The organism is Gammaproteobacteria bacterium (assembly GCA_040183005.1).
GTDB lineage: Bacteria > Pseudomonadota > Gammaproteobacteria.
Genome location: JAMPIW010000005.1, coordinates 1 through 57,671 on the forward strand (window position 1 = coordinate 1; position 57,671 = coordinate 57,671).

Annotated in this window: 49 protein-coding genes and 1 pseudogene (1 of these 50 running past the window's edge); 29 read left to right on the top strand and 21 right to left on the bottom strand. The window is 54.8% G+C overall.

The window, feature by feature from the left end; genetic code table 11:
* The first annotated feature begins 144 nt into the window (after positions 1-144).
* On the top strand, positions 145-447 hold the full coding sequence (locus tag M3A44_05275; GenBank protein ID MEQ6341066.1) for a c-type cytochrome: 303 nt from the start codon (positions 145-147) through the stop codon (positions 445-447).
* A gap of 6 nt (positions 448-453) precedes the next feature.
* Entirely contained in the window at positions 454-2,145 is a 1,692-nt protein-coding gene (gene glgP / locus M3A44_05280) for an alpha-glucan family phosphorylase (protein ID MEQ6341067.1), read from the top strand.
* Between the two features lie 680 nt (positions 2,146-2,825).
* Here glgP and M3A44_05285 read toward each other — a convergent pair.
* Entirely contained in the window at positions 2,826-4,034 is a 1,209-nt protein-coding gene (locus tag M3A44_05285) for a hypothetical protein (GenBank protein MEQ6341068.1), read from the bottom strand.
* 37 nt (positions 4,035-4,071) lie between these two features.
* Between M3A44_05285 and M3A44_05290 the strand changes: the two genes are divergently transcribed.
* From M3A44_05290 to M3A44_05310, 5 genes are all read left to right on the top strand, one after another.
* A complete protein-coding gene (locus tag M3A44_05290; protein MEQ6341069.1) occupies positions 4,072-4,509 on the top strand; it encodes a hypothetical protein in 438 nt (145 codons plus the stop codon).
* Between the two features lie 101 nt (positions 4,510-4,610).
* Positions 4,611-4,943, top strand: a complete 333-nt coding sequence (locus tag M3A44_05295; GenBank protein ID MEQ6341070.1) for a carbon storage regulator — start codon at positions 4,611-4,613, stop codon at positions 4,941-4,943.
* 130 nt (positions 4,944-5,073) lie between these two features.
* Positions 5,074-5,643, top strand: coding sequence for a C39 family peptidase (locus tag M3A44_05300; protein MEQ6341071.1), 570 nt, complete (start codon positions 5,074-5,076; stop codon positions 5,641-5,643).
* A 28-nt stretch (positions 5,644-5,671) separates the two neighbouring features.
* On the top strand, positions 5,672-6,139 hold the full coding sequence (locus M3A44_05305; GenBank protein ID MEQ6341072.1) for a hypothetical protein: 468 nt from the start codon (positions 5,672-5,674) through the stop codon (positions 6,137-6,139).
* 257 nt (positions 6,140-6,396) lie between these two features.
* Positions 6,397-7,662, top strand: a complete 1,266-nt coding sequence (locus M3A44_05310; protein MEQ6341073.1) for a transporter — start codon at positions 6,397-6,399, stop codon at positions 7,660-7,662.
* 1 nt (position 7,663) lies between these two features.
* On the opposite strand, the gene M3A44_05315 is transcribed toward M3A44_05310, so the two are convergent.
* From M3A44_05315 to M3A44_05335, 5 genes and pseudogenes are all read right to left on the bottom strand, one after another.
* Positions 7,664-10,921, bottom strand: a complete 3,258-nt coding sequence (locus tag M3A44_05315; protein MEQ6341074.1) for an efflux RND transporter permease subunit — start codon at positions 10,919-10,921, stop codon at positions 7,664-7,666.
* Positions 10,918-11,979 (bottom strand): efflux RND transporter periplasmic adaptor subunit, encoded by a 1,062-nt coding sequence (locus tag M3A44_05320; GenBank protein MEQ6341075.1) that lies wholly within the window; start codon positions 11,977-11,979, stop codon positions 10,918-10,920. The genes M3A44_05315 and M3A44_05320 overlap by 4 nt, the downstream gene beginning before the upstream one ends.
* Positions 11,980-12,197: 218 nt before the next feature.
* Positions 12,198-12,497: an HU family DNA-binding protein gene (locus tag M3A44_05325; protein MEQ6341076.1), complete on the bottom strand. Its 300-nt coding sequence runs from the start codon at positions 12,495-12,497 to the stop codon at positions 12,198-12,200.
* A gap of 291 nt (positions 12,498-12,788) precedes the next feature.
* A pseudogene (locus tag M3A44_05330) lies at positions 12,789-13,253 on the bottom strand (IS1595 family transposase).
* A 305-nt stretch (positions 13,254-13,558) separates the two neighbouring features.
* A complete protein-coding gene (locus M3A44_05335) occupies positions 13,559-14,002 on the bottom strand; it encodes a low molecular weight phosphotyrosine protein phosphatase (GenBank protein ID MEQ6341077.1) in 444 nt (147 codons plus the stop codon).
* Positions 14,003-14,231: 229 nt separating this feature from the next.
* Here M3A44_05335 and M3A44_05340 point away from each other — a divergent pair, with 229 nt between their 5' ends.
* Positions 14,232-14,513, top strand: coding sequence for a hypothetical protein (locus tag M3A44_05340; protein ID MEQ6341078.1), 282 nt, complete (start codon positions 14,232-14,234; stop codon positions 14,511-14,513).
* 153 nt (positions 14,514-14,666) lie between these two features.
* Here the strand turns inward: M3A44_05340 and M3A44_05345 are convergent, their stop codons facing one another.
* Positions 14,667-14,954, bottom strand: a complete 288-nt coding sequence (locus M3A44_05345) for a hypothetical protein (protein ID MEQ6341079.1) — start codon at positions 14,952-14,954, stop codon at positions 14,667-14,669.
* 493 nt (positions 14,955-15,447) lie between these two features.
* Between M3A44_05345 and M3A44_05350 the strand changes: the two genes are divergently transcribed.
* The 13 genes from M3A44_05350 to M3A44_05410 all read left to right on the top strand — a co-directional run bounded on the left by M3A44_05350 (position 15,448) and on the right by M3A44_05410 (position 33,349).
* On the top strand, positions 15,448-16,131 hold the full coding sequence (locus tag M3A44_05350; protein MEQ6341080.1) for a CHAP domain-containing protein: 684 nt from the start codon (positions 15,448-15,450) through the stop codon (positions 16,129-16,131).
* Positions 16,132-16,370: 239 nt separating this feature from the next.
* The gene (locus tag M3A44_05355; protein MEQ6341081.1) at positions 16,371-17,690 is read left to right on the top strand and encodes a TRZ/ATZ family hydrolase; all 1,320 of its coding nucleotides are present in this window, start codon (positions 16,371-16,373) and stop codon (positions 17,688-17,690) included.
* A gap of 118 nt (positions 17,691-17,808) precedes the next feature.
* On the top strand, positions 17,809-19,293 hold the full coding sequence (glgA, locus tag M3A44_05360) for a glycogen synthase GlgA (GenBank protein ID MEQ6341082.1): 1,485 nt from the start codon (positions 17,809-17,811) through the stop codon (positions 19,291-19,293).
* Positions 19,294-19,472: 179 nt separating this feature from the next.
* Positions 19,473-20,741 carry a TolC family protein gene (locus M3A44_05365; protein ID MEQ6341083.1) on the top strand — a complete coding sequence of 423 codons (1,269 nt, stop codon included), beginning with the start codon at positions 19,473-19,475 and terminating at the stop codon, positions 20,739-20,741.
* Between the two features lie 35 nt (positions 20,742-20,776).
* Entirely contained in the window at positions 20,777-21,883 is a 1,107-nt protein-coding gene (locus M3A44_05370) for an efflux RND transporter periplasmic adaptor subunit (GenBank protein ID MEQ6341084.1), read from the top strand.
* A 59-nt stretch (positions 21,884-21,942) separates the two neighbouring features.
* Complete coding sequence (locus M3A44_05375) at positions 21,943-25,038, top strand: CusA/CzcA family heavy metal efflux RND transporter (GenBank protein MEQ6341085.1); 3,096 nt, start codon at positions 21,943-21,945, stop codon at positions 25,036-25,038.
* A 98-nt stretch (positions 25,039-25,136) separates the two neighbouring features.
* A complete protein-coding gene (locus M3A44_05380) occupies positions 25,137-25,646 on the top strand; it encodes a hypothetical protein (GenBank protein MEQ6341086.1) in 510 nt (169 codons plus the stop codon).
* Positions 25,647-25,726: 80 nt separating this feature from the next.
* Positions 25,727-27,712, top strand: a complete 1,986-nt coding sequence (locus tag M3A44_05385) for an ATP-dependent DNA helicase (protein ID MEQ6341087.1) — start codon at positions 25,727-25,729, stop codon at positions 27,710-27,712.
* On the top strand, positions 27,675-29,018 hold the full coding sequence (locus M3A44_05390) for a hypothetical protein (protein ID MEQ6341088.1): 1,344 nt from the start codon (positions 27,675-27,677) through the stop codon (positions 29,016-29,018). The genes M3A44_05385 and M3A44_05390 overlap by 38 nt, the downstream gene beginning before the upstream one ends.
* A 43-nt stretch (positions 29,019-29,061) precedes the next feature.
* Complete coding sequence (locus M3A44_05395; GenBank protein ID MEQ6341089.1) at positions 29,062-29,460, top strand: DUF302 domain-containing protein; 399 nt, start codon at positions 29,062-29,064, stop codon at positions 29,458-29,460.
* 30 nt (positions 29,461-29,490) lie between these two features.
* Positions 29,491-31,173, top strand: coding sequence for an AarF/ABC1/UbiB kinase family protein (locus M3A44_05400; GenBank protein ID MEQ6341090.1), 1,683 nt, complete (start codon positions 29,491-29,493; stop codon positions 31,171-31,173).
* Positions 31,174-31,230: 57 nt separating this feature from the next.
* Positions 31,231-31,647 carry a hypothetical protein gene (locus M3A44_05405; GenBank protein MEQ6341091.1) on the top strand — a complete coding sequence of 139 codons (417 nt, stop codon included), beginning with the start codon at positions 31,231-31,233 and terminating at the stop codon, positions 31,645-31,647.
* Between the two features lie 778 nt (positions 31,648-32,425).
* Positions 32,426-33,349 (top strand): PEP-CTERM sorting domain-containing protein, encoded by a 924-nt coding sequence (locus tag M3A44_05410; protein ID MEQ6341092.1) that lies wholly within the window; start codon positions 32,426-32,428, stop codon positions 33,347-33,349.
* A 187-nt stretch (positions 33,350-33,536) separates the two neighbouring features.
* On the opposite strand, the gene M3A44_05415 is transcribed toward M3A44_05410, so the two are convergent.
* Positions 33,537-35,255: an aminotransferase class V-fold PLP-dependent enzyme gene (locus M3A44_05415; GenBank protein ID MEQ6341093.1), complete on the bottom strand. Its 1,719-nt coding sequence runs from the start codon at positions 35,253-35,255 to the stop codon at positions 33,537-33,539.
* Positions 35,256-35,896: 641 nt separating this feature from the next.
* On the opposite strand from M3A44_05415, the gene M3A44_05420 reads away from it, so the two are divergent.
* The 5 genes from M3A44_05420 (at position 35,897) to M3A44_05440 (ending at position 41,174) form a co-directional block, all read left to right on the top strand.
* The gene (locus tag M3A44_05420; GenBank protein MEQ6341094.1) at positions 35,897-37,480 is read left to right on the top strand and encodes an AAA family ATPase; all 1,584 of its coding nucleotides are present in this window, start codon (positions 35,897-35,899) and stop codon (positions 37,478-37,480) included.
* 80 nt (positions 37,481-37,560) lie between these two features.
* Positions 37,561-38,436 (top strand): 4-hydroxy-tetrahydrodipicolinate synthase, encoded by an 876-nt coding sequence (gene dapA / locus M3A44_05425; protein ID MEQ6341095.1) that lies wholly within the window; start codon positions 37,561-37,563, stop codon positions 38,434-38,436.
* Positions 38,437-38,501: 65 nt separating this feature from the next.
* A complete protein-coding gene (gene bamC / locus M3A44_05430; protein ID MEQ6341096.1) occupies positions 38,502-39,638 on the top strand; it encodes an outer membrane protein assembly factor BamC in 1,137 nt (378 codons plus the stop codon).
* A gap of 5 nt (positions 39,639-39,643) precedes the next feature.
* Positions 39,644-40,405, top strand: coding sequence for an MBL fold metallo-hydrolase (locus M3A44_05435; protein MEQ6341097.1), 762 nt, complete (start codon positions 39,644-39,646; stop codon positions 40,403-40,405).
* 40 nt (positions 40,406-40,445) lie between these two features.
* Entirely contained in the window at positions 40,446-41,174 is a 729-nt protein-coding gene (locus tag M3A44_05440; GenBank protein MEQ6341098.1) for a phosphoribosylaminoimidazolesuccinocarboxamide synthase, read from the top strand.
* Between the two features lie 77 nt (positions 41,175-41,251).
* On the opposite strand, the gene M3A44_05445 is transcribed toward M3A44_05440, so the two are convergent.
* From M3A44_05445 to M3A44_05470, 6 genes are all read right to left on the bottom strand, one after another.
* Complete coding sequence (locus M3A44_05445) at positions 41,252-42,529, bottom strand: alginate export family protein (protein ID MEQ6341099.1); 1,278 nt, start codon at positions 42,527-42,529, stop codon at positions 41,252-41,254.
* Between the two features lie 40 nt (positions 42,530-42,569).
* Positions 42,570-43,361, bottom strand: coding sequence for an ABC transporter ATP-binding protein (locus tag M3A44_05450; GenBank protein MEQ6341100.1), 792 nt, complete (start codon positions 43,359-43,361; stop codon positions 42,570-42,572).
* Positions 43,362-43,388: 27 nt separating this feature from the next.
* The gene (ntrB, locus tag M3A44_05455) at positions 43,389-44,306 is read right to left on the bottom strand and encodes a nitrate ABC transporter permease (protein MEQ6341101.1); all 918 of its coding nucleotides are present in this window, start codon (positions 44,304-44,306) and stop codon (positions 43,389-43,391) included.
* Between the two features lie 11 nt (positions 44,307-44,317).
* Complete coding sequence (locus M3A44_05460; protein MEQ6341102.1) at positions 44,318-45,616, bottom strand: ABC transporter substrate-binding protein; 1,299 nt, start codon at positions 45,614-45,616, stop codon at positions 44,318-44,320.
* A gap of 160 nt (positions 45,617-45,776) precedes the next feature.
* Complete coding sequence (locus M3A44_05465) at positions 45,777-46,349, bottom strand: ANTAR domain-containing protein (protein ID MEQ6341103.1); 573 nt, start codon at positions 46,347-46,349, stop codon at positions 45,777-45,779.
* 227 nt (positions 46,350-46,576) lie between these two features.
* Positions 46,577-47,524, bottom strand: a complete 948-nt coding sequence (locus M3A44_05470; GenBank protein ID MEQ6341104.1) for a PDC sensor domain-containing protein — start codon at positions 47,522-47,524, stop codon at positions 46,577-46,579.
* Positions 47,525-47,765: 241 nt separating this feature from the next.
* Between M3A44_05470 and moaB the strand changes: the two genes are divergently transcribed.
* From moaB to mobA, 3 genes are read left to right on the top strand one after another with little or no spacing between them, the layout of a single operon-like run.
* Positions 47,766-48,296: a molybdenum cofactor biosynthesis protein B gene (gene moaB / locus M3A44_05475; protein MEQ6341105.1), complete on the top strand. Its 531-nt coding sequence runs from the start codon at positions 47,766-47,768 to the stop codon at positions 48,294-48,296.
* 11 nt (positions 48,297-48,307) lie between these two features.
* Positions 48,308-49,546, top strand: a complete 1,239-nt coding sequence (locus tag M3A44_05480) for a molybdopterin molybdotransferase MoeA (GenBank protein MEQ6341106.1) — start codon at positions 48,308-48,310, stop codon at positions 49,544-49,546.
* A 15-nt stretch (positions 49,547-49,561) separates the two neighbouring features.
* A complete protein-coding gene (gene mobA, locus M3A44_05485; GenBank protein MEQ6341107.1) occupies positions 49,562-50,182 on the top strand; it encodes a molybdenum cofactor guanylyltransferase in 621 nt (206 codons plus the stop codon).
* Positions 50,183-50,322: 140 nt separating this feature from the next.
* Here mobA and M3A44_05490 read toward each other — a convergent pair whose 3' ends face one another.
* From M3A44_05490 to M3A44_05520, 7 genes are all read right to left on the bottom strand, one after another.
* Positions 50,323-50,871, bottom strand: coding sequence for a pyridoxamine 5'-phosphate oxidase family protein (locus M3A44_05490; GenBank protein ID MEQ6341108.1), 549 nt, complete (start codon positions 50,869-50,871; stop codon positions 50,323-50,325).
* A 42-nt stretch (positions 50,872-50,913) separates the two neighbouring features.
* Complete coding sequence (gene ppsA / locus M3A44_05495; GenBank protein ID MEQ6341109.1) at positions 50,914-53,325, bottom strand: phosphoenolpyruvate synthase; 2,412 nt, start codon at positions 53,323-53,325, stop codon at positions 50,914-50,916.
* A 211-nt stretch (positions 53,326-53,536) separates the two neighbouring features.
* Positions 53,537-53,818, bottom strand: coding sequence for an antibiotic biosynthesis monooxygenase (locus M3A44_05500; GenBank protein MEQ6341110.1), 282 nt, complete (start codon positions 53,816-53,818; stop codon positions 53,537-53,539).
* 249 nt (positions 53,819-54,067) lie between these two features.
* Positions 54,068-54,523: a tRNA (uridine(34)/cytosine(34)/5-carboxymethylaminomethyluridine(34)-2'-O)-methyltransferase TrmL gene (gene trmL, locus M3A44_05505; protein MEQ6341111.1), complete on the bottom strand. Its 456-nt coding sequence runs from the start codon at positions 54,521-54,523 to the stop codon at positions 54,068-54,070.
* 70 nt (positions 54,524-54,593) lie between these two features.
* Positions 54,594-56,003 (bottom strand): nitrogen regulation protein NR(I), encoded by a 1,410-nt coding sequence (gene ntrC, locus M3A44_05510; protein ID MEQ6341112.1) that lies wholly within the window; start codon positions 56,001-56,003, stop codon positions 54,594-54,596.
* Entirely contained in the window at positions 55,996-57,057 is a 1,062-nt protein-coding gene (glnL, locus tag M3A44_05515; protein MEQ6341113.1) for a nitrogen regulation protein NR(II), read from the bottom strand. Before glnL ends, ntrC begins: the two co-directional genes overlap by 8 nt.
* A gap of 351 nt (positions 57,058-57,408) precedes the next feature.
* Positions 57,409-57,671, bottom strand: the 3' portion of a protein-coding gene (locus M3A44_05520; protein ID MEQ6341114.1) for a VOC family protein. Its footprint extends 130 nt past the window's final position; 263 of the gene's 393 nt are visible here — the last part of the coding sequence; the start codon falls outside the window, past its right edge — the gene reads right to left on this strand; the stop codon is at positions 57,409-57,411.

Here is a 57,671-nt window from a genome sequence, read left to right on the forward strand (position 1 = left end):
CATATCTATGTCAGAAGTTCCTTGTGATAAACATTTGTGCGGTGAATTTGATATAGATCAAGACAAAGAAGCGCAAATTCATCTATTCTCTATAAAAGTAGGCTGCTGAATATACTGAAACACGAATTGGAACGAGGTGAAATTATGAAAACTGTATTGATCGTTGCTGCTGCCGCTATTTTGTCGGTGGCAAGCCCTGCAAACGCCGCAGACGGAAAAGCCGTATACACGTCAGCATGCGCCCTTTGCCATGCCACTGGCGCGATGGGTGCGCCCAAAACCGGTGACAAAGCGCGCTGGGCCCCGCTCATCAAGGCGGGCATGGATACCCTGTACAAAAACACTATCAATGGAAAAAATACCATGCCGCCCAAGGGAGGAAAGCCCGGCATTACTGATGCCGATGCGAAAGCAGCAGTGGATTACATAGTGAGCCAGTCGAAGTAAACAGCCATGCTTAACGACTTCACCCACGAACCGCGTATCGCCTATTTCTCCATGGAGATTGCCCTGCGCAATGAGATACCCACCTACAGTGGGGGGCTGGGGGTACTCGCCGGGGATACCCTGCGGTCCGCTGCGGACCTCGAATTACCGCTGGTTGCAGTAACACTGGTAAGCCGCGCGGGTTATTTCCGTCAGGAGATCGATCCCCAGGGAAAGCAGATCGAACATCCCGACGTATGGGACCCCAGCCGCTGGGCGACACGCCTGAAAGCTGGCGTCGCTATTTCCATCGAAGAGCGGGACGTGTGGGTAAGTGGTTGGCTCTATATCCTGCAAGGCCATATGAATGGCAGAGTGCCCGTTATTCTGCTGGATACCGACTTGCCTCTAAATGGCAGCGAAGACCGGGAAATCACCCATCACCTGTACGGCGGCGATCTGGCCTACCGACTCAAACAGGAGATCGTTCTGGGGGTCGGCGGGGCGCTAATATTGCAGGCATTGGGATTTCAAATCCGCCAATACCACATGAATGAGGGCCATTCCGCCTTACTGGCACTGGAGCTGCTGCGGCGTTACGCCTACCCCCCGGACGATGTAAGGGCGGGAGAGAGTCCTTATGATATTCCCAGGGTCAGAGAGCTATGTAACTTCACTACCCACACTCCGATTGAAGCGGGGCAGGATAAATTTCCTTATGACCTGGTGCACCGTACCCTTGGGGATCTTGTCAACCTCCCAACAATAAAATCGCTGGCAGGCGAGGAAAATCTCAATATGACGCGCCTTGCCCTCAATCTCAGCGAATACGTCAATGGTGTCGCCAAAAGCCATGCCGAAGTGTCCAAAAAGCTTTACCCCGGGTACCGGGTTCACGCCATCACCAACGGGGTGCATCCTTTTGCCTGGACTCACCCGAGTTTCGCCAAACTCTATGATACTCACCTGCCCAGTTGGTGCCATGAACCGGGAATTTTAGTACGGGCAGACCGCATACCGGATGCGGCGATTTGGGAGGCTCATACCCACGCCAAGAATGATCTTATCGAGAAAGTGAAGTCGCTGACGGGCATCGAGCTGTATCCCAAGATACCGATCATTGGTTTCGCCCGGCGCATGACTGCCTACAAGCGTCCCGATCTGCTGTTTTCAGACCTCCAGCGGCTGAAAACCATAGCGCAGGAGCGGCCTTTCCAAATCGTGCTCGCCGGCAAGGCCCATCCCCGTGACGAAGGAGGCAAGCGCCTGATCGAATTACTGCATGCCCACATGCGTGACCTCGCCGATGTTATACGGATTGCCTATCTTCCCAACTATGACATGGAGGTTGCACTATCCATGGTGTCCGGCGCAGACGTATGGCTGAACACCCCCTTGCGCCCCCTCGAAGCCTCCGGCACCAGCGGCATGAAGGCCGCCTTTAACGGTGTGCCAAGTCTGAGCGTTATGGATGGATGGTGGGTCGAGGGATGCATCGAAGGGGTGACAGGCTGGGCGATAGGCGACTCCACGGAATTAGCCAACGGCAATGATGCGGATTCGCTGTACAACAAATTGCTGCAAGTGGTTCTGCCGCTTTATTACATGGACCGTCCCGCCTGGATCACGGTGATGAAAGGCGCCATCTGCAAGAATGCGTCCTTCTTCAACAGTCATCGCATGATGCGGCGTTATGCCACCGAGGCTTATATCCGATAATCCTGAAAACGGCAGTTGGACGGACGCCTCTATGACTTGAGTGACCCCCTATCCTCGAGCAGCATTTTCAGTGCATCCAGCGCGCTCGTTATAACAGCCCGAAAGACCTGCCACAGACGCGGGCATAATCGATATTGACATATCGTTCGCCGTGAGCTGCTTGCGTATCCCGACGCCTTTCTCATTGACGACCCCAAGGTCAAAACCTGCTGTCCGATGACATACCGACCCGAGACATGGTCAATATGACTGGAAACGCCCGGCATCCTTTTTCCATGGCGCGTCCGGATGGAATCATCCAACATAAAAGCACCCGGCTGGCTCGATTCTTTCGCGCCTCGCACGGCTTGTTGCACTACCTCCATGTGCAGACAGAACCAGCTCCAGTCTTCGTGCCATAGTGAAATAGCCCGCCTGCTCTGCGGGCCACTCACCGGCATTTTCATCTGTCGGAATCCTTAACTCTTGTCGATTTTTTTTACACAATTATTTAGGAATGAATTCTGGTTATTAATATCGTATTAATTTTATCTGTAATTATTCATTAAATGCATACACATCAAAGTGTTAATTAATTTAATTATTATATTAATATTTTATTTTTTAAATAAAAAATACGTTTTTAATCATGCGTTTAACATGTCTATTTATGGGTTAATGTCGGGATTTTTTACACATAGCTAATTGTGAGGAATGGTAAAAAACAACATTTTATTATTATTTTTCATATCGTTATCAATGGATGTTAAATTGTTGGCATGCATCATGTATAAGCTTAATCCGAAAGTTCGAAAAGACTTTCGCTCTACTAAATAACTGTATTTCAAGGGTAAGACGTTTCGTCGTCCAACAAGTAACACGGAGACTACAATGAACAAGACACTACTATCCACTGCGATCGCGCTTGCGCTGGGAATTACAACCCCGGCTTGGGCAAACCCCACCAACACCGCGACGGAATCGGCACAGAGCCAGACAGCCACGGCATCATCGGCCGCTGACAACAAGGGCACTTCAGCGAATGAAGCCTCGAACGCAACCAGCACCAACGAGTCCAATAACGGTAATACCGACGATAACAGCGATAACTCAAATAACAGCACCAACGATTCGGCGAACGACAGCTCCAACAATAGTGACAACTCCGACAACAGTGACAGCAGTAACAACAGCACCAACACATCCGATGCCAACAACGATAAGAGTACCAACACATCTGACACCAACAACGACAAGAGCACTACCGCAACGACAACCAGCACCGACAGCTCAAACAACAGCACCAACACATCCGATGCCAACAATGATAAGAGCACCAACACCTCTGACGCCAACAACGACAAGAGTACTACCGCAACGACAACGAGTACCGACAGTTCAAATAACAGCACTAACACGGCTGATTCGGCGAACGACAGTTCCAACAATAGCACCAACACTAGCGTTGCCGATTCAGGAAACGACAACTCCAACAACAGCACAAATGACTCAGGTAATGACAGTTCCAACAACAGCACTAACACCAGCGTTGCTGATTCTGCTAATGACAGCTCCAACAACAGTACCAATGATTCCAACAATGACAACTCTGACAACAGCACCAATGTCGCTGACTCGGGAAACGGAAATGATCTGAGCAGCAACAGCAGCACAAATGACTCAGGCAATGACAGCTCCAACAACAGCACCAGCACCAGCACCGCTGATTCTGGGAACGATAACTCAAACAACAGCACCAACGACTCAGGGAACGATAGCTCCGACAATAGCAACAACAGCGTTAATACTGCTGATTCAAACAACGACAGCAGCAATAACAGCGTTAATACTGCTGACTCTAACAACAACAACAGTGTTAATGACTCAAACAACACAACCACCACTACCACGGATAATGATGTCAACACAGCCAGTGACAGCGCTATAGTGGCTACACGTGGTGCAACCGTAACCTTCGACCAGAGTGACAACAGCGACAACAGCACTAATAACTCTAATAACACCACAACCACCGACAGCGATAGCATTTCGGATAACACTGGTATTGTCGCTACTCGTGGTGCAACCGTTGACCAAAGCAACAACAGTGTCAACGACTCCAACAACAACAGCAGTGTCAACAACTCCAACAATGACAGCAGTGTTCAGACTGTTGCCTCTGCCGCGCTGGATGGCACCGTCACTGGCAATACGGTGAACATAAATGCTGGAGACACGCCTCCTACTAGCACTTACAATGGCAACAACACCCTTGACAATGGTTCAGTTGCCAGCAATACCGGCATCTCTCAGGTGGCTCAGAATAGCGGGCACAACAGCCTGGTTCAGCAGAACTTCACGATACAGGGTAATGTAAGCCCGTAACTGCCTCACATCACCGGCGGGCGCTCAGGGCGTCCGCCGGGTTTTTTAGCGAGACGGGGGAACAGGCTATGCACTACAGAGCGTGTCGTGTTATTGCGGCCATGGTACTGGTTGCCTATGGGGGGGGAATCACCCCGGCATTGGCGAATCAGGAAGATGTGGTTATCGATGATATCGAGTTCGGAGAGGCAGTTTCTAATGCTTTCCTGGAAGAGCAAAGCGGTCGGGCGGGATTGCCAGAGCAGCCACTCAGTAACGCTGACTTGAACGCGAGACTGAATGATAACGTGGTTTATTCCAGCATTAATGGAAACAATAATGTTGGGAGAGGGGCATTTGCGGATTCGGTGGGCTTCCCGACGGTGATTCAAAACTCAGGGAACAATGTGATTATTCAGAACAACACCATATTGAACATGACGCTGAATAACTAGGGCACCACCAAATTCAATGCGCCTTCTTTTTCTTGTCTTCATGATTTTTTTTTCCTTTTCTTCGGCGGCGAAGGCGGATTTACTAAGCGTGACAGGCGCCGGAGGGACTTTCTCCGTTCCGGTAGTGAGCATGAAGGAAGCCCGCTTCCTGAAGGTTGTGAAGCAGCAGTATGATTTCAGTTGCGGGTCAGCGGCGCTGGCGACGTTATTGACTTATTATTATCAACATCCGGTCAACGAGCAGATTGTATTTACGGCCATGTATGAAAATGGCAACAAAGAGAAGATTCACAAAGAAGGTTTTTCTCTTCTTGATATAAAGCGCTACCTTGAGGCGAATGGTTATCGCGCCGATGGTTTTGTTGCGTCTCTGGATATGTTGCTAAAAAAGAGGGTCCCTGCCATCACCCTTATCAATGATCATGGTTACAATCATTTTGTTGTGGTCAAAGGGGTGAGCAACACCCAGGTATTGGTGGGGGACTCTACCACGGGCACCAAAATCATCCCACGCCAGGAATTCGAAGAAATGTGGAACAAAATACTCTTTATTATCCGCAACAAGGAAGAGATAGCGGGCCAATACTTTAATAGTGAAAAAGAATGGAAGGTGCGGGAACGGGCACCTTTGGAGGCGGCGGTAAACCGTGATAGCCTGTCTTCATCGACGCTGCTGTTGCCTAATATCTATGACTTTTAAGAGGCTGTGGTTGTAAACACACGATCCCATGATGAGCCTGCGTCAAACATTAAATTTTATACCGGGCATCACGTGGGGTATTTTTGCGAGTGCTTTTATTTTTTGTTCAGCCATTATTTCTCCATCCAAAGCTATGGCAGACGAAGAAGATTTTCAATGGCTCGATGATGAAATGCTGGACACCCTGCGTGGCGGGTTTGTGACTTCAGATGGATTGCAGATAAATTTCAGTATCGAACGCGCCGTGATCATAGACGGTGGGCTTGTGTCCAGAACGGTTATTGATTTCCCGCAGTCGAAAATAACCAATGACCACCAGGGCGATATGGCCAGCATTTTTCCTTCCGGTTTCATGACGTTGGTACAAAACTCCCTGGACTTCAAGACCATTCAGAATTACACCCTGATTAATGCGGAAATTTCGAATCTCCGTGCTTTAGCATTGGGCGCACTTCACTCGTCATTGAGCGATCAGATAGCGGCGTCAATTCGGTAATCTGAAACACTTTAATACAATGATAAACCCAGATTGTCCAATTAGGCGAAATAGAGCGTACACCGCCGTTCGTGGTGACCCTTCGGCTACGCTCAGGACTAAAGGCCTTGTCGAACCATGAATAGCCCTTCGACAGGCTCAGGGCGAACGGTTTTTTGGCTTATGGGCAATGGGATAAAACCATCAGGAAACCGCAACCCTCTTGACGTGACTGCTTGAGTTTATGATAACCAAAAATTCCATTATGGTGGGGTGCTGTGATTATAAATATAAAGAATATTTTCATCTGTGGCGGATTTTTCGGCATATTGTTGATGTCTTTCCACGCGTGGGGAGAAGATGCCGCTTCTGAAAATAAAACGGATATTCAGAAACTCCAGCAGTTACTGGAAGAGCAGCGCAAACAACTGGAAATTCAGAAAAACCAGCTTGAGGGTATGCGTCGCCGTCTTGATACGCTACAGGTAAAACCAGAGGATGCCGTAAAACCGCCTGCTCCGGCATCTCGACCGGAGCAGATCACGCCTTCTTTGCCGGCGAAAGATGCGTCACCCGTTCAGCCGGTAGGGAAGGCGCCGGAACGGCCGCAGCGCCCGCCTGACATCCTGATTGCTTCCGAGCAGCGTGGCGTGCTGACCCCGCGCGGCACACTTATAGTGGAGCCTTCCTTCCAATATACCAATTCGTCGGTTCATCGTGTGGCACTGGAGGGTTTTACATTCCTTCCGGCGCTACTCATTGGAAGAATTGACATAAAAAAGGTTAATCGTGACACCTACATTGCCGCTGTTGCGGCGCGTTATGGCATTACCCCCCGGCTTGAGGTTGAGGTAAAAATACCCTATGTGAATCGTTCCGATACCACAACGGCACGCCCGCTTAATCTGGGGGCAGGCGAAGATCAACGACTAATAACTGAAAAAGTAGGCGGCGAAAATATTGGCGACGCCGAGTTTGCCTTGCGCTATCAGATGACTCAAGGCCAGGGTGGATGGCCCTACTTAATAGGTAATTTCCGTGCCAAAAGCCACACCGGCACATCTCCCTACGATGTAGAGTTCGACGATAAGACTGGCCTGCAAAAGACTCTGCCCACCGGTTCTGGATTCTGGGGTGTGCAACCTAGCCTGACGATGATAATCCCCTCCGATCCGGCGGTGATTTTTGCTAACGTCAGCTATCTTTGGAATATCGAGCGCAAGCTTGAGCAATATGGCCGGATCGACCCTGGCAATGCCATCGGCGTTAATTTCGGCATGGGTTTGTCCTTGAATGAGAAGGCGTCGTTTAGCCTCGCTTACGACCTGAATGTTATTGGAAAAACAAAGCAGAACGGTGAACCTATACCGCTATCGGAAACCCTCAAAATCGCATCTTTGCTGTTTGGATATTCATATCGGGTAACCCCGGACACCAGCGTCAATATCTCCATCGGCACCGGCGTCACTGCGGATGCGCCGGACATGCAATTGGCGGTGCGTGTGCCAACGGCGTTTTTTTCAAAGGCGCAGGGCAAGCGGTAGTTTACATGTTGGCAGAAACAATCCGCTTGCGCATAAACGCGTAATACATCACCGGTATCACCACCAGCGTCAGCAGAGTAGAGACAAGGATGCCGAAGATCAACGAAATCGCCAGTCCGTTGAAGATCGGGTCATCCAGAATAAATAGTGCGCCGAGTATGGCGGCCAGGCCGGTGAGCACGATTGGTTTGGCGCGCACGCTGCCGGCGCTAATCACTGCCTCTTCGAATGACACACCGCGGCTCACTTCCTGATTAATAAAGTCCACCAGCAGGATCGAGTTGCGCACGATAATGCCGGCCAGCGCGATCATGCCGATCATGGAGGTGGCGGTGAATTGCGCGCCAAGCAGGGCGTGGCCTGGCATTACGCCGATGATGGTGAGCGGAATCGGCGCCATGATGATCAGCGGCGTCAGGTAGGAGCGGAACTGCGCGACTACCAGCAAATAAATAAGGATCATGCCGACGCCGTAGGCAATCCCCATGTCGCGGAAGGTCTCGTAGGTAATCTGCCACTCTCCATCCCACTTTAATCCGTAGTTATAAGGGTCACTCGGCTGACTGAGCAGCGACTGATCCAACACCGCACCCTGTTCCATCGGAGTATCACCAAGTGTGCCGAGCATGTCGAACATGCCATACAGCGGGCTGTCGAGTTTTCCCGAGGCATCGCCGGTGACAAACACCACAGGCATCAAATCCTTGTGATAGATAGCATGTTCGCGCGTGCTGTGCTCCACAGTGGTGATTTCGGACAAGGGCACGAGCTTGCCCTGATTGCTTCGCACTTTAAGGTCCAACAGCGACTGGATAGCGGCCTTGTCCGCCACCGGCAATTCCAGGCGGATTGGTACTGCATATTTGGCATGAATGTCATGCAGGTAGCTGGCGTCATCGCCACCCAGCGCGGCGCTGAGCACGTCCACCACGCCCTGTTGCGACACACCCAGCTGCGCCGCCTTCTGCCGGTCAATATGCACGATCAAGCGTTTTTCGTTGACCTCGATGCTGTCATCCACATCGACAACATCCTGGGTATTTTCAAATATTCCGCGCACACGTTTGGCGATACGCATCTGGCCGTCATAGTCCAAGCCATAGATCTCGGCGACAAGCGGCGATTGCACCGGCGGGCCTGGCGGCACCTCGACGATCTTGACGTTGGCCCCCAGGCGGCGCCCTATCTCCTGCAAGGGCGCGCGCACGGATGCCGCAATCTCATGGCTCTTGCGGTCGCGCTTGTGCTTGTCCACCAGATTCACCTGGATGTCGCCGACATTCGCGCCCTTGCGCAGATAATACTGGCGCACCAGGCCGTTGAAGTTGATCGGCGCGGCAGTGCCTGCATAGGTCTGGTAATCCGTCACCTCTGGCACGGTGGCCAGATACACACCCAGCTCACTGAGCACGCGTGCGGTCTGCTCCACGCTGACGCCCTCCGCCATGTCGACCACCACCTGAAACTCGGATTTGTTGTCGAATGGCAGCATCTTGAGTACCACCAGTTTGGCCACACCCAGGCCGACGGAGATCACTATCAGCAGCATGATGACGCCAAACAGCGCCCAGCGTCGTGGCTTGCCCACGTCACCTTGCAAAAACATGCCGACATATTTTTTGAAAAAACCATAGAGTGGTCCGCTGCCCTCGCCTTCCGTATGTGCCTGGGCGCCTTCCACAAGGGCCGTGTGACTCTTCTTGTGTTTGACGTTACGAAGCACCTTATAGGTCAGCCACGGCGTTACCACAAAAGCGACCGCCAGCGAAATCAGCATGCCCATGCTGGCATTGATCGGGATTGGCCCCATGTACGGCCCCATCAGTCCGGTAACGAAGGCCATCGGCAAAAGTGCGGCGATGACGGTGAAGGTGGCGAGTATGGTTGGGCTGCCGACCTCATCCACTGCCAGCGGAATAGCCTCGGCCAGAGGCTTGTCGCCGATCTGCATATGGCGATGAATGTTTTCCACCACCACGATGGCGTCGTCCACCAGGATGCCGATGGAGAAGATCAGCGCGAACAATGACACGCGATTGAGCGTGAAACCCCACGCCCACGAGGCAAACAGCGTGATCATTAGCGTAATGACCACGGCACTGCCGACGATCAGCGCCTCGCGCCAGCCCAGCGCGAACAACACCAGCAGCACCACAAATGCCGTGGCGAAAGCCAGCTTGCCGATCAGCTTCATGGCCTTGTCGTTGGCGGTTTCGCCGTAATTGCGTGTCACGGTGACATGCACGCCCTGTGGCACGAAAGTGCCTTCGAGCTGCTCATAGCGCTCGATCACCTGCTCGGCAATACTGACTGCATTGGTGCCCGGCTGTTTGGCGATGGCTACGGTGACAGCGGGAAATTCGCCTTTGAGCGTAACGCCCTTATCCTGCGCGGCAGGCCCGGTACCGAAAGAAACATACTGCTCAGGCTGATCCGCCCCTTGCGTCACGTTCGCCACATCGCGAAGATAAACGGGCGCATTATTGCGTACGCCAACCACCAACGCAGCGACCTCTGCGCCGTTCGTCAAAAAGGTGCCGGCCTGCACTTGTATCTCACGATTGCCAGAGACCAGTGCGCCCGCCTCGCGCGATGTATTAGCCGCTGTCAACGCGGCGCGCAGATCGTCTATTGCAATGCCATAGGCCGCCATGCGCTTGGGGTCAAGCTGCACATGCACCACCCGATCCGGGCCGCCGACAGTGTAGATGTCCCGCGTGCCGGGGACGCGCTTCAATTGCGCCTCGATAGCATGAGCTACCCGTTGCAGCTCATGACCGCCCCGCTTCGCGTCATCGGTCCACAGGGTAAGCGTAACGATAGGCACATCATCCATGCCCATCGGTTTGACAATGGGCTGCCCCACGCCCAGATGGGCGGGCAGCCAATCCTGATTGGAGTAAATCGCGTTATACAGATTCACGATCGATTTCGTGCGATCCTGCCCCACATCGAACTGCACAGTAAACACCGCCATGCCCGGCTGCGACACCGAGTAGATGTGCTTGATGCCTTCAATCTCCGACATCACCTGTTCGCCAGGTGTGCTGATCAGAGATTCAACCTCTTTTGCCGTCGCGCCAGGGAAGGCGACAAAGACGTTGGCAAAAGTAACATTGATCTGCGGCTCTTCCTCGCGCGGCGTCACCAGCACCGCAAACAGGCCTAGCAGCAGCCCGACCAGTGCCAGCAGAGGCGTGATCTGGGAGTGTAAAAATTTCCTGGCGATGACGCCGGATATCCCCATGCGTTCGCTCATGGTTTGGCCGCGCGCTGCTGTTTGAGATGTGCCATTGCGCGTATCGGATCAAGCGCAACATTCTCGCCTGCATCCAGCCCCGCCAGCACCTCGATCATGCCATCGGCATAGTGCTGCCCCACGCGAATCTGACGTAGCGCTACACGGCCATCCTTACTGACCACATACACGCCGGTCATCTCACTGCGCTGCACCACGGCGGCTTGCGGCACCAGCAGGGTCTTTTCCTCATCACCGGCAAAAGAGGCCTTGAGGAACATGCCAGGATAAACACCTTGCAACCCCTCAGGAAGATCAGCACGCACCTTCACCGTATTCGTCACCGGATCGGCGTAAGGGAACACCGTGAGGTGAGCGGCCTCAACTGTGCGCGGGCTGGCGCCATTTTGTGCAGGCAACACAATATGAACGCGCCCCTGGGTACGCACGGTCTTGATGAAGCTTTGTGGAACCTCAATCGAAACACGCAAGCGATCCAATGCGAGCAGCGTCAGCAAGGGTTGGCCCGCCTGGGCCGTCTCGCCTACCTCGACATGGCGCTTGACCACAATGCCGTCATACGGCGCCTTCACCACTGCGTAGTCAAATTGCTGGCGGCTTTCCGTTACGCGCGCCTGGGCGGCCTCCAGCCGCGCCTTGGCCGCATCGAGCGCGGCGCTTGCACGATCCATCTCGACCCTGGCAATCAGCCTCTTTTCATAAATCCCTTTGATGCGCTCGAAATCCTGTTGCGCCTCCTTGTAACGGGCCTGCGCCTCACTCAGCCCCGCCTGCTCCCGCGTCAGCCGCGCGCGCGGCTCGGCATCCATCACGCGCACCAGCACCATTCCCTTGGCGACACGATCATCCACATCGACAGCAATTTCCTGGACGCGCCCGCTCGTCTGCGCCGAGACGGTGGATTGCTTGACGGCCTCAACCACCGCGTCAAACGCCTGTTGCGCGGCCACGCTACGGTATTGCGCCTGCGCGACAGCAAGCGGGGGTTCGGCGGCGGATGGCGCCTGCGATACGCCCAGCAAACCAGCCAGCAGTATGATCATCGGTAATGTGCGCACGTTGTTTTCTCCTTTCCGGGTACAGCTTTGCGTTATTGTATATTAGAGTTTGTTAATATACAAATGCTCGGGAGGGATAGAAATCTTGCGCACTTTGCATACTGAGACGCCCTGCCAACAGCGGATACCCCCGCTTCAACCGTCGGCCTGCTGTTTGTTGATATTGTCACGATGAATCCCCGCAAAGGGGACAATGCCGGTCGCGGCAGCGCCAACGGTTACTTCTTCTTGCCCTGCGTCTTCTTGGAAACCGCGTCCTTGAAGGCTTTGCCTGCGGTGAACTTCGGCACGGTGGACGCGGCAATTTGGAGCTCTTCGCCGGTGGCCGGATTGCGCCCGGTGCGCGCCGCGCGCTGGGTCGCATGAAACTTGCCGAAACCGATCAGGCTGATCTCATCACCCCTGGCGACTGTGTGCGTCACCTCATCGAACAAGCTCTCAATGACCGCCGCCACATCCTTCTTCGTCAGCGTGTCGTGCCTGCCATGAATGGCGTCGATCAGGTCTGCTTTATTGATTACCTTATTGCTCACTATATATCTCCTTCGTTTGGCATGAATAATCTGGCGCCATCGCGCCATGGGACAACCGAGACTGGGACTCCCGAATCAAGGACAGCATCAATATACGCTACGCTGCCCTACTCTTCCTTGCTATTTTTTCTCGATTTACTTGACGGCGAGGGCAATTTCCAAAGCCGTTTCTAATCGAATCACGCGCTCAGTCAGATTTTCGATCTTGACCTGTTACTCCTTCGTGGCGATTGCCAACCGTTCGACCTTATCGTCCACACCGTGCTTATCCGGTTGTCACACACAACCAATAGATATAGTGGGGCGTGATTTCTTGGCATAAAGCTCAGCATAGGTCGGCGCAGTGATGTCGCCGGCGATGCCGAGCAGGGAGCGGAAGGTATTGAAGGGGTAAAAGCGGCGGTTGAAGCGGAAGGTGAATTCGTTGAGGTAGGCTTGAAGATGCTGCGGGCTGACGCCGTGATGAATGCCGCGCAACCAGGTTTTGAGATTGGAGAACACGAGGTGGATGATGGGCAGAAAGGTTTCGGCGACTTGCATGTCGCCCCGCTCTGGAACGGGGGTATGAAGATAGCCACGTTTTCCGAGTGTCGCATAGCTGCCCCAGTCGTCGGTGATGATGGTGGTGCCTGGCGTAACCGCGCGCTCGATGAAGCCGACCAGCGATTTGGCGCTTCGATCCGGCGCGACTGCGAGACGGACGCGTCCGGCATAGCGACCAGTCCTCCGCTTATCGAGACTTCCGCCCCGCGGACGGCAAGAATAATTCGTGCTTATCCGGCTAACACACACAACGAAAGGGGTAACTTAATGCCGCACAGAGCGTCTCAACGAATCGCTATGCGATTTTTGCGTGCAAACCAAGGCCCAATGGCCTGCGCAAAACGCGCCGCGCCATGTGGCTGTCTGGGCTGGCAATACACCTTATACGCACCTGTGTATGTTAACCGGATAAGCACGGAATAATTCAATGGCAAACGGGTTCACCGCTTGTTTCCAGCCTCGACAGCCCGGCCCTCAACGCCGAGGTCTTCTAACCTCCGCTATCAGCCCCTCGGCGCCGCCTCAATCAGATCCAGCACACGCTCGAAACCGGTGGGTCCACCATAATACGGATCGGGCACTTCCTTCTCACCGAAGTGGGGGGCGGATTCAAGAAACAGCTTGAGTTTGCGCTGATACCCGGGAGGACAAACCGCGCGCAGGTTATCCAGATTTTCCTCATCCATCGCCAGGATATAATCAAAGTTTTCAAAATCCGTTGCCTCCACCCGGCGCGCGCGTTGTGAGCCAAGATCAACCCCGCGCCGCAACGCCGCCGCCTGGGAACGCCGGCCCGGCTCATGGCCAATGTGATAGGCGTGCGTACCCGCCGAATCGATCTCGACAATGGACTCCAGGCCATGCTGGCTCACCAGATTCCGAAACACGCCCTCAGCCGTCGGCGAACGGCAAATATTACCCATGCAAACGAATAAAACGCGCACCATTTTCTACTCCAGAATACAGTGGCTTAACCTAAAAAACTATATGAACCGCAGAGCGCGCGGAGAGCGCAAAGAAATTCATATGGTTAGCGTAAGGCGCACTTTCACCAGCGGGTGACTCGACACAACTTGCCAAGGTCTTTTTTCTCTGCGTTCTCCGTGCGCTCTGCGGTGAATCGCCGTTTTTAAGCCTTACCTTGCTTTTCAATCTGACTACTTCTAGCATAGGATCATGACGTACCTCGAACACACGCCCTCTTACTCCCTGACGCAATTGCGCGGCCTGATCGGCCTGCATGTTCACTATAACGGCGCGCGCTGCCAGATTATTGAAGTGCTGGAGGATGAGCCCGCGCTAATCCTTCAGGATTGCGAGAGGCATACCATGATCCAGCCGGATCAACTCGGCGAAGCCAACCGCCGCGTGCCCTCTACCTTTACCATCCCTGTCCTGAGCGGCGATAAAACCGAGATCAATCCGATGTTTTTGGACCTGAATTTGCTTGATACCTGACGCTTTTCCCATTTCTAAAGCATATAGAGTGAAGTCCTGGGGTGCATCCCACGCACCAATGGTTGTGGTGCGTGGGATGCACCCTCCATCTCGTCTTCCAGAAACAAACGAGGAGAAGGGGGTCTAAATATTAACCGTTTTTTTTGCGATAAATTAAAATGTGATCTGCATCACCCTTTTTACCCCCGCCTTTTCTAACTGGCGGCATCTCTCTATGAGATCAATGGCTTGGGCCTCAATCTGCTCCCTGACCTTGCGGAGCCCATCATCAGCCAGGTGCTTGGGGTCGGGAAGACCCCAGTCTTCTAGATGTTTCGTCAGCAGGTAGGGACATTCATCGCCGCAACCCATGGTGACGACATAGTCGTATTCGATGGCGGGGATTGCGTTTAAAGATTCAGAGGTGTGGCGGGAGAGGTCGTAGCCTTTCTCCGCCTGCATCGGCAGGTATATAGCCCGAATGTTTCATAAACCTATTTTCCTCAGTTGAACCCTGTAAAATTGCTGCGCCTGTGTATCGTCGGCCAGCCTTCTAATCTGACAAAGTAGAATTAAGCATCGTTTCGGGTGCGCCATTGTTGAGCGTCGCAATATCACGGTTAAGCAGCTTTCCAAGTTCGGTCAATGTCCCGTCACCGCCAGGTGAGGATATACGAGGAAGTGAGCCACTTATGGTTGCTGTCCTTGTCCGGAGTGAAATGCTGCCCTTACGAATTCACATTGCGCCTCGCGCTGGTGGGGCGTCAAGGCGCAGCCTTATCCAAGTACAGCATGGCTGATGCAATTTATGCGATGCAAGACCGGGACGCGAGCAATCTACAATCTAATAAACACCTCCCACCGTTTGATCCCGCACGTAGCGCGCGCTACACTGCCTTTCTTACGCTGCCACCATTGGATATATGTAACAAAGCTGTGCGACAAGGAGCCGGACATGACTTTAACCCACAGATCCCTGTTGAGCTTCATTGCTGCTATTATTTTTCCGGTCTTGCTCGCCGCCTGTGCCAGCCCGGGTGGTGCGCCTGTTGCCGGGGTGCCGCCAGTAGAACCCGGGGCGGTGCTGCCGCTGAGCTGCCGGAGTGATTGTGTGACGCCTTTCGGTGCGTTGTTGGGGGTGTCGCCGGACCATGTGTCGGCCTATTCCAATTGCAGCGCAAAGTGTTTCGTGTTTGCCCCGAACCAGGAACACGGCACTTTTACTGGAATCAAATGGCAGTGCGTGGAGTTCGCGCGGCGCTGGCTGCTGAACAACAAGGGGGTGGTATACGGCGATGTCGACACCGCTTCCGACCTATGGGGCAAGATCACTGCCGTTACGCGTGTCGCGGACGGTACGCAGATCCCGCTTCAGACCTATCTCAATGGCTCGGCGGACGCGCCGCAGCGAGGTGATCTGTTGATCTACGCGAAGGAATTTCTCAACACCGGCCATGTCGCGGTGATAACAGAGGTGGATGAGGCCGCGGGCATCATCCGGGTGGCGGAACAGAACTTCCTCAACAAGCCGTGGCCAGCCAATTACGCGCGGGAAATAACGTGGGTGCACAAGGATGGTAAATATTGGCTACTGGACCCCTATCTGCTCGGCTGGAAACGCGTCGCGGCCCATTCTTGAGGTTATCATTCTATTTCGGAACACCAACAATTATGATCGGGCTGAGCAACGGGATTGTGCCCGTCAGCCCTCCCACGCCAAAAACCGGCATCTCGGATATACGCAAGCAGTTCACGGCGAACGCTACGTCAATCGATTATGCCGCGCATCTGTGGCAGATTTTTCGGGCTGTCATTGCTGGTGCTATAGCCTGTTGCCGGTATACTGATGCCCGTGCGTAAATTAACATTGGAATCGCCATGCAAAATATAGACACGCTCATCCATGCCCGCTGGATCATCCCTGTTGAGCCTGAGCATACGGTGTATGAACAGCATAGTTTGGCGATTCAAGACGGACGCATTCTGGAGATCCTGCCCACCACAGAGGCAAGCGCGAAATACCAGTCACATTCGACACTGCATCTGAGCGAGCACGCCCTCATTCCCGGTCTGATCAACGCCCACACGCATGCCGCAATGTCGTTGTTCCGCGGCCTGGCCGACGATCTGCCTCTGATGGAGTGGCTGAATAATCACATCTGGCCAGCCGAGGGGGCGTGGGTGAGTCCTGAGTTCGTGCAGGACGGGACGCAACTTGCCATTGCGGAAATGCTGCGTGGCGGCACCACCTGCTTCAATGATATGTACTTCTTCCCCGATGAAACCGCACGCGTGGCGGATGATTGCCACATGCGTGCATGCGTCGGGTTGATCGTGATCGACTTTCCCACGGTGTGGGCCAGCGATGCCGGGGACTATTTGCGCAAGGGACTGGAGGTACATGATCGTTACCGAGATCATCCGCTGATCCGCACCGCCTTTGCGCCGCACGCACCTTATACGGTGTCGAATGATCCGCTTGATAAAATTCGCATCTATGCCGATGAGCTGGATATTCCGGTGCATATGCACATCCATGAGACGGCGGACGAAATCGGGCAAAGCCTTACGCATTACAATGAGCGTCCGTTGCAACGGCTGGATCGTCTTGGCCTGCTGTCGCCGCATTTGATCGGTGTGCACATGACGCAGCTGACCAATGAAGAAATCAGCCGCTATGCGGAAACGGGGGGATATGTTGTTCATTGCCCCGAGTCCAACCTGAAGCTGGCTAGCGGGTTTTGCCCGGTGCAAAAACTGATCAAGGCAGGGGTGCACGTTGCTATCGGTACCGACGGCGCAGCGAGCAATAACGATCTGGACATGTTTGGCGAAATGCGCACCGCCGCGCTGCTCGCCAAGGCTGTGGCGGGCGATGCCAGCGCAGTAAGCGCCGCCACGGCGTTACGCATGGCAACTCTGAACGGCGCCAAGGCATTGGGGCTGGACGAGGAAACTGGCTCGTTGCTGCCCGGCAAGGCTGCCGACATTACCGCGGTGCATCTGGGCGGCATAGAGACACAGCCTGTTTATCACCCCATTTCACAACTGGTATATGCCACAGGCCGCGACAAGGTTACCGATGTGTGGGTGGCGGGCAGACACCTGCTCAAGGACCGCGTCCTGACCACCCTCGACGAGCATGCCATTTTGGCCAAGGCGCGGCAGTGGCGGGAGAAGATTAAAAAATACGATTGACTCAATGTAGGGTGTGTCCCACGCACCACATGAAAATGAACGGTGCGCACATTGCGCCCTTCATGGGTACAGCGCACCCTATGTTTACCCGGAAGCCAAAACTCGAAGCCAGAAAAAAATGCAAACCCATAAAATTTTATTCGCCGCCAGTGAGGCCCATCCATTGATGAAGACCGGGGGATTGGCGGACGTCGCGGGCAGCCTGCCTGTTGCGCTGAAATCTCTGCGCCAAGACGTGCGTCTGATTATCCCCGCCTACCGTGATGTGCTGGCGCGCGCAGGTAAACTTACCCTGGTTAACCCTGTTCTTGCCGGCTTTGCGGAGCCGGTGCGCATCCTGGAAGGCAAGTTGCCGGGCAGTACGCTGAAGGTGTGGCTGGTGGATGCCCCCGCCTGGTTTGATCGCCCCGGCAACCCTTATCTTGGGCCGGACGGCAAGGATTGGCCGGACAATGCCCAGCGCTTTGCGTTGTTTGCCAGAGCCGTGGCTGCGGTGGCGCGAAATCAGGCCGGATTGGATTGGCAGCCTGACGTGGTGCATTGCAACGACTGGCAATGCGGCTTGATCCCCGCATTGCTGGCTCAGGATGCAACGCGTCCGGCTACGGTGTTTACTATCCACAACCTGGCGTATCAGGGGCTTTTTCCACTTGCACCTTTAAAGGTGGAAAATACATTTAAAGATCTAAATTTGCCACCTGAGCTTTGGTCGCCTGAGGGCCTGGAATTTTATGGTGGGCTATCCTTTATCAAAGGTGGCCTGGTGTACGCGGACATGTTGAGCACAGTCAGCCCGAACTACGCGCGTGAGATTCTCACCCCCGAATACGGCTGCGGTCTGGAAGGCCTGCTCAGCCACCGGGCGGATCGGTTGGTAGGTATCCTGAACGGAGTGGATTACCACGAGTGGGATCCGCAGCGCGACACTTTAATTGCGCAACCCTACAGCGCGCGCAATTTGTCCGGCAAGGCCGCAAACAAAGCCGCGCTACAGGCGCGCGTAGGTTTGCCGGTAGTGCCGGAGATACCCGTGATTGGATTGATCGGACGCCTTGTTGAACAGAAAGGCGTCGACCTGGTGCTTGCCAGCCTGCCCGAAGTGTTGCAGCAGCCGGTGCAGGTGGTGATGCTGGGCGGCGGTGAAAAGCGCTTTGAAGCCGCGTTTACAGAGCTGATGGTGCATCATCCGCAGCAGCTTGCAGTGCAGATCGGCTTTAACGAAGGATTGGCGCATCTCATTGAGAGCGGCGCCGATATGTTTGTCATGCCGTCACGCTTTGAGCCCTGCGGCCTAAACCAGATTTACAGTCTGCGCTATGGCACCGTCCCCATCGTGCGCCGCACTGGCGGTCTGTCCGATACGGTGGTGGATGCCACGTCGGACAATCTGGCCAGCGGCAGCGCCACCGGCGTTGTATTTGACAAGGCCACCGCCCCGGCACTGCTGGAGGCTATCCAGCATACACTGACACTATACCGGCAACCCTCAATCTGGCAGCAGATCATACGCACCGGCATGCTACAGGATTTCAGCTGGCGGCGCAGTGCCAAGTATTATTTGGAGCTTTATGAGCAGGCGATTGCCTTGCGCCTGAGCGCCTGAAATTTTTTTATGGTAACTTCACGATCCGTTGCGGACGTATCCAGTAACTGACGGGGTTCCGTTGGACTTGAACCTTTTCTGGTACCTTATGTCTATGGTAATCAACTCTAACAAAAAATATTCTTTGGATTCCATCGTCAATGCCTAGGTTTGGATGTATCGCTTTGCTGGTGTTGTTCATGGGCATCCTCATCCCGTCCTTTGTGCCAATCACCGCATTTGCCGGGGATGTGCCTCTCACCGAAGATCAGGCCATCGCCCTTTTTTATCAGCGCAATCTTGATCTGATCGCGGCGCGTTACAATGTGGATGCGGCGCGGGCTCAACGGATCATCGCCGCCGCCATCCCCAATCCTGTGCTTTCGATGTACAGCCAGTCTCCCGGCGCTGCTGCGATAGGAAGGCGCAATGGTTTCGCTGGGACGCAGTATGACACTATCGCGAGGCTGGAACAGCTCATTGAAACGGCAGGCAAGCGCGGGCTGCGCAAGGAAGGCAGCGGGTTTGCCCTGCAGGCCTCAGAGAGCGACTTGCGTGATGCCATACGCGTGCTCAGTAATGAGGTGCGGCATGCCTACTACAATTTGCTGTTGAGCCAGAAGGTGGTTGATTTGACCCGGGAAACCCTGGCGCGTTATGACGATATAGTGCGCACCAACAGCTTGAGGCTGGAGAGTGGGGATATTGCCGAATCGGATTTTTTGCGCGTGGAGGTGGAGCGTTTCAAGGCGCAGGGGGATCTGGATCAGGCATTGCGCAGTCTCACTGGCGCGCGAACCGGTCTGGCGGTATTACTTGCCTGGCCCGGTGACGCGATGAATTTTGCCGCCCAGGATGTCTCGCTCAAGCGCAGCGAGGTTGATGCGAAACAGCCCCCCGAAGCTTTTATTGACCAAGCCCTGATGCAACGGGCGGATCTGCAGGCTGCACGGTTGCGAGTAAATCAGGCAGAAAAAGCCCTTGCACTGGCCCGCGCCAGGCGCATTCCGGATGTCACTGTTGCGGTGCAGGATGAGGCGTGTCCTTTTTGTTATCCCAATGCCGACAATGCCATTGGTCTGGGGATCAGCGTTCCTCTTCCGGTTTTTTACCGGAACCAAGGCGAGATAGCCCTGTCGGAAGTTAATCTCAACAACTTCAATCTGCAAGTCCAGCAACTTGAGCAGAATGTTCGCGCGGAGGTTGTGGGGGCGACTGTCGCCTGGCGTACCGCCGATGCCCAGGCACGCCGCTTCGAGGAAGATGTCATAGGCCGGGTCAAAGCGGTTCGCCAGGCCGCAGAACTCGCCTACAGCAAGGGCGCGACGGGTATCCTGGATTTTATCGAGGCGCAACGCAGCTACAAAAACAATGTACTCGAATATCAAAACGCGCTTTATAATCGGGCGGTTGCCTATGCTGATCTCGTCAAGGTGCTGGGTGTAGAACAGGTGCCGCCGTCCCCGTAGTTCGATCAATAATACTTATAGCAGAGAACCAGCACATGAAGTATTCCAGACGTTTTCTACTATTGCCGGTATTGTTGTTTTTTTGCGTCCATGCCGCCCCGGCGGCGGAGGAACCACAGGACGCAGGCGTGCTGCGCTATAAGCCCAATGCCCCACAGCTTTCCGCTCTAAATATCGCCGTGATTAACCCCCGCCTTCGTCCTCTGAGTGAACCGTTGCCCGGCCGTATTGCTTATGATGAAGATCACACAAGCCGCGTTAGCTCGCCCGTCGTCGGGCGCGTCACCCGCATCAGCGCCGAGCCTGGGGACACTGTGCGCAAGGGACAGGCGTTGCTGGATCTGGATGCGCCGGAGCTGGGAGTGGCCCTTGCCGATGTCGCCAAGGCCGATGCCGACTTGGCACAGTACCGCGCCGCCTACGAGCGCGCACGGACGCTCTTCGAGGGGCAGGCTATCGCGCGTAAAAATCTGGAGCAGGCCGAGGCCGATCTGAGCAAGGCCGAGGCGGAGGCGCGCCGTGCCAAGATGCGCCTGCACAACCTGTTGCCCCAGGGCGGAAAATCTCCAGGGGAGACTTATATTTTGCACGCACCCATCAATGGGGTTGTCACAGAACGTCGCGTTAATCCTGGCATGGAGATCCGCCCGGACCTGTCCGACCCGCTGTTTGTGATCAGCGATCCCACCCATCTCTGGGTGATAGTTGAATTGACCGAACGTGATCTGGGCAAGCTGCGCACCGGGCAATCGGTGGCAGTGAGCGTTGACGCCTATCCTGGGCAGACTTTCATGGCGCGAGTGGCAAACATTGCCGACGTGCTTGATCCCGCTACGCGCCGCGTCCGGGCGCGGGTGATTCTGGATAACCCCGAGCGCCGTCTGAAGCCGGAGATGTTTGCACGTGTGATGCCCCTTGAGGACAGGAGTCAGCCAGTGTTGGTGATACCTAACAGCGCCTTGGTGACGGAAGGGAGGCGTACCTTTGTGTTTGTGGAAACGGCCCCCGGCGAGCTGCATAAACGAGCCGTGCAGCTTGGTTTGCAAACTCGCGACTTCAGCGTTGTGGAAAACGGGCTGCGTGCCGGTGACCGGGTCGTCACGAGTGGCGCCGTTCTTTTGAATTCCGACCTGCAAAGGTAATAAGCCAAGCAATTTCATTGCCGGTTCAACTACTGATGCAATACCCAGGTTAGATCTCTATGCTCGATAAACTGATTACCTTTGCGTTAAAGCAAAGGATTTTTGTTCTCGGCGCAGCCGTGGTGATATTGATTGCGGGCATTCTGGCGGTGCAAAGGTTGCCCATCCAGGCCTTTCCGGATGTGCAGGACGTGCAGGTGTCGATAGTCACGCAAATGCTGGGGCAGGCGCCGCCTGAGGTGGAGCGTAGCGTCTCCCTGCCTATCGAGCGCGAGATGAATGGCATTCCCGGCCTTACCCAGGTGCGCTCCGTTTCCATCACCGGACTGTCGGTTGTCACGCTGACATTTGCTGACAAGACTGATGATTACTTTGCCCGCCAGCAGGTGCTGGAAAAACTCGCCAACGTCAGCCTGCCTGCCGGGATTCAACCCGGACTTGCCCCGCTAACCACCGCCGTTGGCGAGATTTATCGCTATGTCCTCGAAACACCCAAGGACATGCCGATGATCGAGGTGCGGGCGATTCAGGATTGGATCATCCGGCCCGCTTTGCGCAGCGTGCAGGGCGTGGCCGATGTGGTGAGCTTCGGCGGCGCCATCAAGGAATATCAGGTGCGCGTCGATCCCTACAAGTTGCGCAAGTACAACCTCACCCTCGACCAATTGTCTCAGGCGCTCGCGAATAACAGCATGAATACCGGCGGCGGCATGATTCGCCGTGGTGATGAGGCTCTGGTGGTGCGCGGAGTCGGTCTTTTTACCAGCTTGGATAGCATCCGCCGTGTGGTGATTACGAGTATCAATGGTTCGCCAGTATTTATCGATGACGTGGCCGATGTCGAAATCGGCCCGCGCACGCGCGCAGGTTATGTCGCCTACAACCAGCAGAATGATGTTGTGGAAGGCATCGTACAGATGGTCAAGGGCCGCAATCCGGCGCTGGTCATTTCCGACTTGAAAGACGAAATAAGCCAGCTTAACGCGCACAAATTACCGCCTGGGGTGAAGCTTCACACCATCTATGACCGCACCCAGCTGATTGCGCATACCGTGCATACGGTCACGGAAAATCTGCTCGTCGGTGCGCTGCTGGTGGTAGTTATCCTGGTTGTTTTTTTGCGCAACTGGAAGGCGGCGCTGATTGTCGCAAGCGTGATTCCCTTGTCGTTGCTGTTCGCTTTTATCGGTATGGACATAAAAGGTGTTTCGGCCAACCTGATTTCATTGGGAGCGGTGGACTTCGGCATTATTGTGGACAGCGCCGTGGTGCTGGTGGAGGCCCTGATGGTGCGCCTGGCGCTGGCTCAGGCGGACCAGGCTGAGCACCCCAGTCATGGCACGGTCTCCTGGCGCTGGAATGCCTTGAAGAGCACTACCCTTCAGGTGGGAAAACCCGTTCTTTTTGCCAAGGCCATCATCATCTGCGCCTTCCTTCCCATTTTCACTTTCGAGCGCGTCGAGGGAAAGATCTTCTCGCCCATGGCCTTCACCCTGAGTTTTGCTTTGCTCGGCGCGATTCTTCTGACGCTGACGCTGATTCCCGTACTGCTCAGCTATACCCTCAAGAACGATAGCATGGCGGAACGCCATAGCGCCTGGATGCACGCATTGCAGGGATATTATCAACGCCTGCTCATTCGTGCGTTTCAGTATCGCAAGATCGTAGTGGGCCTCGCCGTGGGTGTTCTTGCGGTAAGTCTGACTCTCGCGCCGCGCCTAGGCAGCGAATTTTTGCCCAAGCTCGACGAGGGGAATATATGGCTAACCATTACACTGCCGCCCTCCACGGCATTGGATAAAACCAAGACCGTGGAAGGACAGATCCGCGACATTCTTCGCAGTTATAAAGAGGTGGACAGCATCATCAGCCATGTGGGTCGTCCAGATGACGGCACTGACCCCAAGGGTCCCAACAATATGGAAATCATGGCTAATCTAACGCCGCGTGATAACTGGCGTTTTCACAGCAAGGAAGATCTCATCGAGGACATGGCCAAGCGTATGGAGACTATCCCCGGTATCCACACCAACTTCTCTCAGGTGATTCAGGATAGCGTGGAGGAGGCGATGAGTGGCGTTAAGGGAGAAATCGCCATCAAGATTTTTGGCCCCGACCTGGAAATACTCGAAGAAAAGTCCGAGGAAACCGCGCGCGTGGTGAGTACCATTCGTGGTGCGACAGACGTCGCGGCCATTAAAGTGGGAGGGTTAAGCCAGCTTAATATTGAGATCGACCGTGAGCAACTGGCCCGATATGGACTCAACATCAGTGATGCAGCCAGCGCGATCCAGACCGCGTTGGCTGGAAACGCAGCCAATAGTTTTTATGATGGCGAGCGGCGCTTCGACGTTACCCTGCGTCTGGACAAGCCCTACCGCGACAACGTGGAAGCCATCAGCAGCCTGATGGTGAGCGTGCCCGGCAGTAATATTCAATTGCCGCTCTCCACGCTTGCCGATATCAGCATACGCGAAGGCGCCGCCCGCATCAGCCGCGAGGACGGCGGCCGCAACGTCGCTGTAAAGGTTAACCTGCTCGAGCGCGATCAGGGTGGTTTCGTGGCCGAGGCCATGGAAAAGGTACGCAAGGAAGTCAAACTGCCTCCAGGTTACGAGATGACGTGGGGCGGGCAGTTCGAGAACCAGCAGCGCGCCACGAAACGTTTGGAAATCATTGTTCCAGTCAGCATTCTGCTTATTTTTATTCTACTGTTCTGGGCCTTCCAATCGGTAAAAAATGCACTGCTGGTGTTGCTCATGGTGCCCTTTTCCCTGATTGGCGGACTTGCAGGGTTGGGCATTAGCGGGCTGCATCTGTCGGTATCCGCTGCGGTCGGCTTTATCGCCCTGGCGGGGATTTCTGTGCAAAACGGTGTGATCATGGTGGAACAGATCAAAGAGCTTGTCCGGGAAGGAAAAGACATGATGACTGCCACCGTGGAAGGCGCCGTGCGCCGTCTGCGTCCGGTGTTGATGACGGCGCTGATGGCGGGCATCGGCCTACTGCCCGCTGCGCTATCTCACGGCATAGGTTCTGAGACCCAGCGTCCCTTTGCCGTGGTTATAGTGGGCGGATTGGTTTCTGCCACGCTTTTAACGCTGCTGCTCCTGCCTATATTGTTTCCCTATTTTAGTGATGAAAAACAGCCTTGAGATTATCCTGAAAACCGCACACTCCACCCCGTCCAACTGCCGTTTTTAGGATTGTGGTATATTTTAAATGTTAGCCGCAGCAATCAAGGTATGAACCGATGACCGTGTATTCGGTAGACAAACTCATCGCAGAGGCGCGCCGCCTGTCGGCCGAATACCGCAAGGTGACCGGCAGGCCATTGGGCGGTGTGAGCGGCGAAATCGCCGAGCATGATGCTGCGCGTCTGCTGGAGCTGGATTTGTGCGATCCCAAGCCGGGGGGGTATGACGCCATCGGGCGCGGCAGGCGTGCAGGCAAGCGCATCCAGATCAAAGGCCGCGCCATTTTTGACGAAGGCAAGGCGGGCCAGCGCATCGGGCAAATGAAAACCGACCAGGAGTGGGACAGCGTCATGCTGGTGCTGATGGACGAGGATTTCGAGCCTTATGAAATCTATGAGGCGGAGCGCGAAGATATCCTGCAAGCCATTGCCGATTCCGATGCAAGCAAACGCAACAAGCGTGGCGCAATGTCTGTAGCTAAATTCAAGATCATCAGCCAGTTGGTGTGGACGCGTGAAACCGGCGCTGAAGAAGGTGATGCCTGGGATAATCAAGCGGTACGCTAAAATAAAGCCACCTGAATTATTTCATCCCTGTTTTTTGAGGCCATCGGTCCTTGCGCCACACATAAATCAGGAGATTCTCAATGCAATCCCCCGCTGAACTCCTGGGTCCTGATGGCCCGCTAGCAAAGCGTATTTCAGGTTTCGCGCCTCGTGCCGCGCAGCAAGAGATGGCGGAGGCCGTCGCGCAGGCGTTCAACGATTACGGCCTGTTGATCAGCGAGGCAGGTACCGGCACGGGTAAGACCTACGCCTATCTGGTACCCGCGATCCTGTCCGGCAAAAAGGTCATCATTTCCACTGGCACCAAAAATCTTCAGGATCAACTCTTTCACCGTGACTTGCCCGTAGTGCGCAACGCCTTGGGTGTGCCGTTGCGCGCCGCGCTGCTCAAAGGCCGCGCCAACTATTTGTGTTTGCATCGCCTGGAGCTTGCTGATCTGGACGGGCGCGGCCATACGCGCGAGAACCGCGCGATGATGCAACGGATCAAAGAATGGGCAGGACGTACCCGCAGCGGTGATGTCGCCGAGGTAGTGGATGTCCCCGAGGACTCGCCGCTGTGGTTTCAGGTCACCTCCACAGCGGATAACTGCCTGGGCCAGGAATGTCCCGTGTATTCAGATTGCCATATCATGAAGGCGCGGCGTGCGGCACAGGAGGCGGATCTGGTGGTGATTAATCATCATCTGCTGTTTGCCGACATGGCGCTCAAGGATGAAGGCTTCGGCGAGCTGTTGCCGGGCGCGAACGCATTTATTATTGATGAAGCGCACCAGCTCCCCGAGGTGGCATCAAATTTCTTCGGTACCTCATTGAGTAGCCGTCAGATGTTGGAGCTGGCGGACGATACCATCACGGAGCATATGCGCGAAGCGGGCGACATGAGCGAGCTGCCTGAAGCAGCGGACACACTGAAAAAGGCCGCGCTGGATTTGCGTCTGGCACTGGGGCGCGATACGCGCCGTACCGCGTGGCGCGAGGTGGCGGCTCTCCCCGAAGTAACCACAGCCATGCAACAATTACGCGATGCGCTAACATTGCTGCAAAAACGGCTGGAACCGGCGGCGGTGCGCGGCAAAGGGCTGGAGAGTTGTCAGCGCCGCACAGGCGAGTTGTTGGTGCGACTGGATAGCCTGACAGGCGCGGGTCCGGCAAACCACGTCATATGGTTTGAAACCTACACTAAAAGCTTCACCCTCAACAGCACGCCGCTCGATATCGCCGAAATCTTTCGCGCTCGCACGGATGCGAGCAAATGCGCCTGGATCTTTACTTCCGCCACGCTGGCGGTGGGTGGTAGCTTCGAACACTTTGCCTCACGCCTGGGCCTGCACGACGCCGTGACAAAGTGCTGGGACAGCCCCTTCGATTTCTCACGCAATGCCGTATTCTATGCACCCCTGTCCATGCCTGATCCCAATAGCCCAAACTACATCGAGGCGCTGGTGGAGGCCGCTCTGCCGGTGCTTGAGGCCAGCCGTGGACGCGCCTTTCTGCTGTTCACCAGCCACCGCGCCCTGCAAGAGGCGCATGAACGGCTACAGGGCAGAGTAGCCTATCCACTGCTCGTGCAAGGCAGTGCCCCACGCGGCGAGCTGGTGGAACGTTTTCGCGCCATGGGCAACGCCATCCTGCTCGGCACCAGCAGCTTCTGGGAGGGTGTCGACGTGCGCGGCCCGGCGCTATCCTGTGTCATCATCGACAAACTGCCTTTCGCCTCGCCGGGCGATCCCGTCTTGCAAGCCAGGCTTGATGCCTTGCGCGCACAAGGCGGCAATCCCTTTATGGATTACCAGTTGCCGCACGCGGTGATCACCCTCAAACAGGGGGTAGGACGGCTGATTCGCGATGTTAATGATCGAGGGGTGATGATGCTGTGCGACCCACGGCTGTTTTCCAAACCGTATGGGCGTACTTTTATCAATAGTCTGCCGCCGATGATACGCACACGCAAACTGGAAAATGTGCAACGCTTTTTTGAGTTGGAAACACAGAGCGCAGCCCCCATGCCTACAATAGAGGTCGAAAGTGAAACTCAGCAAGATGGAGACAGAAAATCCATGTAAGCAGCACGAAGATAATGAGCCCCTTATCGAGGCGCTCAACCGTGCCTGTTATTGCATCAGCCTGGATCAGGACGCATTGCGCCGTGAGCTGGAGAAAGGCTTCGAACTTCGTGGCTTGTACCGTTCCATTCTAGATAGCCACCCCCATCTGTTTTCTGCCTTGCCTGTTTTTGTATCACGTCAGCACGTCGACGGCATGGTACGGATCATCCATGCCGTCGAATCTGTCGTTGCCATGCCCGCCTATCGTGACAGAGTGATGCAATGGGCGCCTGAGATTGCCCAGTTTGATCCCGGACCTTTGGGCGTATTTTTGAGTTATGATTTCCATCTGGGTATGCGCGGACCGCAACTTATCGAAATCAACACCAATGCTGGTGGCGCTCTGTTGAATACTGTGCTCGCGCGTGCGCAGCGAGCCTGTTGCGAGGACGTGGAAAGCCTCTTCGTGGGGCCGGTTGATTTAGCCCTGCTGGAAGAAAAATTCTTTGCCATGTTCGTGGCGGAGTGGCGGCGTCAACGTGGTGAACAGCCATTGGCTACTCCCGGCATCGCGCCTCATGCGTCGCACACCATCGCGATTGTGGATGACGAACCGCAAGGGCAATATCTCTATCCTGAGTTCTTGCTGTTTCAACAGCTCTTCAAACGGTTTGGCGCGGAGGCTGTGATTGCCGATGCCAAAGACTTGGTTTTTCATGGCGGTAGATTGCACTATAAAACCTTGCCGGTTGATCTGGTATACAACCGGCTTACCGATTTTATGTTGGATAGACCGGAGCACGCGGCATTGCGGGAGAGCTACCTTGATGGTAGCGTTGTGGTCACACCCAGCCCGCGTAGCTATGCACTGTATGCCGACAAACGTAACCTTGCGGTGTTGAGTGATCAGGCGCTACTTCGTTCGTGGGGTGTTGCAGATCACATCATGGCAGTGTTGGAAAACGGTATTCCCCATACGTTTGTGGTTGACCCCGCACAGGCGGATGACCTGTGGAAAGCGCGTCGCGGACTATTCTTCAAGCCCGCGACAGGTTTTGGTGGCAAGGCCGCCTACCGCGGCGATAAACTGACCCGGCGGGTGTGGGACGATATTCTGGCGGGGCAATATATCGCACAGGAGTTGGTCCCGCCGAGCGAGCGAAATATCCAGGATGCGGATGCACCACTGGCACTGAAACTGGATCTGCGCAATTATGTCTATGACGGAAAGGTACAACTGCTGGCCGCGCGGATGTATCAGGGGCAAACCACCAACTTCCGCACGCCGGGCGGAGGCTTTTCGCCAGTTTATTATCCGTTGTGACGGATTCAACCCGTATCCATCAATCAAGAAAGGAGAAAGCATCATGCTGCAATCGCACACCTACGGTTTTGGCAGGATCGTCAACATGAGCGTGGAGCAGGCCGAGGCGCGTGTAACCGAAACCCTCAAGGGCAAGGGCTTCGGTATACTCACGCGCATCGACGTGGCGGCCACGCTCAAGCAAAAACTCGGCACGGACATGCCGCCCTATGTGATCCTGGGAGCCTGCAATCCACCACTTGCTCATCAGGCCATCAGCGCGGAACCTGAGATCGGTCTGTTCTTGCCTTGCAATGTAATTGTTTATCAGGATGCCCAGGGACAGGTGCATATTTCGGCCATGGATCCACAGCCGATGGTCGACATGATCAAAAATCCCCAGCTTGATTCCGTTGCAACGCAAGCGCGCCCCTTGTTGCAAGAGGCATTGGAAGCAGTTTAACAGCAACAACATGCTGTAAGGACGGCGAAGATGGACTCACCGAAGTTTACTCCAGTGCATCCTCCTGGCCGTGACTTGCGACGGCTGGCCCACATCCTCCATGTAATGGTAGAGAAGGGCTGGGGCCATTATGTAGAACGCCTGCGCCTGAAAGGCTATCTGCCCAAGGGCACGGTGGAGCAAGTATCCACCGTGTTGAGCGACGCCCAGCGTTTCCGTCTGGTGCTGGAGGAGCTCGGCACGACGTTTATCAAGTTCGGGCAGATGCTCAGTGTGCGGCGCGATCTGCTGCCGGATGAAGTGCTCCGCGAATTGCAAAAACTGCAAGACACCGTGCCGCAGTTTTCTGCGGAGCAGGCGCGGCGGATTATAGAGGAAGATCTCAGGCAACCCGTATCCCAGCTCTTCACGTCGTTTGACAACGAACCGCTTGCCGCCGCTTCCATCGCCCAGGTACACACCGCAACGTTGCCCGATGGCGCAGAGGTCATCGTCAAGGTGCAACGTCCCGATATCGAGCAGGTCATCCAGGCGGATCTGGAAATCCTCTTCTTCATCGCCAGACTGCTGCATAAGCATGTTGCTGAAAGCCGGCGTTATGATCCCGTCGGCCTGGTAGAGGAGTTCTCGGAAACCATCCTGCTCGAACTGGACTTCCGCCGCGAGGGCCACAATGCGGAACGCTTCCGTGACAACTTCAAGGATGAGAACTCGGTGATCGTGCCAGAGGTATTTTGGGAACTATCCAGCAAACGGGTGTTGACCATGGCACGGAGCATTGGGCACAAGATCAGCACAGAATATCCGTCAGAGGCTTTGGCGCGCCAGCGCTTGGCCGAACTGCTTGTGCATGTTTATCTTGTCCAGTTTTTTGAACATGGCTTTTTTCATGGCGATCCCCATCCGGGAAATCTGTTTATCATGGAGGATGGGCGCCTGTGCTTTCACGACTTCGGCATTGTGGGCCACCTCACAAAACGGGATCGGAGCAATCTTGCGCAACTCTTTCTGGCCCTCGTCACACGTGATGCGGAGTGGATGGCGGATATCTATCTGGATATGGGCGGCGGGGCATCGGACGTAGACCGCGCGGCTTTTGCCAGGGATCTGGGCATAGCCCTGGATGAGTATTATGCCGTGGCTGCGCAAGAGGTTTCCTTCTCCGAAGCCCTGTATCAGTTCATCCGCTTAATGGGTCGTCATCATATTCAGGTGCTCAGGGAGTTGTTGTTGGTCACAAAGGCGTTGATGACCATGGAGTCGGTGGTGCGCTCTCTTGATCCCCGCTTTGACATGATCGCCGCCTTGCAGGCCTACGCGCCGCGCATGATAGGACGGCAATTGCTGCCGGATTTTAATCGGACGGAGATTCTAGGAAAAGGCTACCGCACCTTAAGCACATTACGCATGGCCGTCTCCGGATTTCCCCGCACGCTGGCCAGAGCTGTTCAGCAATTACAGCGGGGCGATTTTGCGCTCAAACTCCGCCACGAGCAACTGGAAGGACTGGAGCAGCATTTGGACCGTGCCAGCAACCGCCTGAGCCTGAGCATGATCATCGCCTCCATTGTGGTGGGTTCATCGATAGTGATGAGTACAGATGTCGGCCCGCATTATGGGGATGTCCCGTTATTGGGCCTGTTCGGATACCTGGTGGCGAGCTTTCTCGGCTTATGGTGGGTGGTGGCGATGCTGCGTTCAGGGAAATTCTGAGCTGTCGCCAGCGGTGTAACTTTTTTAGGTTTAACCTGGGGTATCGGCTGATATGCTGTGGCTGGCCGTCAAAACACACTTTCACAAGAAGGTGAGGCCGATCATAACCTTGATCGGGATCACCACTCCACTGTGCTGACCCTCATGGAGACAAGCATCTATCTGGTGGTGATGGGTGATGCCACCGCTGTTATTCGCAATACCGATGCCGACATTTGGATTGCCTCAAAGAACATCCAGTCCTTTGATTTTGCCCTGCCGTTTCCCGAGCACAGAATCAATCAGGTGCGCGCGCTCCCCGATGTTTTGTGGGCGCAAAAGCTCTTCCTTTCCTGGGGTTTTCTGAAATTGGCCAACGGCGGCACTATCGTTTTCTGTATGCGTATATTGTATGCGCGCAATGACTGCGCCACAAGCGCCGTACCTTGCTTGGCTGGGCAGGCGTGCCGATCAGAAGTTGAGCGTGCCAACTAATTGGGCAGCAACTCGTCGGGATTGACGGAGCTTCCAGATAGGTTCACAAATATAAACCCAAAGCTGATTAGGTTTCTAGAAAGTAACCCGGATGACAAACCGGGAACACCGTATCGGCTCAGTACGGCGGTTGCTCTACTTGCTTTGCCGGGCGCTCTTAACAAGCTCACGACAAAATTTTTATGTCGGAAATTTTTACACCCTCGCAAGTCCTATTTCTCCTCCCTTTCAGGGGGAAATTCTGGGGCAACTGAATATATAATATTTACATTTAAATCATTAACTTAAACTTAATATTCCACCAAAAAATCCTTTCACACCGCTTCGCCATCAATAACTTCTTCAGAATATTTCTTTTCTTGGCCCTCAAAAACCACATAAACTGTCGGAAATATTTACACCCCGCAATCTCCCTTTAAATGGAAAATCCCGGGGCAACTTATTCTGTATGTTGTATATTTAAATCAATATGTTGAAATTATTATTTCACAAAACAATCCTTTCTCACCCTCTGCTAATAGAAGAATTTCTGTAGAACCTTTCATTTTTTGGCTCCCAAATACCCTATAAACTGTCGGTAAAATTTACAATCCTCACGATTTTTTTTCAAAATTTTTGACAATTTTTACTAACATATTGATTTTTTAATTAATAATAAATATGGCTCAGGTTGTGCATAGTTATATGCAACAACAATAAAAACCCATGTATCAAGGAATGTGTAACGGATTTTCACAACAGAAGTAGATGGTACGGACGACCCAAAGGAGGGTTTTTTATGAACACTTTAAGATGCTTCAACAAAAAGTTGCTTGTGGCCGCCACCGCCTCGGTGGTATTGGGAATGGGGATGGTGGGGAATGCCAGTGCAGGTGCCTATGCGCTCGCCTATGATGACGTCAGAAACTTCCTTATCACCGGCATCCCTGGGTTTAACTCTGTGGCAACCACGTCCAACACTGCGGCATTGCACATTCCCCCTGGCGGCCCTGGCCTCCCTGGCGAAGAAGCCCACACGGATCCTCTGGACGCGCTTCAGTCATACACCACAGGCACCATGGCGGCGCAGCCGCAGCGCCCTCCGGAAAATACCTTCGCGCCGTTGGGCATGGCCCCACTTGGTTATGACCGAAGCGACGCCTGGATCATAAACCCAGACGTATTGACGCCACCCGGCGGCCGGGCGATAAATATCGCTGAAGGCTGGATCCCTGATCCCGTTGCCGCCACCATCACCTCGACCGCGTTCGCCAACAACTTGCTGAGCGGTCAGTTTACGCTTGGGCAAAGTACCGACATAGTGATCGCTTTCGAAGCAGACGCTTACATGAATACGGTGCTTCTCCCGAGCAGCTTGCCCGGTTCGTTCGCCCTGGCTGGCCTGGACTTTAATATAACAATTTCCGATCTCGTGGGCAATGTTATACATGAATACGTACCAGGGGATCTCAATCATGGCATCTCCTCGCTGGTAGCGGGCCAGGTGTCTGAATGGGACCCCACAGGTGATGGCATCGGCGGCGCCTATAACTCCTACAACGATGCTTTCACTTTGGCCGCTGGCACCTACAACATCGACATCCGGATGGGCGAAAGGGAAAGCATAAAACAAGTCCCCGAACCCGGCACAGTATTTCTGTTAGGCGGTGGTTTGGCGGGACTTGCGGTTGCCGCACGTCGGCGCACTGCCGCCAAGGCATAATAACAACCCAATCATCGGGTTCTTTCAGCCGGGGGCGGGAAACCGCCCCCGGTTTTTTTGTGCCGGCACCCTACCCAGATCTTTCGCACCAAGACAATACCTGCTCTGACTCCATTTCTATAGTGGAGTCGTAGGGTGCGTCCTACGCACCACAATCATTGGTGCGTAGGACGCACCCTACATAACCTTACGGCATGCAAAAAAACTGCAGCGCCGCGAGATCCCCCTCCAGCACTGCTTTCGCCTTGGGGGCATTCTGCTTCAGCCGCCAGATCCACTGATGCGCCTCTTGCAGATGGCGGGCATAGAGACTACGCCTGACATCGGCAGCCAGCGCGGAGCTGCCCTGCGGCACCGCCCGCAGGGCGTCGTTCAGGGAAAACTGTTCCTGCATGCCGGGGTCGCGTTCATGTATCCATGCGCCGCTGCGCAGGTCAAACGCGTACAGCGAGGTAAACAGATGGCCATGCTGCCCGATAAAATCCACGGCATCGATCACATACTCGGCCTCCAGGTCGTCCATCACGTAGTGGAAGCCCAATCGGCACCAGCCTGGCTTGATGCCAAAATAACCCTCGCGTACCGATTGCCGGTAGCGCTCCGAGGTCTCGCTGTCGATATCCAGCAGGCGATGCCCGTAAGGCCCGGCACAGGAGCAGCCGGCGCGCGACTGGATGCCAAAAAGGTCGTTGAGTAGCGTGGTGACCAGTTTGGGATGCAGGTAACGGCCCTCCCCGTCTCTGACGTTAAAGGAAACAATCGCCAGGCGGCGCGCCGGGTCCGGATTGCCGAGAATCTCGATGTTGGGGTTGACCTTCCATTTTACGCAGGCACGCTGAAGCAGCGCTTGCTCGCGGACTTCGATCCGCTCCACTGTCACGGCCTGCTTCACCTGAAAGGCCAGCGCTGCCTTCATGGTCTGCAGGGCGCCTGGGGTGCCGGCCTTCTCGCGTTGTTCAATATCCTGAGTGAAGTCATGCTCCTCATAGCCCACGTAGTCCACCGTCCCGCCGCCTCCGACGCTGGGTGCCAGGTGGCGCTGATAGATCCGCTCGTTGAATATCAGCACACCACTCGAACCGGGACCGCCCAGGAACTTGTGGGGCGAGATAAAAACCGCATCCAGAGACGGATCGCCGCCATCGGGGCCATGAGGCGGGTTCATATCGATATCCACATAGGGTCCGCTCGCCGCGAAGTCGAAGCAGGCCAAAGCGCCGTGGCGATGCAGCAGGCGCGCAATCTCGTGTACAGACGAGATCATACCCGTGACATTAGAGGCGGCGGAAAATGAGCCGATACGCAGCCGGCCCTGGTAGGCAGGCTCTTGCAGCAGCGCCTCCAGATGCGCAAGATCGATACTGCCATCGGCAGCCATCTGAACCTTCACCACCGTAGCCAGACCCTCGCGCCAGGTGACCTCATTGGAGTGATGTTCGTAGGGGCCTACGAAGACCACGGGGGAGCACGCCTTCACAAAATAGGTAACGGCATCCACTTCATCGGCGCCGAGCCAGTCCCCGAGAATGCCAAACAACATCTGACGGGTGGCAGGCGGACAGGCTATTCCCACCAGTTGCTGGAACTTGTCGATGGCGCCGGTAGAACCGGTGCCGCAGGCGATGATACGGCCCTGCGGCCCCGCATTGACCGCATCCTTGATGATCTGCTCCGCCTCGTGCAGGCGTTGCGTCATGCGCCGCCCAGTGATGTCATCCTCAGTGTGCGTGTTGGCGTAGCTGCGCTGCAGCTGTATCAGGTAGTTTTCTATGAAGTGGAGGCTGCGGCCGGAGGCGGTGTAGTCGCAATACACCATCAGGCGCTCGCCAAAGGGGGTCTGGAAGGGGGCGTCTATCCCCACAACCTGCGTGCGCAGAAAAGCAAAATCCAGCGGGGGAATATTCATCGAATCGATAACTCCTTGCATATGGCAGTGAGGAAGCCCCCTAAGGACTCCGCCCAGGAACTCACACTTCCTTACCTGCTTTAACCATCCAGGGTATTTATAAATTATTATCCAACATTATCACTATAAATAACAAGGTCAATAAAGGCGCGCCCAGAAACCAGGTCGTCTTTCAACAGGCGGGATTAGAGGTGTTATTGGCATTAGTGGGAGAAACTTTAGGGAGGCTGGCTCATAAGCCAAAGGGCACAAAAAGTACGCGGTTTGTGCCATAACACAGCAGATGTGGCACCAGGTGTTCGGCCGCACCGATGCCTGGCAGCATCCGGGCCGCCAGACCTTTTCCCAATCCTTCTCGACGATATTCCGAATCGCGCGGCGTTTTTATGAGGGGCGCGCTCAAAAACCAAGTGCAACATTTTTAGGGGGGCGGAAAGGGTGGCAAAAGCTGGCACCAAGGAACCGAAATAACCACCTATTAAGTGCCTTCCTTCATCTCACAGATTCATCAACTTATCGAAGAGCACCCTCTCGTATTTGCAGCATGGTTGGGGATGGTATTATTAGTTTCGGCCGCTTTTGTGTACAAAGGCATGCAGCGTCGCGCCACAACCCACATGAGTCCGGAGACAGAACCGCCCATGAATGCCAGCCAAAACGCCCCTCTGATCCGCTCACTGCAAAACCCAGCACTATATGACCATCCGGCACAATGTTTCGAGGTCATCGAAACGCACATCTCCTGGGTAATACTGACCGGCCCCTATGCCTATAAGATTAAAAAGCCGGTAGACCTGGGATTCCTCGACTTCTCCACTCTGGAAAAACGCCGCTATTACTGCGAAGAGGAGCTGCGTCTCAACCGGCGCCTCGCACCGCAGCTTTATATCGGGCTTGCCGCTATCACGGGCAGCCCTGCCAAGCCCGCCTTAAATGGCGCGGGGCCACCCTTCGAGTATGCGGTCAAAATGGCGCAGTTCCCGCAAGAGGCGCAGCTCGACCGTGTCATGACCCACGGCGGACTCCGGCCCGTACATATCGACAGCCTTGCGCAACTCATTGCCGGATTCCATCAACGCATTGCCATTGCCGGACAAGACACCCCCTACGGTAGCCCCACGAATGTCTATCAGCCGGTGGAGGAAAATTTCTTACATATACGGCCACATCTCACCGAACCCGCCAGCATTGAACAACTCGAACGCCTACACACCTGGAGCGAGACCGAAAATACCCGCCTTCTGCCCTTGTTGCAGCAGCGCAAGGCGGACGGCTTTATCCGTGAATGCCACGGCGACATGCACCTGGCCAATATGGCGTTGCTGGATGACCAGATAACCATCTTCGATTGCCTGGAATTCAACGAAAACCTGCGCTGGATAGATGTGATGAGCGAGGCGGCCTTTCTGATGATGGACCTCGACAACCGCGGCGCGAGCACGCTGGGGTGGCGCTTCCTCAATGCCTATCTCGCCGCCAACGGCGATTACCCGGGGTTGCACCTGCTGCGCTACTATCTGGTCTACCGCGCCCTGGTCCGCGCCAAGGTGGCATGCATCCGGCTCGGGCAAGCCAGTCTGAGCGAAGAGGAAAGACGCGCTGCCCGCCTGCAATACCAGCGCTATGCTGGTTTGGCCGAAAGCTACACGCAACCCCGTGCGACGCCGCTAATCATCACCCACGGCCCGTCCGGCTCCGGCAAGACTACCCATACCCAGCGGCTGCTCGAAACATTGGGCGCCATCCGCGTGCGTTCTGATGTGGAGCGCAAACGCCTGTTCGGCCTTAACCCGGAAGCGCGCACGGCTGCCGGCATCGGCACCAGCCTGTACACAGCCGATACCAGCCACCGCACCTATCAATACCTCGCCGGCCTGGCGCGCACCATCATCGAATCCGGCTATCCGGCGATTATCGACGCCGCCTTTCTCAAACGCGCGCAACGCGACATGTTTCACGAGCTCGCCGCGCACTTAGGCGTACCCTTGGTAATCCTCAACTACCACGCGCCCGAAGCCGTGCTGCGCGCGCGCATCACCCAGCGGGCGCAAGAAGGCCATGACGCATCGGAGGCGGATATCAAGGTGTTCGAACACCAACTCGCCACTTTCGAACCCATTACGCCGGAAGAATCGGCCCATGCGCTGAGTATTCACAGCGAACATCCGCCCGAGCCGGAAAAAATCCGGGAGTTTATTGAAATCCGGGGTAAAATAAGCCACTGAGAACCGTACAAAAACCCCAACCTTGTCATCGCATTGTGTCGCAAGTACTATGACATCTTTTGCAGTCGCGGAGATTTCCCATGTTTCACGGTAGTATGGTGGCCTTGGTCACCCCCATGCACGCGGACGGCTCGCTGGATCACAACAGCTTGGCCAGTCTCATCGAATTTCACGTCGAGAACGGTACTGACGCCATCGTCGCAGTCGGCACGACGGGCGAATCAGCCACGCTCGACATGAAAGAGCATAGTGACCTGCTGCGCGAGATAGTTGACCGGGTGCGCGGGCGCATACCGGTAATCGCCGGCACCGGTGCCAATTGCACCCGCGAGGCCATCGAACTGACACGTTGCGCGATGGAAGCCGGGGCCGACGCCTGCCTGCTGGTGACCCCGTATTACAACAAGCCCACCCAAGAGGGACTTTATCTGCACCACAAGGCGATTGCCGGCGCCGTGCCCATCCCGCAAATACTCTATAATGTACCGGGACGCACCGCATGTGACATGCTGCCGGAGACGGTGGAGCGCCTATCCAGCATTTCCAACATCGTCGGCATCAAGGAGGCAACTGGCAATCTGGAACGCGGGCGGGAGATTCTTGAGCGCTGCGGCGGCCGCCTTGACCTCTACTCGGGCGACGATGCCACCGCCATGGAGCTGATATTAATGGGAGCCAAGGGCGACATCTCGGTGACGGCCAACGTGGCGCCCCGGGCCATGCACGAAATGTGCGCCGCCGCGCTTCGGGGCGACCGTGAACAGGCACACGCCATCAACCACCGTCTCATGGCCCTGCACCGGGATTTGTTCGTCGAGTCCAACCCCATTCCCGTGAAATGGGCATTGTATGAAATGGGGCTGATACCACCCGGCATCCGCCTGCCATTGACTGTGCTCTCGGAACGCCACCATAACACCGTCAGAGCCGCCTTGCGCGAAGCCGGCGTGCTATAATTTTCGGCATCAGGAATCGGCAAGGGAATACCCTCCGCAGCAAAAACCACAGGATCACCGAAAATATGCCGTTTATCCATCGCGTGCTCAGGGCTGGTGCAATTGCATCGTGTGTCGTGGCAATTTCAGCATGCAGCATGGTTTCCAGCAAGGAAGCCGAATACAAAAAGAGCACATCGCTACCTTCTCTGGAAGTACCACCGGACCTTATTGCTCCGGCGATAGATGACAACGCCATCATCCCGGGCCGCACATCAGGTGGCATAGCGGCGCCTTCTCCGCCTTCTCCATTGAACAGTGCGCCCATCGCGCCTCAAGAAACACGTGCAGACAAGCTGCTCGCTCCAACGTCGGGCAATATCCGTGTCGAGCGTGACGGCAGCCTGCGCTGGCTGGTCATCAAGGAAGACCCTGCCCAGCTATGGCCGAAAGTGCGCAGTTTCCTGGCGGAAAGCGGTTTTGCCATAACAAAAGAAGAACCGCGCCTGGGCATCCTGGACACCGACTGGGTGGAAAACCGCCCCGGCACCGGAAAAGGCGGACCGAGTTCCTTCTTGCGCAAGTCGCTTGATTTTCTGCATTCATCTTCCACGCGCGACACGTTCCGCGTGCGCCTGGAGTCCGGCGCGACACCCGGCACTACCGAACTCTACCTGAGTCACCGTGGCATGGTGCAGGTAGTAAAAGGCGACTCGGTGAACTGGCTGCCCCGCCCGTCCGACCCTGAACTGGAGGCCGAGATGCTCAAGCGCCTGGCGCTGAATTTAGGCACGGGTGAAACCAAGGCCCAAGAGATCAAAAACGAGCTGACCGGCCAACCCGCGCCGCGCGCCACCCTGGCCAACGACACGCAGGGCCAACTCACACTGACCCTGCAAGAGGAATACGCCAACGCCTGGCGCCGCACCGGCCAAGCACTCGATCATATGGGTCTCAAGGTAGAAGACCAGGACCGCGCCAAAGGCATCTATCAGGTGCGTTTCAGTGGCACTGTTGCCCAGGACGGAGAAAAGCAGGGACTCTTCTCCAAGCTGTTCTCCTCGGACTCGGACGACAAAAAAACAGGCGTTTCATATCAGATCAATCTGGTAAGCCAGGGGGACAAGGAAACGCGCATTATCGCGCTGGACATGGCAGGCGGCCGCGACAACTCGCCCATGGCGCAGCGCCTCCTGACGCTGCTGCATGAACAACTGAAATAAGGTTCGTGCGTTTCGCATCCCTCGGTAGCGGCAGCCAGGGCAACGGCGCCCTGGTGGAAAAGGGCGGCACGTGCATCCTTGTCGACTGCGGCTTTTCCGTCGCAGAAACAGAGCAGCGCCTGGCACGGCTAGGCAGACGGCCCGAGAACATCAGCGCCATAGTGATCACCCACGAACACGGTGACCACGTGAGCGGCGTGGGTCCCCTGGTCAAGAAATACGGATTGCAGGTATGGGCCACCGCCGGAACCGCCCAACATAAGTGGCTGCGCAACCTGCCGGGATTGCACCGTTTCAGCAGCTATAAACCCTTTGAAATAGGCGACCTGCAGGTGCAACCCTTTCTCGTACCGCATGACGCGCGCGAACCTACGCACTTCGTCTTTAGCGACGGTGCGCGCCGTCTTGGCATGTTGACGGATATCGGCCGCAGCATGCCGCACATCGAGCAACAGTTGACCGGCTGCGACGCACTGATGCTGGAAAGCAATTACGACGTAGATATGCTTGCGAATGGCGAATACTCAAAAAAACTGAAGCAGCGCGTCGGCGGCCCCTATGGGCATCTGAGCAATATACAAGCCGCAGAGTTGCTGGCGCAACTGGATTGCTCGCGGCTACAACACCTGGTAGCAGCGCACCTGAGCGCAAAAAATAATACGCCCGACCTGGCGCGCGCGGCACTCTCGAAAGTGATGGGTTGCGAACCGGACTGGATAGCCATCGCGGAACAGGACAAAGGTCTGGCGTGGCGCGAGATTTTGTGAATTCCAAACCTGTATTTTTTCAAATTTGTGAGAACGTGCAATGCAAAAACTAGCTGAACTCTATTCCGGCAAAGCCAAAACAGTTTATGCCACCGATGACGCGGATCGAGTGATCATGCACTTTCGTGATGACACATCAGCCTTTGATGGACAGAAAATCGTCCAACTGGCGCGCAAGGGCATGGTCAACAACAAATTCAATGCCTTTATCATGGGCAAACTGGCGGAAGCGGGTGTGCCCACGCATTTCGATTGCCTGCTGTCCGACAACGAATCCCTGGTCAAAAAGATGGAGATGATCCCCATCGAATGCGTTGTGCGCAACATCGCCGCAGGGAGCCTTTGCAAGCGGCTGGGCATCCCCGAAGGCACAGAACTGTCACCAGCAACGCTCGAATTCTTCCTCAAAAACGACGCCCTGCATGACCCGATGATCAACGAATACCATATCAGAGCCTTCAACTGGGCAACGGATGCTGAAGTCGAGCGCATGAAAGACCTTACCTTCCGCGCCAACTATGTCCTCAAAACTATCTTTCTGGAAGCGGACATTCTGCTGGTGGATTACAAGCTGGAATTCGGCCGTTTTCATGGCGAGATAGTGCTAGGCGACGAATTCAGCCCCGACGGCTGCCGCTTGTGGGACGCCGCAACTCGCAAAAAACTCGACAAGGACCGCTTCCGCCAGGATCTGGGCAATGTCATCGAAGCCTACGAAGAAGTCGCCCGGCGGTTGGGCGTGGATTTGACATCATTGCCACACCCGTAACCACCCCGCATTTCGTAACATCCGCTGTAGGAGCGGCCCCTTCGCGAACCCGCTCCTACAGCCACCCCACTAACAAATCAAAACTGCACATCCGCCATCAGCCAAAACTTGTCGATGTCTTTGGCCAGGGTTGACGTGTTGCGCGCCACATTGGTTGCGTTGGCATCAGCGCTATAGGCGGCATATTTGGCGGTAAGCACTAATGACTTGTTGATCTTCTTCGCCGCCTGCAGATTCCATTCGGAGCCATAGTCGTAACCAAGATTATCGGAAGAATACTTGCGATAAACAGCCGTCAGGTTGACGCCGCCGAGAATTGTGCCGGCGCTCAGGAAGGTATCTTTAATCCCATCGTTTGGTGTGGCCAGAAACTTGTCCGCCCAACCGTTAAAGGCATGCAGCGTGGCCAAGGGAGTAGCAAACCCGTAGGTGCCGTTACCGCTCAACACTTCGTGACCAAGTTTGACCTGCACATCGCTGACATCGACACCCGCCATCAGGTTGGTGTAATCACCGTCCACCGTGCTCGCACCACCCGCGTACTTGCTTTGTTTGGCATATTCCGCAGTGTATAAAAATTTCACTCCCATTGACTCAGGCTTGTAGCCGCCATCAAACCGCAATCCGAGGGTTTTGTTGGATAGCGTGTTGGAAATGGTCTGTACCTTGTCGTAATCCAGAAAATAGCCATAGCCCACGATTGATACCGGTGCAAATCCCTTATAGGCAATATTCAGCAGTTCACTCGACATATTAAGATCACGCTGCGGACTGTTTTCCCCGAAAATGCGCCTGACATTCATGACATGCCCATAAAATATCGTGGTATCCGGCAGCGAATTATTGGTTACCGTGAAGGCATCAAAGGCTTGAGCATTCTGGCGCCACTCCACCGTGCCGATGAAACGCTGATTATCGAGATTGATACCTTGGCGGCCATACTTGAAAACGGTGTCAGGCAATCCTTTATAGCTTAAAAAGGCCTGCTGCACCTGCGCACTCTCGGGATCAGCAACAGTCGGGTATTGTGTCCGGCCGTTTACCGTGCTGTTATAGTGTTCACTGCCTACCACACGCACATCCTGAAGTTGTATGAACCCCGCCAAATTCAGGTAATCGCCCGTCATATAGCCTAGCCGCGTGCGCAGTGTCGACGCTCCCGCCTGTTCGGTCTTGGTCGCATCATCCACCCATTCATAACGATAACGGAGTTGCCCGGAAACCTTGCCAGTGCTTAGCGCCTCGACCAGCGTATCTGCGGCATAAGCCACCGGCATGGATGCGGCCATACCTCCAACTGTCAGAGCGACGAAAAGAGAAGGATTAAACAGCGTGTTGGAAATACCTTTTTTCATGATTTATACCCCAGGTTATAACTAATAATTTAAAAAATAATCAAGCCGCTTCTTTCTTGTGCCGAGCATACAAGAACTTCAACACCTCACCGCGCAGGTGAACATAACGCGCGTCCTCGGCCAACGACAGGCGATCGCGCGGACGCGGGAGATTGACCTCCAATATCTCGCCTATCGTTGCCGCCGGGCCGTTAGTCATCATGACGATGCGGTCGGATAACAGCACCGCCTCATCCACGTCATGCGTCACCATAATGGCTGTGCTACCCAATGCCGCGACAATACGCATCAGCTCATCCTGGAGATGGGCACGCGTAAGCGCATCCAGCGCACCAAAAGGCTCATCAAGCAGCAACACCTTGGGCTGCATGGAGAGCGCCCGTGCAATGCCGACACGCTGTTTCATGCCACCCGAGATCTCATGCGGCAGCTTATACATGGCGTGCCCCAGGCCAACCAACTCCAATGCCTCCTTTGTGCGTTTCTTCAGGCTCGCCTTATCCTCCTTACGGCCAAACACGCGCTCCACTGCAAGATGGACATTGTCAAAACAGGTCAGCCAAGGAAGCAAAGAATGATTTTGAAATACCACGGCACGATCCGGGCCGGGACCTGCAATCTCACGGCCTGCGCAAAACAAGGCCCCGCCGGTGGCATCTATCAATCCTGCCACCAGGTTAAGCAATGTTGATTTTCCGCAACCTGAATGCCCAATGATGGAAATGAACTCACCCTGATCAACACCCAAATCGACATCCTTTAGTGCAACGAATTTTCCTTTTTTTGTTTCAAAAGCCATTTGCACTTTTTCTACCTGAACATATTTATTCATGATTAGGTTTCCTAATATTACAAAGGATCAATATTCAAACCGTTTTGCTACAAGCAAAAGCGCCTGCTCAAGAAGCAAACCTATGATGCCAACCACGAAAATGGCTATGATGATGTGCTCGACATTGAGGTTGTTCCATTCGTCCCACACCCAGAAGCCTATCCCCACGCCGCCGGTCAGCATCTCCGCCGCGACAATCACCAGCCAGGCCACACCTATCGCCAGACGGACGCCGGTCATCATGTACGGCAATACTGCAGGAAATAGGATCTTGGTGAAGATCTTCCACTCTGACAGATTCAGAACACGCGCCACGTTCATGTAGTCTTGTGGAACCTTGCTCACACCCACTGCGGTATTGATGATCATCGGCCAGATGCTGGAGATGAAAATCACCCAAATGGCAGCGGGCTGCGCTTCTTTAAACACCAGCAGACCGATAGGTAGCCACGCCAACGGAGATACTGGACGCAGCAAGCTGATAATGGGAGACGCCATGCCACTGAAAAAGGCGAAACGCCCGATCATGAAACCCAGCGGAATACCAATCAATGCCGCCAAGCCAAAGCCCATACCGACACGCTCCAGGGAATTTAGAATATTCCAGCCGATCCCCTTGTCATTCGGACCATTGTCATAGAATGGATCGCTGAACAACTCAACTGCCGAGGCCCAGGTCTTGATAGGGCCAGGAAGGTTTTCACTGCGCTGCGCGATTAACTCCCAGAGCATCATGAACAGCATCACTCCGAGTATCGGCGGCAGGATACGCTTTACAAAAAACTCCAACCCTGCCTTGATATTTATCAAATTAGATTTGACCTCCGCGACTACGGGCTTTTCCGTAGCCACAGGCTCATGTGTTGCCTTCTGCGCCGCAATCTCCCCAGCGGCGGGAGACAAAGCCTCACCTGTTCGAACCTGCTTGATGCTTACTACAGTCATGGTGCTCTACCTCATACCTTGATCTTGAAACTGTTGGCATACTTCTTCGGATCCTTGCCATCCCATACAACGCCATCAATCAGCTTGCTGACGCGCATCACATCTTTTGGCACCGGCACCTTCACCTGGGCTGCGGCCTCTTTGTAGAGGTCGATCTGGTTTACCTTTTTTGCGACAGCCAGATAATCCGGATCGTCTTTGAGCAATTTCCAGCGTTTATGCTGTGTCAAAAACCACATGCCATCCGACAGATAGGGGAAATTGACCGCACCATCGTTGTAGAACTTCATGTAATCGGGATCCTTCCACTTCCTGCCCATACCATTGTCGTAGTCGCCGAGAAAACGGCCCTCGATAACCTCTTCCGGCGCATTCACATACGACTTGCTGGAGATGGTCTTGGCTACACCGGGCCGGTTGGCAAGGGTGTCGATATATTTCGACGCCTCCAGCACCGCCATCAGCATGGCGCGTGTGGTGTTGGGATATTTCTGTGTAAATTCGAGGGTAGTACCCAGTACTTTTTCCGGATGATCTTTCCAGATATCCTGGGTGGTTGCCGCCGTAAAACCAACCTTGTCGTAAATGGCCCGCGCGTTCCACGGCTCACCCACGCAATAGCCATCCATATTTCCGATGCGCATATTGGCAACCATTTGCGGCGGTGGCACGGTGATGGTTTTTACGTCGGTCAGCGGATGTATGCCATAGGACGCCAGCCAGTAATAAAGCCACATCGCATGCGTCCCTGTCGGGAAGGTCTGGGCGAAGGTATATTCGCGTTTTTCACCCTCGATCTTATCAATCAGCTTCTTCAGCGATGCGCCATCGACCACGCCCTTGGCCTTGGACTGATTCGATAAGGTAATGGCCTGCCCGTTGTTATTCAGACACATCAACACAGCCATGTCCTTTTGCTGGCCGCCGATACCCATTTGTACGCCATACATCAAGCCGTATAAAACATGTGCTGCGTCAAGCTCTCCATTTACCATCTTGTCGCGTACCCCAGCCCAGCTCGCTTCTTTTGAAACGGTTACCTCCAGACCATACTTCTTATAAAGTCCCAGTTCCTCGGCCATCACTACGCTGGCGCAGTCCGTTAGCGGAATAAAACCAATTTTGAGTGATTTTTTTTCCGGCGCATCGGAGCCCGCCGCCCATGCACCAGCACGAATGCCGGGTGAGACCATGTTCATTAGGGCAAAACCACCCAATGCCATACCTCCTGTTTTGAGAAAATCGCGGCGCGAAATTCCATCTTTTTTAATAACGCCGTTGTTTTTCTTTGATTCATTATCATCAATCATCTTCACTCTCTCCCATTTTCAAAGGCACAAAAAAAGCGTCCATTCGCACAGGAATATTTCCTGTGCGAATGGACGCCGTTGTCCGCGCGGCAAACCGCCGTTGGCTTGCCCTATGTTTGTGATATCAACCCGCCATTGGGTAAAATCACTTTAAAAAGTGTTATGCCAAAATATCCGAAACCGTATTAATGCTGTTGGCCACGTCGATCAAACGCATGTTACGATCCATCGCCATCTTGCGCAGCAAGCGAAAAGCCTCATCTTCCGTGCATTTGCGTTGCTTCATCACCACCCCTTTGGCACGCTCTATGTGCTTGCGCTCCGCCAGGGTTTCAGTCGTCCTTTCCAGATCGCGCTTGAGCGCTTGATGCTCGTCAAATCTGGCCATCGCAACATCAATAATGGGTTTTATGCGTTCGATGCTGAGTCCGCCTACCACATAGGCACTTACGCCTGCCTTCACTGCGGCACGAATTTTTTCACTATCGCCATCGTGCGTAAACATCACTATAGGCCGTGGCTGATCACGGCTGATCACACATATATGCTCTAAAGTATCTCGATCCGGTGATTCCGTATCTATAATAACCACATCGGGTTGTAATTCCCGGACACGCACATACAGGTTATCACCGGGATCAACTTGCGCGACAACGCTATGCCCGGCCTCCTTGAATGCCTGAAGAAGCAAAGCGTTTCGTTGCGGGTCTTCATCTACTAGCATGATGCGCATTTTGATGCATGTCCCGCATTAATCCGTGAAATTCAATCGAACCTAATAGAGCATTAGCAATCAACATGCCAAAGCCAGCTATCCCCGCGAATACCATATTAAATCAATATATTACAAACAATATTCCATTCCATCCTTTACCTTAACAGTTTGGCATGCACTTTTTTGGTGAGAACTCCCTTCCTTGCGAGCGCTCATGGTGCAGGATCATCGCCGGCGCTAGGAGCTCACTTGCGCAATTGCAACAACACCGCCTCCGCCTTGGCACCGAGAAAAACATACAACCCCAGACCCACCAGCAAACCCACCGCCGCCAGCATCATCCATACCGCCTGCACCAGATCATGACCATCGCCCAAGGCGGATTTGAACATCAGCAACAGCGATTCTATCGATACCGCGATCAGAATCGCCGCCATAAAGCGCGTAATGGTGCGGCGCGTTGAACTGTGGCGGAAGATGTCCTTGTGCATCAGCACCTCTTCTTCCAGCGTCGTCTTTCCAAGATCAAATACCGCTAATGCGAGCGTAATAAAAACAATCACACTGAAGGGCTTTAATTGCAGCTCATGCGTGTTATGTTCGGTATAAAGCAACGACACCACTTCACTGAAAGCGGAATGAAGTAGCGCTGCAACCACAGCAAACAATCCGGCCACAATAAGAATATAAACCAGCTTGAAATACGGTTGAAAACGCCGCCGTCCGGTATCCCCCATAAGAAACTCGACAGTCTCGCCCAGGTCGATATCAAGCACAATATAGCCCTTGACCTGTTGCTTTTCTTCAACCAGCTTCATTGCAGTAGAGATGCACAGTTTTCTGCTTGCGCTGGACAGATAAGGTTCTGTCACCACCACCGACTCACCATCACGCGCCAGAAGATAATAGGGCCGTTGACTGCGATCCTTGCCTTTGCCGTCACTGGCCGCCATAATTTTTCCGTGCGTGTTGATATTGTCACTGGTTTGAATGCCGCTGGCGTCCAATGTATATAGGAGATCAACGAAGGGATAGTGCTGAACCAGGCACTGTATCGACTTGCGCTGAGCCTCCACATCATCCAGCAGCCGTTCATCGGCAATGCCGGTGATGATCGAGGCCAGCAATTCCTGTATTGCTGCACGGTATTCGTGATAACGTTCGATAATACTGATATAACTCATGGTGCTCATGGACTTCCTCTTCATCAAGGACATACGACAGTCCTGTCACCTTGCAAGAGGCATTTATCACGCCAACAATATTTTTATTGTCATACAATACGTTGCATAAATAATTCGCCGCCATCGGACAAATCCGCACTTTTTTGGAACAAGCCATCCACGCCAGCGTGACAAGATCGGGCAAAGGCGGGAGAATATGACAAGCGTGACCCAATCCATGTGCCATGGGTAAAACACCAGAGAAAACCGCATGAAAATCGACCAGAAACAAGATAATTTTATCCCTATCAATATCGCTGTATTAACGGTCTCCGATACCCGCACTGAAGAGACAGACACCTCCGGCAGGCTTCTGGTTGAAAGCCTGACCACGGCAGGACACACTCTTGCCGAGAAGGTAATCGTTTTAGATGACATCTATAAGATCCGCGCCATCCTGTCGGGCTGGATTGCGCAGGCCAGTGTCGACGCGGTGTTCATCACTGGCGGTACCGGTGTCACTTGGCGCGATATCACGCCGGAGGCAGTACGCCCGTTGCTAGACAAGGAGATTGATGGGTTCGGCGAACTGTTCCGCTCCATTTCTTACCAGGACATCAAGACCTCAACTTTGCAATCACGGGCGTTCGCGGGCATCGCCAATGGCACTTTGATCTTCGCCATGCCCGGCTCGACCAACGCCTGCCGCACCGCATGGGATCATATCCTCCAGCACCAATTGGACAGCCGTCATCGTCCATGCAATTTTATTGAGCTCATTCCACGCCTGAAAAAAGGTTGATCGCCACGCCCATGACTGACGCTTGCTTTACTGAAAAAGAACTGATGAGTGTCGATGACGCCTTGGTGTTGCTGCTGACCAAGGCGCAGCCGGTCGATGAGATTGAATATGCCGACATTTCTAACACTCTAGGGCGAATCCTGGCGCAACCCCAAACATCGACCCTCAATGTACCCCCTGCCGACAACAGTGCGATGGACGGTTATGCCTTCGCTTATCGTGATATCCATACACAGGGCGAGACGCAGCTATGCGTCTCACAACGCATCCCTGCGGGACAGACCGGCCACACTTTATTGCCCGGAACCGCTGCACGGATTTTCACTGGCGCACCCTTGCCACCCGGCGCCGATACGGTGGTAATGCAAGAGCACTGTCACGTCGAAGAAGATAGGGTTATCATCCAGCACCCGATAAAAAGCGGCCAAAACGTGCGGCGCGCAGGGGAGGATATTGCCGCTGGCACTATAATACTTTCGGACGGGGAAAAGCTGCGCCCGCAGGACATGGGACTCGCCGCATCGGTGGGCTTGGCGCAACTGCCCGTCTATCGTACCCTGCGCGTGGCGATATTCTGCACTGGCGATGAGCTTGTCGCACCCGGCAACCCGCTTGCGCCGGGCAAAATCTACAACGCCAACCGCTATACCCTCACTGGACTACTACGGGCGCTTGGTTGCGAAATCATCGACTTGGGGATCGTGCCGGATAACCTGGCGGCAACCCGCACCATCCTCGCTACAGCGGCGCAGCAAGCAGATATCGTTATCACCAGTGGCGGCGTATCGGTAGGCGAAGAAGATCATGTCAAGGCTGCCGTCGACAGTTTGGGACACATAGACTTGTGGCGCATCGCCATGAAACCAGGCAAGCCACTCGCCTTCGGCACCATCGGATCGACGCCGTTTTTCGGCTTGCCCGGCAACCCCGTCTCGGTGTTTGCCACCTTCTGTCTGTTCGCGCGGCCCTTTATTCTGCGCCGTCAGGGCATGATTAACGTGCTTCCACAAACTGTATATGTAGAAGCAGATTTCGACTGGCCCAAAGCAGGCCACCGCCGCGAATACCTGCGCGCCCGATTGACCACCGCGAAAGACGGCAAAACCCGCGCCGTAATTTTTCCGAATCAAAGCTCCGCCGCGCTGTCTTCGGTTAGTTGGGCACAGGGCATGGTTATCATCCCCGAAGGGCATACTGTACAACGCGGCCAAATGGTCAGATTTATTCCCTTCACGGAATTGCTTATTTAAAATGTGAGGAGGAAAATGACTGCACTATCACCCAGTAAGATCACCGGCGTCATCCTCGCTGGAGGACAAGCCCGCCGCATGGGTGGCATTGATAAAGGATTGGTCGAGTTGCGCGGCAAACCGCTTGTCGCCCATGTCATTGCCGCCCTTGAACCGCAAGTAGGAAATATCATTATCAGCGCTAACCGCGACCTTGATCGCTACGCTGGATTTGGTTATGCGGTAGTTGCGGACACCCTGCCCGATCACCCCGGACCGCTCGCAGGCATTCTCAGCGCGATGCTTGCGGCAACCACCGAATACATACTCACCGTTCCTTGTGATACACCCCTCCTTCCGCCGGACTTGATGCTGCGTCTGTCATCCACACTCACACGAGAACACGCCGAGGTGTGTGCCGCGCACGATGGCATGCGCATCCAACCCCTGCTCACCCTGCTGCGCCGGGAACTTGCGGCAAGCATTTTGGATTATCTCAATAAAGGCGATAACAAAGTCGAGCTCTGGCTACAACGCCAGAAGCTCACGCTTGCCGATTTTTCTGATGAAACCGACGCGTTTTACAATATCAACACCCGCGAGGAGCTGGTGGCAATTGAGAATATAGGGACAACAACACAAAAGGAAACAGCATGAAACTCTACGATATGTCACTCTCCGGCAATTGCTACAAGGTCCGCCTGATGCTATCTCTGTAAGGAGTCATCAATGGATGGCAAATATCAAAAGCTTGCCAGGATATGTTGGCATGGTTGGAATTGACTAGCAGAATTACATCAATCGTCCACCAATATATTGGTCGGCAGTTCATCAATACTTGTTTGATTTTTATCACGCCAGTAGTCTCGTATACCTTGCTCACCCTTTTTTTCTGCCCAACGCGATAACGTCTCGCGCTCACCCTGATATTCGTAGAATGGCACGGCATAACCGCATGACGTCTGGATGGAGCTTATTTTCATGACCATCAATTGGCGCTCACCGGGCAGTGATCCAAACAGCGGATGCAAGGTTTCCCATTCCTTGTCTTGATGCCTGACAACACGGCCATGACCGTACAGCCTGAGTATCTGGGGGGATTCGGCAAAACTGCAAAACATGATCGTCATCCGTCCATTTTCCAGCAGATGCGCGGCAGTTTCATTACCGCTGCCGGTGAGATCAAGATAAGCCACTGTGTAATCATCAAGACAGCGAAAGCTATCCATTCCTTTTGGAGAGACATTTATCCTGCCATTATTTGGGGCAGTGCCTGTAAAAAATATGTGTTGTTTCCTGATAAAATCCCGAAGACTGTCATTTAACGTATCATAGAATTTCGCCATTTCAGGCTCCGTTGTAAATCACGAACATGCGGATATTTACGACTACGCCCGCGCCATTTTTGACTCGGCGGCGGCGATAACCAGCGCGGTTTTAATCGCCGTATCTGGGTTGAGTGAAATCGAGTCGATTCCCTCTTCGACGAGCCAGGCGGCAAACTCAGGATAATCGGATGGCGCCTGCCCGCAAATGCCAATTGGCTTACCGGCACGCTTGGCGGTGTCAATTGCCATGGCGATCATTTTGCGCACCGCGTCATTGCGTTCATCGAAAAGATGCGCGATCGTGCCCGAATCGCGGTCAATTCCGAGCACCAGTTGAGTCAAATCATTCGAGCCAATGGAATAGCCGTCGAAGATGCGCAGAAATTCATCGGCCAACATGACATTCGCCGGCAGTTCACACATACCATACACTTCCAAGCCCTGCTCGCCTTGCCGCAGGCCGTTGGCCGCCATGACCTCAATCACACGCGCCGCTTCCTGAACTGTGCGGCAGAATGGGATCATCACCTTGACGTTGGTCAGTCCCATGTCACACCGCACGCGCAGCAGCGCCGCACATTCCAGTGCAAAGCCGTCTGAGTAACGCGGATCATAGTAGCGCGATGCGCCGCGGAAGCCGAGCATCGGATTTTCCTCATCCGGCTCAAACTCGCGCCCGCCCAAAAGTTGCGCGTACTCGTTGGTTTTGAAATCGCTGGTGCGGACGATCACTGGCTTGGGATAGAAAGCGGCGGCGATGCGCCCCACGCCCTCACTAAAACGCCGTATAAAAAATTCGCGCGGGTCTTCATCTCCGATGCGCATGCCGATTTCCGTGACAGCTTGGGGATCGGTGAGATTGGGATAGCGCGCCAACGCCATTGGGTGGATGCCAATGTGATTCGTGATGATGAATTCAGTGCGCGCCAGCCCCACGCCTGCGCTGGGAATGGCGCTCAGTGCCAGCGCCTGGCCGGGATCGCCGACAGTGAGCATGATCGCGGTGCGTGTCTTGGGTACGGTTACCGCGTCGATGTGTTCTATCTCAAACGGGACGTGCCCGGCGTAGACGCGCCCCTCCGTCCCCTCGGCGCAGCAAACGGTCACATCAGCACCGTCCTGCAGGGTTCGGGTCGCGTTGCCGGTGCCCACGATGCACGGCAGGCCAAATTCACGCGACACGATGGCGGCATGGGCGGTGCGCCCCCCCTGATCGGTGACGATGGCCGCCACCTTGCGCATCACCGGCTCCCAGTCCGGATCAGTGTTTTCGGCGACGAGCACTTCACCAGGCTGCACGCTCGAAAGGCCAGAGATCTCCCTCACCACGCGCACACGGCCAACGCCGACCTTTTCACCGACGGCCTGGCCTGTCACCAGCGGCACGCCAGGCACGCCCTTCAAGTAATAGCGCTCAGCGGCGGCGGTGCGCGGTTTCGCGGAATGGACCGTCTCCGGGCGCGCCTGCAGGATAAACAACTCGCCCGTCAGGCCGTCTTTGGCCCATTCGAGGTCCATCGGCTGCGGATGATTGACCAAGGCCGAATAGTGCTCTTCGATCACACAGGCCCAGCGTGCCAGCGTAAGCACTTCATCATCACTCAGGGAGAAATGGTGGCGCTCAGCAACAGGCACCTGTTCACTGCGAGTGGCGCGGCCGCTATCGGCGTAAACCAGCCGCATTTCCTTTGGGCCCAGCCGCCGCCCGATAATGGGGCGCAGTCCCAGCGCCAGCGTGGGTTTAAATACCATCCATTCGTCGGGCGTGACGATGCCCTGCACTACAAACTCACCCAGGCCATAGGAACTCGTCACCACCACGGCATCACGAAACCCCGTTTCGGTATCGAGCGTGAAAATCACGCCGGAACTTGCCTTATCGGAGCGCACCATCGGCATCACGCCGACCGAGAGCGCCACCTTGAGTTGGTCATAGCCCATCCGGGCGCGGTAGCTTATGGCACGATCCGTGAACAGCGATGCAAAGCATGAATGCACCGCATGCAGCAATCCCTCGCGCCCGCGCACATTAAGGAAGGTTTCTGCCGCGCCTGCGAACGAGGCCTCGGGCAAATCCTCTGCCGTTGCCGATGAGCGCACCGCCAGTTCCGGCTCCCGTCCCAGACGCTGACTAAGCTGCTCGTAAGCCGCGATGACCGCACTGCACAGCGCTTCGGGCAATGGCGTCTCCATCACCGCCGCACGCGCCTGGCTACCGCGCACCGCCAGCTCGCCTAGATCTTCGGGGTCAAAGCTGGAGAAAATCTCACCCAGCCGGTTTTTTAGATTTCTTTCTGAGAGCAACAACCAGTAGGCATCGGCCGTTGTCGCAAACCCATCCAGCACACCCACACCCTGCGGCTTGAGCTCGTTGAACATCTGCCCCAGCGATGCGTTTTTGCCGCCAACACGCGCGACATTGTTCATATTGATCTGAGAAAAATCGAGCGTGTAAGGCAGTGCAGCGGTCATGTCCATCTCCTCCGGGATTCTCTCAAGAAACTCAAGGGCGCCTCAAAGATATCGCCCGCGCTAATTAAACCCAGATTGCCCATTAGGCGAAATAGAGCGCGCAACGCCGTTCGTGGTGAGCTTGTCGAACCATGAACGGCCCTTCGACAGGCTCAGGGCGAACGGTTTTGGGGCTAATGAACAATCTGGGTTAACATGGAGAGCGATAGGTTTATAACACCCCATGCTCCAGCGCTTGCAAGTAAATGAAGTCTGGCGCTTTTACGCCCGCCTTCTTCCTGATTTCCACCAGCTCTGGCGATTCAAAAAATCTTCTGGCTCCTTCCAGCGAGGACCATTGTGAAAAGTGGACGATATTATTTGCGTCATTATCGTACCTCAATAGTTGATAGCTTATTTCTCCCGCATCTTTTCTCATTGCTGCGGCTTGATCGAAAACCTGTTTCCAGGCTTGATAATTTTCGACCTCATGAATAATTAAGACGTACTGCACACAATCTCCTTTTCTTGAATAAATCATCGACCAAATGATCGTATCAAGCTAACGGGATTCCGCCCTTTAGCCCTCCCACACCACTGGCCATATGGTAGCGTGAAACAGAAACGATTGAGTGGAACTTCAGTTTGGCCTCACAGCCTCAATCTGGGGTTTCGCTACGCGTGTCGTCACTACTTTTCAGATAACAAGTGCATGCCCATCTCGGGCACACTAGGGTGGGTCACACCCTGCGAATGAAATCATTTAGGCGAATCCCTGCTGCCGCCATGCCTCATAAAGGATAACTGCAACCGCGTTCGACAAGTTCAGGCTACGGTTGCCGGGCCGCATGGGAATGCGTAATAGATGTTCAGGCGGCAGCGTATCAAGCAACTCGCCGGGCAAACCGCGCGTTTCCGGGCCGAACAGCAAGGCGTCACCGGGCTGGAAAACAGCATCCGCATAGCATTGTTTGCCCCGAGTGGAACATGCCAACAGCCGCGCGGGCTGGACTGCTTCCAGAAAAGCATCAAAAGTTTCATGCTCCACCACGCGCGCGAACTCATGGTAATCAAGGCCCGCGCGCCGCAGCTTGGCGTCTTCCAGACGGAAACCCAGCGGATGAATCAGATGCAAAGCCGCCCCGGCATTCGCGCACAGACGAATGATATTGCCGGTGTTGGGCGGTATTTCAGGCTGGTAGAGGACGACGTGGAACATCAGCACATCTTAACTGAATATTTCATGAATTCGCGTTTTTCGTGCAGTATCCGAGGTTAAGGATAGAGTCCTACTCCTCCCCCATCCCCAGGTCTTTGATTTTACGTGTCAGGGTATTGCGGCCCCAGCCTAGCAAGCGGGCGGCATCCTGGCGGCGGCCACCGGTGTGTTTGAGGGCGGTTTCAATCATGATGCGTTCAAAAACAGGCATGGCATGATCGAGCACGCCTATTTCACCACTCGCCAGACGCTGGTCAGCCCACGCCCTGAGCGCAAGCTCCCATTCACCACCATTGATATTCGGAACGATGGCATCGAGCTTCAGCTCGGGGGGCAGATCTTCCATGTGGATTTCGCGGCCCGAAGCCATCACGGTCAGCCAGCGGCAGGTGTTTTCAAGCTGGCGGACATTGCCCGGCCAGTCGAGCCGGCACAGGTAGGCCTCGGCGTCGGGACGCAGGGTTTTGGGCTCGACATTGAGCTCCTTCGCGGCGCTGTTGAGAAAATGGCGCAGCAGCAGCGGCATGTCCGTGCGCCGTTCACGCAACGCCGGAATATGGATGCGGATCACGTTCAGGCGGTGAAACAGATCCTCGCGGAACAGCCCCTCCTTGACGCGCCGTTCAAGATCCTGGTGGGTGGCGGCGATGATACGCACATCCACTTTGACGGGGGTATGCCCACCCACCCGATAAAACTCGCCATCCGCCAACACCCTCAGGAAGCGGGTTTGTAATTCCGCCGGCATGTCGCCGATCTCGTCCAGGAACAGTGTGCCGCCATCTGCCTGCTCGAAACGGCCGCGACGCATATTTTGCGCACCAGTAAACGCGCCACGCTCATGGCCGAACAACTCGGACTCCAGCAGGTCACGCGGTATCGCCGCAGTGTTAAGCGCAATAAATGGTTTACTGGCTCGCGGACTATGGCGGTGCAAGGCGAGAGCCACCAGCTCCTTGCCGGTGCCGGACTCGCCATTGATCAATACCGTGATATTCGACCTGGCAAGCCTGCCGATGGCACGGAACACCTCCTGCATGGCTGGCGCTTCGCCGATGATCTCGGGCGTAGGCATCTCTTTTTCGGCGGGTTGCACGCTGCGGTTACGGCGGCTCTGGTCGACGGCGCGACGCACCAGGTCTACCGCCTCATCGACATCGAAGGGCTTGGGCATGTATTCAAATGCGCCGCCTTGATAGGCGGACACTGCACTGTCCAGATCGGAATGGGCAGTCATGATGATCACCGGCAGGTCCGGGTGCTCGGTCTTGATGCGTTCGAGCATCTTGATCCCATCCATGCCGGGCATGCGGATATCGCTGATGATGACATCCGGCGCGCCATCCTCCAACGAGTTCAGCGCCGCCGCCGCATTGTCGAAACTGGCGACATCCATATCGGCCTGCCGGAGCGCCCGTTCCAGCACCCAGCGGATCGCCCGGTCATCGTCAATCACCCAAACATGTTCCTTTTCACTCATGTGCCTTCTCCAGTGGGAGCAATACTGTAAACACCGTCCGTCCCGGACGGCTCGTGCATTCGATCAGGCCGTCGTGCTGCTGCACCAGCGACTGGGCAATGGACAACCCCAGCCCCGTGCCTTCTGGACGGGTGGTAACCATCGGGTAAAAGATACTTTCAAACATGTCGGCGGGGATCCCTGGTCCATTGTCAATAACATCAACCCTTGCTGCCAGCTTGTAGCGGTGCTGGCCTATGGTGAACTGCCGCTGAACCCGGGTACGCAAGGTGATCTCGCCCGATCCATCGATGGCCTGCACGGCATTACGCACAATGTTGAGCAGCGCCTGGATAAGTTGATCCGGATCGGCATTGAAGTCAGGGATGCTGGGGTCATAGTCGCGGATGATCTCGACCCCTACCGGCACCTCGGCCAGCACCACGCCACGCACGCGCTCCAGCACCTGATGGATATTGATAGAGCGCTTGTGCGGCACGGTATTAGGCCCCAGCATACGATTCAGCAGATTTTGCAGCCTGTCAGCCTCACCGATGATGATGCCGGTGTATTCCTTGAGCGATTCATCGCTCAATTCACGCTCCAGCAACTGCGCGGCGCCGCGCAACCCGCCCAAGGGATTTTTGATCTCATGCGCCAAGCCACGCACCACAGCGCGCGCCGCCTGATGCTGCGCCAGCAGGTTTTCCTCACGGGTAATGCGCATATGATGATCGACCTGCACCATCTCCACCAGCAGTTCCTTGCCTTGCACTTCGCCCAATGGGGTAACCGTTAAATCCACCGTGATCTTACGATCCACCGGCAGCGTCAACAGCAATTCGCGCTCAGTAAAGGGATACCCGCTCTCCAGTGCCTTGCGCATGGCATCAATGACAAGCTCGGCACCCGGCAGCAGCTCTTGCACTGGAATGGCGCGTACCCGCCTTGCGCTCACAGCAAACAGCATCTCACCTGCGGGATTAATGTAAATGAGGCGTAGCGCATCATCGAACATCAACACGGCGGTATTGAGGGCATCAATGATGCGCCGACTTATTGCATCCTGTGTCATATCATCGGGCAACATATATAGGCTTCAGCAAAAATTGAACCAACTCATGATATCCGCACACAAAATAAAACAAAATCTCTTAAAAGACCAATAAATACAATATATTAAAATAACACCACGAAGCTCCGACAATGGCCGGCGCGGCATGAAGGGAGAAAGATGGGAAACAGCATGATTCAATAATAACGCAAAGACTGCATGGATGCCCTATTTTGGTGCGTTGCGCACAAATGCCGGGCAAAAACTTGTTATTCGAACTTTATTTCAACCCAGATTATCCATTAAGCGAAATAGAGCGCACAACGCCGTTCGTGGTGAGCTTGTCGAACCATGAACGGCCCTTCGACAGGCTCAGTGCGAAATGGAGTTAACTACCTCTACCAGCTCGAACGTGTTCCCGTCGGGATCCCGCACAAACAGTGCGGGACGCCCTGATCGGGAGCGGGTAAACGGAACACCCGCTCCATCCAGCACCAACGCCATTACCTCGACATCATCCACCGCCAGCGCCACGTGACGATCCCGCCCGCCATGCACAGGCCGGCCGTTCGCGGGATCAGGATTAGGCAGCTCCATAATATGGATCTGCTGGCCTGATTCCAGCACATACCACG

What these genes read in the sequence shown, in the direction of transcription:
- M3A44_05490 (MEQ6341108.1), bottom strand. Translation starts at nt 50,871, where the DNA reads ATGGCGAAATTCTATGATACGTTAAATGACAGTCTTCGGGATTTTATC.
- M3A44_05275 (MEQ6341066.1), top strand. Translation starts at nt 145, where the DNA reads ATGAAAACTGTATTGATCGTTGCTGCTGCCGCTATTTTGTCGGTGGCA.
- M3A44_05460 (MEQ6341102.1), bottom strand. Translation starts at nt 45,616, where the DNA reads ATGATTGATGATAATGAATCAAAGAAAAACAACGGCGTTATTAAAAAA.
- dapA (MEQ6341095.1), top strand. Translation starts at nt 37,561, where the DNA reads ATGTTTCACGGTAGTATGGTGGCCTTGGTCACCCCCATGCACGCGGAC.
- M3A44_05295 (MEQ6341070.1), top strand. Translation starts at nt 4,611, where the DNA reads ATGGTACTGGTTGCCTATGGGGGGGGAATCACCCCGGCATTGGCGAAT.
- M3A44_05440 (MEQ6341098.1), top strand. Translation starts at nt 40,446, where the DNA reads ATGCAAAAACTAGCTGAACTCTATTCCGGCAAAGCCAAAACAGTTTAT.
- M3A44_05345 (MEQ6341079.1), bottom strand. Translation starts at nt 14,954, where the DNA reads ATGCAGGCGGAGAAAGGCTACGACCTCTCCCGCCACACCTCTGAATCT.
- ppsA (MEQ6341109.1), bottom strand. Translation starts at nt 53,325, where the DNA reads ATGACCGCTGCACTGCCTTACACGCTCGATTTTTCTCAGATCAATATG.
- glgP (MEQ6341067.1), top strand. Translation starts at nt 454, where the DNA reads ATGCTTAACGACTTCACCCACGAACCGCGTATCGCCTATTTCTCCATG.
- M3A44_05380 (MEQ6341086.1), top strand. Translation starts at nt 25,137, where the DNA reads ATGACCGTGTATTCGGTAGACAAACTCATCGCAGAGGCGCGCCGCCTG.
- M3A44_05445 (MEQ6341099.1), bottom strand. Translation starts at nt 42,529, where the DNA reads ATGAAAAAAGGTATTTCCAACACGCTGTTTAATCCTTCTCTTTTCGTC.
- M3A44_05340 (MEQ6341078.1), top strand. Translation starts at nt 14,232, where the DNA reads ATGACGTACCTCGAACACACGCCCTCTTACTCCCTGACGCAATTGCGC.
- mobA (MEQ6341107.1), top strand. Translation starts at nt 49,562, where the DNA reads ATGACTGCACTATCACCCAGTAAGATCACCGGCGTCATCCTCGCTGGA.
- M3A44_05410 (MEQ6341092.1), top strand. Translation starts at nt 32,426, where the DNA reads ATGAACACTTTAAGATGCTTCAACAAAAAGTTGCTTGTGGCCGCCACC.
- M3A44_05365 (MEQ6341083.1), top strand. Translation starts at nt 19,473, where the DNA reads ATGGGCATCCTCATCCCGTCCTTTGTGCCAATCACCGCATTTGCCGGG.
- M3A44_05355 (MEQ6341081.1), top strand. Translation starts at nt 16,371, where the DNA reads ATGCAAAATATAGACACGCTCATCCATGCCCGCTGGATCATCCCTGTT.
- M3A44_05450 (MEQ6341100.1), bottom strand. Translation starts at nt 43,361, where the DNA reads ATGAATAAATATGTTCAGGTAGAAAAAGTGCAAATGGCTTTTGAAACA.
- M3A44_05465 (MEQ6341103.1), bottom strand. Translation starts at nt 46,349, where the DNA reads ATGCGCATCATGCTAGTAGATGAAGACCCGCAACGAAACGCTTTGCTT.
- M3A44_05400 (MEQ6341090.1), top strand. Translation starts at nt 29,491, where the DNA reads ATGGACTCACCGAAGTTTACTCCAGTGCATCCTCCTGGCCGTGACTTG.
- ntrB (MEQ6341101.1), bottom strand. Translation starts at nt 44,306, where the DNA reads ATGACTGTAGTAAGCATCAAGCAGGTTCGAACAGGTGAGGCTTTGTCT.
- M3A44_05385 (MEQ6341087.1), top strand. Translation starts at nt 25,727, where the DNA reads ATGCAATCCCCCGCTGAACTCCTGGGTCCTGATGGCCCGCTAGCAAAG.
- glgA (MEQ6341082.1), top strand. Translation starts at nt 17,809, where the DNA reads ATGCAAACCCATAAAATTTTATTCGCCGCCAGTGAGGCCCATCCATTG.
- bamC (MEQ6341096.1), top strand. Translation starts at nt 38,502, where the DNA reads ATGCCGTTTATCCATCGCGTGCTCAGGGCTGGTGCAATTGCATCGTGT.
- M3A44_05315 (MEQ6341074.1), bottom strand. Translation starts at nt 10,921, where the DNA reads ATGAGCGAACGCATGGGGATATCCGGCGTCATCGCCAGGAAATTTTTA.
- M3A44_05415 (MEQ6341093.1), bottom strand. Translation starts at nt 35,255, where the DNA reads ATGAATATTCCCCCGCTGGATTTTGCTTTTCTGCGCACGCAGGTTGTG.
- M3A44_05375 (MEQ6341085.1), top strand. Translation starts at nt 21,943, where the DNA reads ATGCTCGATAAACTGATTACCTTTGCGTTAAAGCAAAGGATTTTTGTT.
- M3A44_05305 (MEQ6341072.1), top strand. Translation starts at nt 5,672, where the DNA reads ATGATGAGCCTGCGTCAAACATTAAATTTTATACCGGGCATCACGTGG.
- moaB (MEQ6341105.1), top strand. Translation starts at nt 47,766, where the DNA reads ATGAAAATCGACCAGAAACAAGATAATTTTATCCCTATCAATATCGCT.
- M3A44_05470 (MEQ6341104.1), bottom strand. Translation starts at nt 47,524, where the DNA reads ATGAGCACCATGAGTTATATCAGTATTATCGAACGTTATCACGAATAC.
- M3A44_05420 (MEQ6341094.1), top strand. Translation starts at nt 35,897, where the DNA reads ATGAATGCCAGCCAAAACGCCCCTCTGATCCGCTCACTGCAAAACCCA.
- M3A44_05395 (MEQ6341089.1), top strand. Translation starts at nt 29,062, where the DNA reads ATGCTGCAATCGCACACCTACGGTTTTGGCAGGATCGTCAACATGAGC.
- glnL (MEQ6341113.1), bottom strand. Translation starts at nt 57,057, where the DNA reads ATGACACAGGATGCAATAAGTCGGCGCATCATTGATGCCCTCAATACC.
- ntrC (MEQ6341112.1), bottom strand. Translation starts at nt 56,003, where the DNA reads ATGAGTGAAAAGGAACATGTTTGGGTGATTGACGATGACCGGGCGATC.
- M3A44_05480 (MEQ6341106.1), top strand. Translation starts at nt 48,308, where the DNA reads ATGACTGACGCTTGCTTTACTGAAAAAGAACTGATGAGTGTCGATGAC.
- M3A44_05335 (MEQ6341077.1), bottom strand. Translation starts at nt 14,002, where the DNA reads ATGGTGCGCGTTTTATTCGTTTGCATGGGTAATATTTGCCGTTCGCCG.
- M3A44_05300 (MEQ6341071.1), top strand. Translation starts at nt 5,074, where the DNA reads ATGAAGGAAGCCCGCTTCCTGAAGGTTGTGAAGCAGCAGTATGATTTC.
- M3A44_05370 (MEQ6341084.1), top strand. Translation starts at nt 20,777, where the DNA reads ATGAAGTATTCCAGACGTTTTCTACTATTGCCGGTATTGTTGTTTTTT.
- M3A44_05350 (MEQ6341080.1), top strand. Translation starts at nt 15,448, where the DNA reads ATGACTTTAACCCACAGATCCCTGTTGAGCTTCATTGCTGCTATTATT.
- trmL (MEQ6341111.1), bottom strand. Translation starts at nt 54,523, where the DNA reads ATGTTCCACGTCGTCCTCTACCAGCCTGAAATACCGCCCAACACCGGC.